The organism is Pseudoxanthomonas sp., assembly GCF_002863005.1.
In the GTDB taxonomy this organism is placed as follows: domain Bacteria; phylum Pseudomonadota; class Gammaproteobacteria; order Xanthomonadales; family Xanthomonadaceae; genus Pseudoxanthomonas_A.
Genome location: NZ_PKDG01000052.1, coordinates 1 through 56,337, shown reverse-complemented (window position 1 = coordinate 56,337; position 56,337 = coordinate 1). Strand labels below are relative to the sequence as shown.

General features: G+C 66.0%; 52 protein-coding genes (1 of these 52 only partly in view). 24 read left to right on the top strand and 28 right to left on the bottom strand.

Annotated elements, in window-relative coordinates:
* Positions 1-262 carry the 5' portion of a hypothetical protein gene (locus CYU89_RS17580; RefSeq protein ID WP_296282832.1) on the bottom strand. Its footprint begins 521 nt before the window's first position, so only the first 262 of its 783 coding nucleotides appear in the window; it begins with the start codon at positions 260-262; its stop codon lies beyond the left edge, outside the window.
* A 226-nt stretch (positions 263-488) separates the two neighbouring features.
* Positions 489-2,792, bottom strand: a complete 2,304-nt coding sequence (locus CYU89_RS17575) for a DUF11 domain-containing protein (RefSeq protein WP_296282831.1) — start codon at positions 2,790-2,792, stop codon at positions 489-491.
* A gap of 294 nt (positions 2,793-3,086) precedes the next feature.
* Here CYU89_RS17575 and CYU89_RS17570 point away from each other — a divergent pair, with 294 nt between their 5' ends.
* The gene (locus CYU89_RS17570) at positions 3,087-3,311 is read left to right on the top strand and encodes a hypothetical protein (protein ID WP_296282830.1); all 225 of its coding nucleotides are present in this window, start codon (positions 3,087-3,089) and stop codon (positions 3,309-3,311) included.
* A 46-nt stretch (positions 3,312-3,357) separates the two neighbouring features.
* Complete coding sequence (locus CYU89_RS17565; protein ID WP_296282829.1) at positions 3,358-3,588, top strand: hypothetical protein; 231 nt, start codon at positions 3,358-3,360, stop codon at positions 3,586-3,588.
* A 28-nt stretch (positions 3,589-3,616) separates the two neighbouring features.
* On the opposite strand, the gene CYU89_RS17560 is transcribed toward CYU89_RS17565, so the two are convergent.
* A complete protein-coding gene (locus tag CYU89_RS17560) occupies positions 3,617-3,871 on the bottom strand; it encodes a DUF2789 domain-containing protein (protein WP_296282828.1) in 255 nt (84 codons plus the stop codon).
* Between the two features lie 225 nt (positions 3,872-4,096).
* On the opposite strand from CYU89_RS17560, the gene CYU89_RS17555 reads away from it, so the two are divergent.
* Together CYU89_RS17555 and CYU89_RS17550 are read left to right on the top strand one after the other, a co-directional pair.
* Positions 4,097-5,548 (top strand): M20/M25/M40 family metallo-hydrolase, encoded by a 1,452-nt coding sequence (locus tag CYU89_RS17555; RefSeq protein WP_296282827.1) that lies wholly within the window; start codon positions 4,097-4,099, stop codon positions 5,546-5,548.
* 123 nt (positions 5,549-5,671) lie between these two features.
* Positions 5,672-6,259, top strand: coding sequence for a pyridoxamine 5'-phosphate oxidase family protein (locus CYU89_RS17550; protein WP_296282826.1), 588 nt, complete (start codon positions 5,672-5,674; stop codon positions 6,257-6,259).
* A gap of 36 nt (positions 6,260-6,295) precedes the next feature.
* Here the strand turns inward: CYU89_RS17550 and CYU89_RS17545 are convergent, their stop codons facing one another.
* Positions 6,296-6,796: a transposase gene (locus tag CYU89_RS17545; protein ID WP_296282825.1), complete on the bottom strand. Its 501-nt coding sequence runs from the start codon at positions 6,794-6,796 to the stop codon at positions 6,296-6,298.
* Between the two features lie 152 nt (positions 6,797-6,948).
* On the bottom strand, positions 6,949-7,302 hold the full coding sequence (locus CYU89_RS17540) for an FKBP-type peptidyl-prolyl cis-trans isomerase (protein ID WP_296282824.1): 354 nt from the start codon (positions 7,300-7,302) through the stop codon (positions 6,949-6,951).
* A 353-nt stretch (positions 7,303-7,655) separates the two neighbouring features.
* Here CYU89_RS17540 and CYU89_RS17535 point away from each other — a divergent pair, with 353 nt between their 5' ends.
* From CYU89_RS17535 to CYU89_RS17525, 3 genes are all read left to right on the top strand, one after another.
* Positions 7,656-8,048, top strand: a complete 393-nt coding sequence (locus CYU89_RS17535) for a BlaI/MecI/CopY family transcriptional regulator (protein WP_296282823.1) — start codon at positions 7,656-7,658, stop codon at positions 8,046-8,048.
* Entirely contained in the window at positions 8,045-9,382 is a 1,338-nt protein-coding gene (locus tag CYU89_RS17530; protein WP_296282822.1) for a M56 family metallopeptidase, read from the top strand. Before CYU89_RS17535 ends, CYU89_RS17530 begins: the two co-directional genes overlap by 4 nt.
* 281 nt (positions 9,383-9,663) lie before the next feature.
* A complete protein-coding gene (locus CYU89_RS17525; RefSeq protein ID WP_296282821.1) occupies positions 9,664-11,472 on the top strand; it encodes a serine hydrolase domain-containing protein in 1,809 nt (602 codons plus the stop codon).
* A 421-nt stretch (positions 11,473-11,893) separates the two neighbouring features.
* Here the strand turns inward: CYU89_RS17525 and CYU89_RS17520 are convergent, their stop codons facing one another.
* The 6 genes from CYU89_RS17520 to CYU89_RS17495 all read right to left on the bottom strand — a co-directional run bounded on the left by CYU89_RS17520 (position 11,894) and on the right by CYU89_RS17495 (position 17,184).
* Positions 11,894-12,436, bottom strand: a complete 543-nt coding sequence (locus CYU89_RS17520; RefSeq protein ID WP_296282820.1) for a hypothetical protein — start codon at positions 12,434-12,436, stop codon at positions 11,894-11,896.
* Positions 12,437-12,466: 30 nt separating this feature from the next.
* Complete coding sequence (locus tag CYU89_RS17515) at positions 12,467-14,314, bottom strand: hemolysin (RefSeq protein ID WP_296282819.1); 1,848 nt, start codon at positions 14,312-14,314, stop codon at positions 12,467-12,469.
* Positions 14,315-14,357: 43 nt separating this feature from the next.
* Positions 14,358-14,876 carry a hypothetical protein gene (locus CYU89_RS17510; RefSeq protein WP_296282818.1) on the bottom strand — a complete coding sequence of 173 codons (519 nt, stop codon included), beginning with the start codon at positions 14,874-14,876 and terminating at the stop codon, positions 14,358-14,360.
* Between the two features lie 125 nt (positions 14,877-15,001).
* Complete coding sequence (locus CYU89_RS17505) at positions 15,002-15,514, bottom strand: hypothetical protein (protein WP_296282817.1); 513 nt, start codon at positions 15,512-15,514, stop codon at positions 15,002-15,004.
* Positions 15,515-15,761: 247 nt separating this feature from the next.
* Positions 15,762-16,229 carry a hypothetical protein gene (locus CYU89_RS17500; RefSeq protein ID WP_296282816.1) on the bottom strand — a complete coding sequence of 156 codons (468 nt, stop codon included), beginning with the start codon at positions 16,227-16,229 and terminating at the stop codon, positions 15,762-15,764.
* Positions 16,230-16,803: 574 nt separating this feature from the next.
* Positions 16,804-17,184, bottom strand: a complete 381-nt coding sequence (locus CYU89_RS17495; RefSeq protein WP_296282815.1) for a hypothetical protein — start codon at positions 17,182-17,184, stop codon at positions 16,804-16,806.
* A 355-nt stretch (positions 17,185-17,539) separates the two neighbouring features.
* Here CYU89_RS17495 and CYU89_RS17490 point away from each other — a divergent pair, with 355 nt between their 5' ends.
* The gene (locus tag CYU89_RS17490) at positions 17,540-18,010 is read left to right on the top strand and encodes a nuclear transport factor 2 family protein (RefSeq protein ID WP_296282814.1); all 471 of its coding nucleotides are present in this window, start codon (positions 17,540-17,542) and stop codon (positions 18,008-18,010) included.
* Between the two features lie 58 nt (positions 18,011-18,068).
* Here the strand turns inward: CYU89_RS17490 and CYU89_RS17485 are convergent, their stop codons facing one another.
* The 3 genes from CYU89_RS17485 to CYU89_RS17475 all read right to left on the bottom strand — a co-directional run bounded on the left by CYU89_RS17485 (position 18,069) and on the right by CYU89_RS17475 (position 19,373).
* Positions 18,069-18,488, bottom strand: a complete 420-nt coding sequence (locus CYU89_RS17485) for a hypothetical protein (protein WP_296282813.1) — start codon at positions 18,486-18,488, stop codon at positions 18,069-18,071.
* Positions 18,485-19,162, bottom strand: a complete 678-nt coding sequence (locus tag CYU89_RS17480) for a hypothetical protein (protein ID WP_296282812.1) — start codon at positions 19,160-19,162, stop codon at positions 18,485-18,487. Before CYU89_RS17480 ends, CYU89_RS17485 begins: the two co-directional genes overlap by 4 nt.
* A gap of 70 nt (positions 19,163-19,232) precedes the next feature.
* Complete coding sequence (locus CYU89_RS17475) at positions 19,233-19,373, bottom strand: hypothetical protein (protein ID WP_296282811.1); 141 nt, start codon at positions 19,371-19,373, stop codon at positions 19,233-19,235.
* A gap of 196 nt (positions 19,374-19,569) precedes the next feature.
* On the opposite strand from CYU89_RS17475, the gene CYU89_RS17470 reads away from it, so the two are divergent.
* Positions 19,570-21,399 carry an AAA family ATPase gene (locus tag CYU89_RS17470; RefSeq protein WP_296282810.1) on the top strand — a complete coding sequence of 610 codons (1,830 nt, stop codon included), beginning with the start codon at positions 19,570-19,572 and terminating at the stop codon, positions 21,397-21,399.
* A gap of 186 nt (positions 21,400-21,585) precedes the next feature.
* On the opposite strand, the gene CYU89_RS17465 is transcribed toward CYU89_RS17470, so the two are convergent.
* Positions 21,586-21,804, bottom strand: a complete 219-nt coding sequence (locus CYU89_RS17465; protein ID WP_296282809.1) for a hypothetical protein — start codon at positions 21,802-21,804, stop codon at positions 21,586-21,588.
* A 286-nt stretch (positions 21,805-22,090) separates the two neighbouring features.
* Between CYU89_RS17465 and CYU89_RS17460 the strand changes: the two genes are divergently transcribed.
* The gene (locus tag CYU89_RS17460) at positions 22,091-25,651 is read left to right on the top strand and encodes an SIR2 family protein (RefSeq protein WP_296282808.1); all 3,561 of its coding nucleotides are present in this window, start codon (positions 22,091-22,093) and stop codon (positions 25,649-25,651) included.
* Positions 25,652-25,659: 8 nt separating this feature from the next.
* On the opposite strand, the gene CYU89_RS17455 is transcribed toward CYU89_RS17460, so the two are convergent.
* From CYU89_RS17455 to CYU89_RS17445, 3 genes are all read right to left on the bottom strand, one after another.
* Positions 25,660-26,460, bottom strand: coding sequence for an NrdJb (locus CYU89_RS17455; protein ID WP_296282807.1), 801 nt, complete (start codon positions 26,458-26,460; stop codon positions 25,660-25,662).
* 121 nt (positions 26,461-26,581) lie between these two features.
* The gene (locus CYU89_RS17450; protein ID WP_296282806.1) at positions 26,582-27,187 is read right to left on the bottom strand and encodes a hypothetical protein; all 606 of its coding nucleotides are present in this window, start codon (positions 27,185-27,187) and stop codon (positions 26,582-26,584) included.
* A 397-nt stretch (positions 27,188-27,584) separates the two neighbouring features.
* The gene (locus tag CYU89_RS17445) at positions 27,585-29,735 is read right to left on the bottom strand and encodes an adenosylcobalamin-dependent ribonucleoside-diphosphate reductase (protein ID WP_296282805.1); all 2,151 of its coding nucleotides are present in this window, start codon (positions 29,733-29,735) and stop codon (positions 27,585-27,587) included.
* A 552-nt stretch (positions 29,736-30,287) separates the two neighbouring features.
* Between CYU89_RS17445 and CYU89_RS17440 the strand changes: the two genes are divergently transcribed.
* The 7 genes from CYU89_RS17440 (at position 30,288) to CYU89_RS17410 (ending at position 37,457) form a co-directional block, all read left to right on the top strand.
* Positions 30,288-31,757 carry a Do family serine endopeptidase gene (locus tag CYU89_RS17440; RefSeq protein ID WP_296282901.1) on the top strand — a complete coding sequence of 490 codons (1,470 nt, stop codon included), beginning with the start codon at positions 30,288-30,290 and terminating at the stop codon, positions 31,755-31,757.
* 165 nt (positions 31,758-31,922) lie between these two features.
* Positions 31,923-32,288 carry a hypothetical protein gene (locus CYU89_RS17435; RefSeq protein WP_296282900.1) on the top strand — a complete coding sequence of 122 codons (366 nt, stop codon included), beginning with the start codon at positions 31,923-31,925 and terminating at the stop codon, positions 32,286-32,288.
* A 9-nt stretch (positions 32,289-32,297) separates the two neighbouring features.
* Entirely contained in the window at positions 32,298-32,774 is a 477-nt protein-coding gene (locus tag CYU89_RS17430; RefSeq protein WP_296282804.1) for a phage holin family protein, read from the top strand.
* Complete coding sequence (locus CYU89_RS17425; protein ID WP_296282803.1) at positions 32,774-33,217, top strand: hypothetical protein; 444 nt, start codon at positions 32,774-32,776, stop codon at positions 33,215-33,217. The genes CYU89_RS17430 and CYU89_RS17425 overlap by 1 nt, the downstream gene beginning before the upstream one ends.
* Positions 33,218-33,403: 186 nt before the next feature.
* A complete protein-coding gene (locus tag CYU89_RS17420) occupies positions 33,404-34,498 on the top strand; it encodes an AI-2E family transporter (protein ID WP_296282802.1) in 1,095 nt (364 codons plus the stop codon).
* An 851-nt stretch (positions 34,499-35,349) separates the two neighbouring features.
* Positions 35,350-36,090 (top strand): HAD-IA family hydrolase, encoded by a 741-nt coding sequence (locus CYU89_RS17415; RefSeq protein ID WP_296282801.1) that lies wholly within the window; start codon positions 35,350-35,352, stop codon positions 36,088-36,090.
* The gene (locus tag CYU89_RS17410; RefSeq protein WP_296282800.1) at positions 36,087-37,457 is read left to right on the top strand and encodes a leucyl aminopeptidase family protein; all 1,371 of its coding nucleotides are present in this window, start codon (positions 36,087-36,089) and stop codon (positions 37,455-37,457) included. Before CYU89_RS17415 ends, CYU89_RS17410 begins: the two co-directional genes overlap by 4 nt.
* A gap of 152 nt (positions 37,458-37,609) precedes the next feature.
* Here the strand turns inward: CYU89_RS17410 and CYU89_RS17405 are convergent, their stop codons facing one another.
* The 4 genes from CYU89_RS17405 to CYU89_RS17390 all read right to left on the bottom strand — a co-directional run bounded on the left by CYU89_RS17405 (position 37,610) and on the right by CYU89_RS17390 (position 41,301).
* Positions 37,610-38,212, bottom strand: a complete 603-nt coding sequence (locus CYU89_RS17405) for a response regulator transcription factor (RefSeq protein ID WP_296282799.1) — start codon at positions 38,210-38,212, stop codon at positions 37,610-37,612.
* 197 nt (positions 38,213-38,409) lie between these two features.
* Complete coding sequence (locus CYU89_RS17400; RefSeq protein WP_296282798.1) at positions 38,410-39,615, bottom strand: sensor histidine kinase; 1,206 nt, start codon at positions 39,613-39,615, stop codon at positions 38,410-38,412.
* Between the two features lie 28 nt (positions 39,616-39,643).
* Positions 39,644-40,402: an ABC transporter permease gene (locus tag CYU89_RS17395; protein ID WP_296282797.1), complete on the bottom strand. Its 759-nt coding sequence runs from the start codon at positions 40,400-40,402 to the stop codon at positions 39,644-39,646.
* A complete protein-coding gene (locus CYU89_RS17390) occupies positions 40,402-41,301 on the bottom strand; it encodes an ABC transporter ATP-binding protein (protein ID WP_296282796.1) in 900 nt (299 codons plus the stop codon). The genes CYU89_RS17395 and CYU89_RS17390 overlap by 1 nt, the downstream gene beginning before the upstream one ends.
* A 251-nt stretch (positions 41,302-41,552) precedes the next feature.
* On the opposite strand from CYU89_RS17390, the gene CYU89_RS17385 reads away from it, so the two are divergent.
* From CYU89_RS17385 to CYU89_RS17370, 4 genes are all read left to right on the top strand, one after another.
* Positions 41,553-42,797 (top strand): efflux RND transporter periplasmic adaptor subunit, encoded by a 1,245-nt coding sequence (locus tag CYU89_RS17385; protein ID WP_296282795.1) that lies wholly within the window; start codon positions 41,553-41,555, stop codon positions 42,795-42,797.
* A 195-nt stretch (positions 42,798-42,992) separates the two neighbouring features.
* Positions 42,993-43,685, top strand: coding sequence for an ABC transporter ATP-binding protein (locus CYU89_RS17380; protein WP_296282794.1), 693 nt, complete (start codon positions 42,993-42,995; stop codon positions 43,683-43,685).
* A 12-nt stretch (positions 43,686-43,697) separates the two neighbouring features.
* Positions 43,698-44,858 (top strand): FtsX-like permease family protein, encoded by a 1,161-nt coding sequence (locus tag CYU89_RS17375; protein WP_296282793.1) that lies wholly within the window; start codon positions 43,698-43,700, stop codon positions 44,856-44,858.
* A gap of 13 nt (positions 44,859-44,871) precedes the next feature.
* Complete coding sequence (locus CYU89_RS17370; RefSeq protein WP_296282792.1) at positions 44,872-46,182, top strand: ABC transporter permease; 1,311 nt, start codon at positions 44,872-44,874, stop codon at positions 46,180-46,182.
* A 42-nt stretch (positions 46,183-46,224) separates the two neighbouring features.
* Here the strand turns inward: CYU89_RS17370 and CYU89_RS17365 are convergent, their stop codons facing one another.
* Together CYU89_RS17365 and CYU89_RS17360 are read right to left on the bottom strand one after the other, a co-directional pair.
* The gene (locus tag CYU89_RS17365; protein ID WP_296282791.1) at positions 46,225-46,824 is read right to left on the bottom strand and encodes a nucleotidyltransferase family protein; all 600 of its coding nucleotides are present in this window, start codon (positions 46,822-46,824) and stop codon (positions 46,225-46,227) included.
* Complete coding sequence (locus CYU89_RS17360; protein WP_296282790.1) at positions 46,821-47,780, bottom strand: XdhC/CoxI family protein; 960 nt, start codon at positions 47,778-47,780, stop codon at positions 46,821-46,823. The genes CYU89_RS17365 and CYU89_RS17360 overlap by 4 nt, the downstream gene beginning before the upstream one ends.
* 171 nt (positions 47,781-47,951) lie before the next feature.
* Here CYU89_RS17360 and CYU89_RS17355 point away from each other — a divergent pair, with 171 nt between their 5' ends.
* The 3 genes from CYU89_RS17355 to CYU89_RS17345 all read left to right on the top strand — a co-directional run bounded on the left by CYU89_RS17355 (position 47,952) and on the right by CYU89_RS17345 (position 51,262).
* Entirely contained in the window at positions 47,952-48,410 is a 459-nt protein-coding gene (locus tag CYU89_RS17355; protein ID WP_296282789.1) for a (2Fe-2S)-binding protein, read from the top strand.
* 63 nt (positions 48,411-48,473) lie between these two features.
* Complete coding sequence (locus tag CYU89_RS17350; RefSeq protein WP_296282788.1) at positions 48,474-50,666, top strand: xanthine dehydrogenase family protein molybdopterin-binding subunit; 2,193 nt, start codon at positions 48,474-48,476, stop codon at positions 50,664-50,666.
* 8 nt (positions 50,667-50,674) lie between these two features.
* Positions 50,675-51,262: a hypothetical protein gene (locus CYU89_RS17345; RefSeq protein WP_296282787.1), complete on the top strand. Its 588-nt coding sequence runs from the start codon at positions 50,675-50,677 to the stop codon at positions 51,260-51,262.
* A 1-nt stretch (position 51,263) separates the two neighbouring features.
* Here the strand turns inward: CYU89_RS17345 and rarD are convergent, their stop codons facing one another.
* The 4 genes from rarD to CYU89_RS17325 form a co-directional block, all read right to left on the bottom strand.
* Positions 51,264-52,184, bottom strand: a complete 921-nt coding sequence (gene rarD, locus CYU89_RS17340; RefSeq protein ID WP_296282786.1) for an EamA family transporter RarD — start codon at positions 52,182-52,184, stop codon at positions 51,264-51,266.
* Positions 52,181-53,089, bottom strand: coding sequence for a drug/metabolite exporter YedA (gene yedA, locus CYU89_RS17335; protein ID WP_296282785.1), 909 nt, complete (start codon positions 53,087-53,089; stop codon positions 52,181-52,183). The genes rarD and yedA overlap by 4 nt, the downstream gene beginning before the upstream one ends.
* A gap of 264 nt (positions 53,090-53,353) precedes the next feature.
* The gene (locus CYU89_RS17330) at positions 53,354-54,211 is read right to left on the bottom strand and encodes a methylated-DNA--[protein]-cysteine S-methyltransferase (RefSeq protein ID WP_296282784.1); all 858 of its coding nucleotides are present in this window, start codon (positions 54,209-54,211) and stop codon (positions 53,354-53,356) included.
* Positions 54,212-54,348: 137 nt separating this feature from the next.
* The coding region (locus CYU89_RS17325; RefSeq protein WP_296282783.1) for a carboxy terminal-processing peptidase at positions 54,349-56,337 on the bottom strand (1,989 nt) is incomplete at its 5' end.

Here is a 56,337-nt window from a genome sequence, read left to right as displayed (position 1 = left end):
GGCCGTGCCGGCCCTTGCGCGCTTCGAACGCGCCCATCGCGCCTGCGTCGAGTTCCTCCAGCGAATCGCGGAAGCTCTTCGAGGTACGCACGTCCACCGGCAGCCGCGCATGCGCGAACGTGCCGTCGGTCGATGAGCCCCACACGTACGGCGTCAGCCGGAACGTCCAGGCATCCGCATCGTGCGCCTGCTGCGCCAGCGCCGTCACCGGCGCCATGCACGCGCATCCCGCCAGCACCCAGCCGCGTCCACTGATCGTCATGCCGTTCCCTCGTGGTGGCCGCCGCGCCAGCCCCCGCGACACGGGGACCGTCGACACGCGACGGGCGGCGGCACCGCGACCGCGTCGCGGGCCCCGCCGCCTGTGTAGCACCAACCGGCGACCCGTGCCACCCGCGGGACACATGCGCGGATGGGCGGACGCCAGGTGCCGCGAGCGCGCAGGCAGGGAGCGCCCGACGACGCGCGCCGGCGCGCCGTACGCGTGCTCAGTCCGCCGTGCAGCGCACCGCGAACGCCACCCGTCCGCCCGGCGGCAACAACGGAATCGCCGCGCCTGCCGCGCCCAGCAAGTCCCCCGGCGTCGCCGGGCAGGTTCCGCCGCCACTCGGCGTGCATCCGGTGACCAGGCAGGCGCTCAGTCCCGCGCCCGGCGTGTCGTGCACCACGGCGCCATCGGCCGCGATGCTGCCGCTCAGGTGCGCCACGGTCACCGTGTAGTCGATGACGCTGCCCTGCACCACCTCGGTGACCGCGCTGGTCTTGGTGACCGCAATGTCGACGGCGCGCGGCGTGTTGACGAAGGTGCAGGTCAGTTCGTCGCCCGCTACCGGCGTCACCTGGAAGCTGCGTCCCTGACCGGGCGGAACATCGGTGGTGCCGGCGATGCTGTTCACGCAGCTGTAGCGGGTGTCGTACAGCGCCAGATCGGCGACGGGCGAACCGGCGGCGCTTTCCGACAGCGTGTAGGTGGTGCCCGCCGTCGCCACGAACGTCGTCGTCGACACCGTCGCGGCCGTGCCGCTGGTGGTCGCGCTGGGCCCGCCGTTGTCGATCGCGACGGTGAACTGGTCGGTCGCCACCGCACGCCCTGCGATCGTCTTCACCAGCGTCAGCCGCGGCGGCGCCTGCACACGCAGTTCGGTGGTGTTGGTGGTGTCGTTGAAGACCTCACCGCTTGACGCACCGGTGTAGCGCACCTGCGCCACGTTGCGCACCACGGTGCCGTCGGGCGCATCGGCGCGCACGCGCACGACGAAGGTCACCGTGGTCGAGGTCGGCTGGGTGCCTACGCAGGTGAGGCAGCGCAGCACGCCGCCCTGGCTCGCGCTGGCGCCCGTGCCGACGCGGAACACGCCCGTGCCCGACGCGACTTCCGCCGCATCGTCGCCGCTGCTGTCCGTGCGCGTACCGGCGTCGGCACCCGCCGTCACCTGCAGGCTGCCGGCCTCGTACTCGGTGTTCGCCGGGATGGCATCGCGGATCGACACGTCCACGGCGTTGTCCTGCCCGGTGTTCTGTAGGGTGATCGTGTAGCGGATGCGGTCGCCCGCGCGCGCCTGCCCGGCCGGCAATCCCGGGTTGGTCAGGTTCGCCTGGCTTTTCGCCGTGGCCGCATCGACCGCCGGCTGGAACACGTCGATCGCCGTGGTCAGCAGCGAGATCGCATAGCCCTCGCTGCTGGTGCGCGCCGTCAGTGTGGCCGTGGTGGCGCCGTTGGCCAACGCCGTGTTGCCGGTGTTCGCCAGTTGCACGATGTCGGCGTCGAAACCCAGCGTGTTGGCCAGGTTGTTGTTGGCGACACTGCGCTGCGTCACCGTGGTGCCCAGCCGGCAGATGCTGGAATTGAACACGTCGCCCGCCGGGTTGCATGCGTCGGACACGTTGACGGTGGACGATCCCTGCCCCTGGAAGGTGAAGCCATCCGCCGCACCGCGGTCGCCGTCCATCGCCATCCAGCCCAGCTGCGCGGACACGGTGCCGCTCAACGGCGTGCGGAACCCCGATACGGTCAGCGACACCTGGTTGACCGGATTCGAGCCGGTGGTCGCGATGGCCGCCAGGCCATCGTTGATGGTGAAGTTGCGCAGCGGGCGCGACGGGTTCTGCACCACCAGCACCAGCGTCCACCCGCCGAAGCGGTTCACCAGGCCGGTCTGCAACGGCAGGTTGGCCACGCGGTAGGTGCCGGTGCCGCTGGCCTGCACGGCCGCGGTGACATCCGCGCGGCATCCGTAGACATGGTGGGGCTGCGCGGTACCCCAGATGGTGGAGCGCGGCGATACGTCGCAGCTGGCCGGGACGAGGGTCTGGTAGCCCAGCCCCGGGCGGCCGAAGCGGATCGGGGTCGCGGCCGGCGAGGGGGTGGGCTGGCTGCCCGCATTGCTGGCGACCAGGCCACCCCAGTACAGCATGGCGCGGACCACCTGCGCGCCGGCCGGCAGGTCGGTGGCCGCCAGGTTCGCGCTGCTGGAATTGGAGATGGTGCCGTCGGCCGCATCGGCCGCCAGCTTGGTCGCCACCATCGTCTGCGCATCGTTGGTGGCGCCGGTGCAGCTGCCGCTCGTGCTGTTGCACGTCATGCTGCTATTGGCCAAGAACACCAGGTCACCGTTGAGCGTGGTGGTGTAGCGCTGCTCGAACGCACGGAAGACCTGCGCCTGCGCCATCGGCACGACCGCCATCGCCAGCACCAGCAGTGCGGCGACCCGGCGGCCCGCAAGGCTCCGCCCGCGTGCCCTGTCTGCGTCCAGCCGCGATGACGCCGTGCTGCCTGCCACCGTCGCTGCCAACGGAACGCATCCCTCGTTCCCTCCCCCTGAGCCGCACCCCATGCCTACTCCGATCTGTGACGTAATACGCGTTTCAGACCATGGTGTCACATCGATGGGGCGCTGCCCCACCCCTTCCCTGCACGCGGAGCGACGGACGGTACGGCGGGCACACCGAACGGTAACGGCGATATCGCTCGTCCCGTAACACCACCCTCGGTTCACATTTGTCCATCCTGCCGCTGCGCGGCGGCGCCTGGGCAGACCCGGTGCGACGACGTGCGGCCAGCGACCCGGCGGGGGTAAAGTCCCGTCATGAGCGTGAAGACCATCACCGAGGACGGGCGCCAGCTGACCGTACAGACCCTGCAACGCACCGACGCGCTGGGCGCGTCCTACTGGCAGGGCCGCGCCATGTTCCGCATCGCCGAGGGGCGCGCCCGCGCCGACGTGGTCACGCGCAGCCGCCATGCCACGCGCGAGGCCGCCGAGAACGCCGCCATCGCGCTGGCCAGGGCGAACGGATGGAGCGCGGGATGACGGCGAGCCGGACGGCCCCTCGCCCGGCGCGGCGCAACCGGCGCGCATGTACCGGGCGACGCGCGGCGAGGAACACCACGTAGTCGAACGCGCTGCCACCCGCCTGCGTTTCTCCCGTGACACCGGGACGCGCGCGCCCTACGGCGGCAACGCCATGCCGTACGCGCGCTTCCTGCGCAGCGCGACATGCCAGGCGCACATGCGCGAGATAGTCGGCGAACCGCTGCTGCATGCCCTGCTCGCCGCCGCACGCAAGCGGGCCGGTCAGCCGGACTGAGCGGTCACCGCCGTCCTGCCCGCCGGCATCATGCGGCGGGCGACGTGCCGTCGTCGTGCAGCGCCACGTTCAGGCGATCCACCACCATCGCCCAGTCGGCATCGTCCAGCCGCTCCTCGCGCAGCAGTTGCGACTGCGCCGGCGACCAGAACGGCGCCTCCTCCAGGCGCATGCCGTTGGGCAGCGGCGAATGCGTGGCGATGAACTGCTGGATGCTGGCGGTGTCGTTGGGCAGGCCGAGCTGAGCGAACAGGTCGGAGAACGGGTGGACGGTCGGTTCCATGGCGTTGCTTCGTGGGGGGAGAAGATTCAGCCTAGCCGGCGCCGTGTGAAGCCCGTGACGGAGGTGCGGCGCGGACGCAGGATCACGACGTGCATGCCTCCCGGATGCCCTTCCAATACCCGGGCCAGGCAGCGTCACGCCTGCCTTCCTGCACGCGAGGACCCAGATCGGAAGTGGTAGCGTGGCAGCCGCCACTTGCAGGCTGTCATCCGGGGGGATGCCACGATGAAACCGTTCTTGCCGGGCCCGTCGATATTGCTGGTCTTCGTGATGCTCGGCGTCGTGCTGTTGCGATCGGACGTGCCGCGGGTGGAGAAGGCACTCACCGTCCGCGCGCCTGTCGCCGTCGTCATGCGAGGGAACGCGCTGCGTGCTGGAGACGCCGCAGAAACGCCCCGCCTGCATCGCGCGCACCCCGCCGGAATGGCGACCCCGCACGCGACGACGACCTCAAAGCTGCAGACCGATCCGTTCGCGCCGGTGTACATCGTGACCTCGCGCGAGACGCATCAGGGTATCCGTGGCCTGGTGCGCGCAGCGGTCGCGCGCGGCGACAGCACCGGCAAGACGCTGGTGGTCGCCGAAACGCGGGCCGATCGCCTGGGCGAGATCAGCCACTACGTGCACACGCGTGAGCGCCGCTGTGGCGGGTACTTCGCCTTTCCCACGCGCGCCGAGGCCGAGGCGTTCGTCGGCGCGGATCGCGCGAAGCAGGCGATGACGAAGACGGTGCTCGCCCGCTACACGCTCGACAACCAGGCCACCGTCGACCGCTGGCTGCCGCAGGTGCAGGAGCGCCGCCTGTACGACACCATCAACCACCTCTCCAGCTACCGCAACCGCTACTACGCCAGCACGCATGGCAAGACGTCGGCCGAATGGATCCGCAGCCACTGGCAGTCGATCGCCGCTGGCCGCGACGACGTGACCACCGAGCTGTTCACCGCCTGCGCGAACTGCAGCACCCAGCCCTCGGTCATCCTCACGATCCGCGGTGCTGAACTGCCCAATGAAGTGGTGGTGCTCGGTGCGCACCTGGACTCGATCAACGCCAACACCTACACCGACCCCAACCAACTGGCGCCGGGGGCCGACGACGATGCGTCCGGCATCGCCACGCTCACCGAGACCTTGCGCATCGCGCTGGCGGACGGCTGGAAGCCGCGGCGCACGGTGAAGTTCATGGGTTATGCGGCGGAAGAAGTCGGCCTGCGCGGCTCCAATGCCATCGCACAGTCGTTCCGTGCCGGCGGCGTCAACGTCGTCAGCGTGCTGCAGGTGGACATGACCAACTACAAGTCCGGCACCGTCACCGACATGAAGCTGATCAGCGACTACTCCAATGCGGACCTGAAGAATTTCTTCCTCACGCTGTTCGACGCCTACCTTGCGCCGAGGGGCCTGACCCGCAGCAGCACCGCGTGCGGTTATGCCTGTTCAGACCACGCGTCGTGGACCAACGCGGGCTATCCGGCGGCGATGATGTTCGAAGCGGGCGGACCGGGCGGCAGCTTCCCCTACATCCACACCCCGCAGGACACGCTGGCGACGATGGGCGAGTCGGCGCAGCACAGCGTCAAGTTCGCGCAGTTCGCCCTGGCGTACCTCGGCGAGACGGCGAAGACGGCAGGCGCGCGCGTCACCGGTGGGCCGGCGCAGGTGCTGCCGGTGCAGTGAGCCTGCGTGGCCAGGGCAAGGTCGAGGGCCGCACCCGGATATCAGAACCGTCACGTGTAAAGCGCCCCAGACGCGCTGCGCTTACCCGGGCTACGCCAACGCAATCCGTCTTTGGAGAACGAGATGAGACACGCCTTCGCGAACATCGCCTTCACCCCCGCGGTCCGCGACGCGCAGGCGCGCGACGGCAGCCACGCGCAGTACGCACGCGCTTTCGAGTCCGGCGACGAGGTGCGAAATGCCGAACTCGGCGCTGACGAAGCCGCCTTCATCCATGCGCAGCGCAGTTTCTACATGGCGACCGTGTCGGAAACCGGCTGGCCGTACGTGCAGCACCGGGGAGGCGCGCCGGGTTTCCTGCGCGTGGTCGATGCGAAGACACTGATGTTCACCGACCTGCCCGGCAACCGCCAGTTCATCAGCGTGGGCAACGTCGCCAACGACGACCGCGTGGCGTTGATCCTGATGGACTACACGCACCGGCAGCGATTGAAGTTGCTGGGAAGACTGAGCGTGGAAGAGTCGCCAGGCGAAGCACGCACCGAACGCACCATGACGATCCACGTCGAAGCCTTCGACTGGAACTGCCCGAAGTACATCCCCATGCGCTTCGAGGCGGAGGACGTGCAGCGCGCCCTCGCCGAACGCGACGCGCGCATCGCCGAGCTGGAGGCGCAGGTGGCGGCGATGCGAGGGACGTCCCATCCGTAGCCCGGGTAAGCGCAGCGCACCCGGGGTCCGCGAGCGCTACGGCTCGCCCGTTCCCGTCTTCACGTCACCTATCCCCGCCCGGTCGTTTGGCAGCACGCCTCGCGCCATAAAACGGTGAACGCTGGAATGCGGCCATGCGGCGACGGTCTCTACCAGGCCATGCTTGACGGGATTGATGTGCACGTAGTCGACAAGTGCCTGCAACTCGGCTTCGTCGCGCACGGTGCGTTCCCAGTAGCGCGGCTGCCACGGCGATCGCCCACCGGCCGGCACGACACGACGAGTGAAGCCCTTCTTGATGTCCTGCCACAGGCGCGGATAGTCCGCGGTCGCATCGGCCATGCGGATCACGGCGTGCAAGTGATCGGGAAGCACGACGGCGGCGATCACCACGTGAGGTACGCGCTTGGCGGCCGCACGCCAGGCAGCGCGCAACGCATCGACCTCGCGGACGAGAAGATCACTCCTGCGGTCCCGCAACGTGACGGTGAAGAAGTACGTTGCGCCAGCAATCCGATTGCGGCGATACCTGACCATGCCGCGACCATAACGGAAACCCGTGCCCTGCAGACCCCCGACAAGACTCCGTAGCCCGGGTAAGGCCAAAGGCCGCACCCGGGGATGGGAAGGGTTACGTGTGAAGCACCCCGGGTGCGCTGCGCTTACCCGGGCTACGCAGATCGATTGGCTCAGGTCCCCAGCAGTTCCACGTCGAACTTCAGCGTGGCATTGGGCGGGATGACGCCGCCAGCGCCGCGGGCGCCGTAGCCGAGGGTGGCGGGGATGATGAGGGTGCGCTGGCCGCCGACCTTCATGCCCTGCACGCCTTCGTCCCAGCCCTTGATGACCATGCCGTGGCCGAGGGGAAAGATGAAGGGCTCGTCGCGGTCCTTGCTGGAATCGAACTTCGCGCCCTGCTCGCCGTTCTCGTACAGCCAGCCGGTGTAGTGCACGGTGACGTTGCTGCCGGGCTTGGCCTCGACGCCGCTGCCGACGACGGTGTCTTCGTACTGCAGGCCGGAGGCGGTGGTGGTGAATGCCATGTGGAGCTCCTCGTGGGGATGGGTATGTTCGTGGCGGTAGTTTATCGCCCGAGGCATGTGGGCCGGCGCCCGGCTCACCGTGCAAAGGGTGCGGATCCCGTTGGAAAAAGGGATCGGACTACATGTCGCCAGGCGCGAGAGGAGAAACACGCTGGCCCCTGCTTCCGGCAATCGCGGTTGGACTTCGGGGTGCTTTGAGGGCGATGCCCTCAGGGTCCGAAAGATGACCTCAGTCCTTTCCTGCCTGAAAAACAGAGTGGATCTCCCCTCTCTTCCCGACGACTAATTCGATAGTTGACAGGCCGATCTCGCTGCCCATAAGCTGGCGACAACTACAGAATTAGTGGTTCTCCATGGCCCGTCCCCTTTCCGCATCCGTGACCGAGGCCGAGCAGGCCATCCTCGAGGTCCTGTGGGAGCTTGGCGAAGGCTCCGTCCGTGATGTCGCCAATGGATTGGCCCGGCACAAGCCGGTCGCCTACACCACGGTATTGACCATGCTCGGCGTCCTGCACAGGAAGGAACTGGTCGAGTTCCGGCAGGAGGGCCGGGCCTTCATCTATCGTCCTACCCTGACCAAGACCGACGTCCGGGACCGCGCACTGCACAACCTCATGGCGCAGCTGTTCGACGGCTCGCCGGATGCGTTGGCGGTGCACCTGCTGGAGCACCATGACCTCGATCCGGCGAAGATCGACGCCTTGCGCGACAAGGTGCGGCGCGCCCGCGCCAAGGCCGGCAAATGATCAGCGCAACGGCGGACTGGCTCCTGCAGGTGGGAAGCGCGCACTTGCTTGCGAGCCTGCTCATCGTGCCGGTCGCCTGCATGACGTCGCGGTTGCGCGCGATCGCGCCGGAACGACGCGCAGGGCTGCTGTTGCTCGCATTCGCGCTGGTGGTCCTGGGTCCGGCGGTTGCGCTGCAGGCGGGGGGGCTGTTCGCGCCCACCTTGCAGATGGTCGGTGGCGTCGAAACCGCTGCGCCCCGCCTCGCGGACCTGCCGGCGACGTCCGCGCAGTCAGCTGCGCTGACGGGCATCGGTATCACCCCCGCATTCGCCGTGCTCCTTCTTGCGGTATGGCTGTCCGGCGCCGCGTGGCACGTCGTACGTTTGCTCGTTGCGCACTTCGGCCTGCGCCGGATCGTGGCATCGTCATACCGCGCGCGCGGATTGGAAGATGCCTGCAGGCCGCTGATACCGACAGATGTGGACATCCTCGTGACTCCCGCTTTCGGTCCCGCCGCCATCGGCATCCTGCAGCGCAAGATCCTCCTGCCCCGGGCGATGGCGCTGGACCTGCCCCCGGACGCGGTGCGGGCCGTGGTGCTGCATGAGGCCACCCATCACCAGCGCAGGGATGTCCACGCGCTGCTCGTCCAGCGCCTGGGCGAGGCCGTGTTCTGGTGGAATCCGCTGGTTCGCAAGCTCGGCAGGGCCGCCGATGCCGCCCGCGAGGTGGCCTGCGACATTCGCGCGGCCCGCGCGTTCGGTGCGCCGACGGACTATGCCGACGCCCTGCTCGACTCGATCACGCACCTGGTCCCTGCCCCGCAGCACGCCAGCGCCCAGGCGCTGTGCGCCGCCGCGTCGCTCTCGACGCTCGAGCGCCGCATCGACGCGATCATCGAGTCGCCAGATTCCCCCTCCCGCATGGGCAGGATGCTGCTGCCGAGCATGACGGGAGCGCTGATGCTGCTGTGCATCGGGGCTTCACTCGCGGCACCGGATGTCGGGGTGCGGCAGGCCGTCGATGCGTCGGCGACGGTCGCCGCGCGCCATGGTCAGGCCGTGCCCCAGCATGAAGCGGCCCTGCTGGACCTGCATGACCGGCACTCCCGTGCCGTGTACGAACGGCATGACCGCTATACGCAGACCTTGCTCAGTCTCACCGAGCCCTACACCCGTGAGTCGAATGCCCTCGCGGAAGCACCGCCGGACGACGGTAAGGACGCGCGCCTCGAGCGCTTGAACGCGCGTTACAACCGCCTGTTCGCAGACAACGAATCCCGCTTCCGCGAGGCATCGGCGCAAGCAGAAGCCCGTTTCCTGACCGCAAGAGCCGCACTCGGCAATCCATAGCCACATCGCGCACGCCCATGATGGCGCCGAGCCAACAACCGTAACCCAAGCCTCACAACCAAGGGGTTCTTTCCATGAAACGACACGTCGGGTGGCTTCTGGCCGCCACGGGATTCCTTTTGCTCCAGACAAGCGCGGCCGTCGCTTCAGGTCGCGTCGATCCGGTGTTGCCTGATGACGCTCGGGTGCTGCAGGAAGACACATGGGGCCGCACCGTTTCCGGTATCCCTTTCATCACACCGGCAGGCTGGAGCGTCGAGGCCTCGGGCAGGCGGGTCCTGATGCGGGTCCCGGCCGATGACGCGAGGATCGCGCTCGTGGATGTCGATTCCGGCCCCGCGGAGCAGGCCATCGCGCGGGCATGGAAGGCATACCGGCCCACCGAGGTGGCCACCTTGCGCAGCCGCCGCGACCGACCCCTGCGCGACGGCTGGTCGTCCATCCAAAGCTACACCTATGAAAGCGAAGAAGGTCCTGACCGGTTTCTGCGTGCGCAGCTGCTGCAGGGAGGCGACACCTGGATCGCGGTGATCATCGACATGCCGGCGACGGTGATGGATCGCCGCGAACCGCAGGTCACCCGAGTGCTGTCGAGCCTGCGTGCGAAGGGTTATGTGCCCGAGACGCTCGTCGGCAGGAAGGTGCAGACGTTCGATGCCGCACGGATCGCCCGCCTCGTGCAGTTCGTGGAGGACGCACGGGTTCGCCTCGGGATTCCCGGCATCGGCCTGGGCGTCGTGCAGGACGGCGAAGTGAAGTATGCGGGCGGGCTTGGCGTCCGCGACGTCGGCGGCGACCTAGAGGTCGATGCGTCCACGCGCTTCCTGACCGCCTCGATCACCAAGCCGCTGACCTCGCTGATGCTGGCCAAGCTGGTCGATGCGGGCAAGCTGGAGTGGGACGCGCCAGCGGCGAAGATGCTGCCATCCTTCAGGGTCGGCGATGCCGCGTTGACGCAGCGCCTGCAGGTCAGGCACATGATCTGTGCCTGCAGCGGGATTCCCGCACACGACATGGAGACGGCGTTTTCCGGCGACGAGATGAGTCCCGATGACGTGCTCGGCGTGCTGGCCGGAATCCAGCCAACCGCACGCATCGGTGAGCTCTACCAGTACTCGAACCTGATGGCGGTCGCCGGCGGCTACCTTGGCGGCCACGTGGCGCATGCCGGGCTGCCGCTGGACCAGGCTTACGATCGTGCGATGCAGGAACTGGTGTTCGATCCGCTTGGCATGGCCGCAACGACGTTCGATTTCGATGCGGCGATGCAGGGCAATGTCGCCTCGCCGCACGCCACCACCCTCGACGGCGAGACCGTCGTTGCGGACATGGGCCTCAACCGGATGTCCATCGTGATGCGCCCGGATGGCGGTGCATGGAGCAACGTCGACGACCTCAACCGCTACCTGCAGATGGAACTCGCCGGCGGGCGACTTGCCGATGGTCGCCGCTACATCGGCACCGCGGCGCTGCAGGAACGCCTGAAGGGGCAGGTGGCGCGCGGCGGCGTGGAGCAGTGGTATGGCATGGGCCTGAAGACGGACCGAAGGCACGGCATCCTGCAGGTGACGCACGGCGGGAGCATGCCGGGCTACCAGACGGAGATGACCTGGTTCCCTGAAAGGAATGCCGGCTACGTGCTGCTGACGAATGCCGATGCGGGCGTGGCGTTGCGCGGCGTATTGGTCGATCGTTTCCGCGAGCTGCTGTTCGATCTCGACCCCCAGGCGGAGGCCGCGCTGGCGGCGGTGCCGCCGCGCATGGAGGCCGAACGCAAGCAGCATCGCGCCACATTGACCGTGCCGCTTGCCGCGGAAACCCTGCAGGCACTGGCGCCGGTCTATGCGCATCCCGTGCTGGGCACGATCCGCGTCGCCACCGAAGGGTCGAAGACCTGGTTCGACGCCGGCGGCTGGCGCACGCAGGTCGCATCGGTGGCTTCCGACAGCGGGGTCGTGCTGGAGTCGATCACGCCCGGCCTGGCGGGGTTCCGCTTCACGGCATCGGCAGTCGACGATGCGCGCACGCTGGTGCTGGATGACGGGCAGCGGTCGTATACGTTCCGGGAAGAACAACACGGTGTGCGCTAACTGCCGCATTGCGAAGCCGGAACGCGGAGTCGAATAGCCTGTGCACGCGGTTGCAAGAACAGGACGCGGGGAGAAGGGCAAGGAGCGGGGCCAGAGTACGTTTCACCATGTGCGAGGTTGTAGACGTACTCTGGCCTGTCCCTGTGGACTTACTGGGCGTGACCCGCATCGAGGTGGTGCGCGCCGAGGGTGTCAGTCTGAGCCCGGAGCACGCGCAGGTCGCGGTGGCCGGCGCACCGGAACAGGCGGCCGAGCTGAAAGTGGCGTGATGCAGATGCAGGGTGAACGATCGCTCGGCAGGCGGGACGCGTGGCGGCTCGAATTGTGTAGGCCGATGCGCTGTTCAATCGCTTGGAAGAAAAAAGGCGAGCCGAAGCTCGCCTTCTGCATGAGACTGCACTCGTTCTGGGCCTGCCGGACCCTATTGGCGTGTTCGTGGCCGCGCTTGCAGGTATTGACGCTTGTCGCCGGCTCTCTGTCCTTTGGGATCCACGTTGGCACACACACGGTCGCCGCAGATGACAACATCGGATGCGTAGTAGGCCTGGAGGACGGGAATGGCCTCTTCGTACCGCACGAGTTCCTCTTTGACACTGGTAAGTTCGCGGCGGTAGTAACCCAGTACGGCCCAGCCGACGAGCAGCACCAGCAGCAGGATCGAAGCGGCGGTGGCGAACCACATCCAGACCGTCTTGCTGGCCCCCTGCAGGCGCGCGGATGTGGCCGATACGGCGCGGTCATATTCTCTGGCGACGGGCGAAACCGCGTCCTTGGCTTCCGTGGCGATCTGGGCGCTGGCACCTCTGACAATCCCCGTCACTTCCTCTCGGAACTGGCCCACGTGTTCCCGCAGTGATTGCATCTGCTGACTGAAAGAAGCGCTCATGCGCGCTTCTCGCTGAGCCATCTCCGAGCGCAGCATCAAGATGGCCTTGATGGCGCTTTCCGCGTCGCCGTTGTTCATCCTTGTACTCCTACGCGCTCGTTGGGCGCATCACATGCGCATTGCCGTTCCCTGGTGTGCCTGGACTCGTTGCTGCTCCTCCAGTAGCTGCTGCTGGGCCAGCATCTGGTCGCCCGTCTGCGTCATGCGCAGCCCCTCTGGAGAGTGGGAGAACTCAATGGCAACGCGGTCAAGTTCCTTGCTGTCGCCGCTCAACAGGGACGCATAGGCTCTGTTGACGAAGGAATCGTTGAACGGTCCGTGCTCGGGATCACGTCGGCTTTGGCGACCTTCGATGTCAGGAGCGGGGGCTGGAACGGGCGGGACAGCGCCGCTGAGGCCTCGACCTCCCTCGATCATCCGTCCGTGCTGCTGGTCGTCCGGACGGTACGGACCTGCCTGCGGTCGTACGTCGCCTGGCCCGCCCAAGGTGATCCCCAACTGGCCGTTCTGGAAGTTCTCGATCACTGCAGGCTCGCGCAATGCCTGATCCGAAGCCAGGGTATCGATAACCGTGAGGTTGTTGTTCTCAAGAGAATATATGAAGCGTCCATCGTCGCTGCGGTAGGTATCGGCAGGATCGGATCCGATGCGTGCGCCTCCCGTCAGCGCCTGCCCGCCCCACCGCACCTCGCCCACACCGTCGCTGTCCATCACGGAGTCGCCGGCATCGACCACGTAGGTGTCGCGGCCTTCACCGCCTTCCATCCGGTCGCGGCCCTGCCCGCCGATCAGGATGTCATCGCCGCGGTGGGCACGCAGCGTGTCGTTGCCGCCTTCACCGATAAGCAGATCGTTGCTTGCGATCTCCTGTGGATTCTGCCCGTGCGACATACGCCGCGAATCGACAGTTGCAGCATAGTCCTGGTCAAGCTCTTCCGTCGTGGTGCTGTGCTGCTCACGCCTCAATGCGGCGTTACGACTATTGACGCGGTCACTGTTGGTATCTGTAGGGTATTCGAGGTTGACCTCACCACGATCGCGCAAGTCTCTGCCGGGATCGAGGTAAATGCGCCCCGCATTGAAACTGGCGTCGGTCAGCCTATCGGCCAGATCCGGATACTCCTGTCGAAGCTCTCGTAGAAGCGCAGTGCGAGCCGGTCCGAGTGCATCCGCTATGTTAGGAACACTTCCGTACTCATCGACAAGCGCGGGATAATCGCGATTCGCCTGTGCGATGCGATTCCGCCGGGCGGCTTCACCGTCAACCGTTACCCCGAAACCACGCTCCACGCGGTCGATCTCGTCGCGATGAAGTTGATACATGCGGTAGACGTTACGAGCTTCGCCAGATGTGACGTTGCCAGGGTCGTCATACAAGCCGAACACCTGCGCCTCGGCAAACCGGCGCTTTCGAAGACCAGCTTCCGCCTCGTTGTTGCTACCCCAGCAGTTATAGCGCATCTGGAACCACGCCTCTGCGCGATCACCGTCGCGAACCGCACCCATGATCGCGTGCTCCGGAACACCACTACCGGGAATGCCACTGAGCATTCCCACGCCGCGATTGTAGGCAAGTGAAACGAGGGCAATCCGTTCATCAGAGAGTGGCATCTGCAGGCGGTTGGCCGGCCCCTCGTACTCCGACATGGATGCCCGGAGCAACTGGTCGGACTCGGCTGCATTCAGCTGTCGCGTGAACGTCAGACCAACTCTGGTCCTGTCGTCGACTGAAGCGGCATCGATTGCAGCCAATGTTCGCCACTGCTGCTGGGTCAGCTCGATGCCACTCTCTCGCCAGATCGCAACATTGTTGTTCCGATTGAAGGTATATCCCCAGCCTATTGTCGCGCGGTTATCACCGATGTCTTGTGCGTGCGGATGAAGGCCCTCGGACCCAACTATTACCATGCGGAGTTTGCGATCGTACTCCGCCTGGCCAACTTCCCTGTAATCCATGTGGTCACCTCAGCGATGTGGCTGTATGGTCGTCATCCATGTTTCAATCCTGTCTTCTTATCGGGATACCACGGCAGTCGGATTCCTGCTCATTGCCCGACGGAGCACTGCTCGACTTTGTCAGTACATCGTCTCCCGCGATGATGTCGATGTCCCGTTCGCTTCTACGAATGGTATCCCGCATCTTCCAATGCATGCAGCGACCATCGATGGTTGCCGCTACGAGATAGATACCGCCGCTACGCATGCTTTCTATGGCCAGGATGGCCGTATTGCCGATGGCGACGCCGCGGACAACCCCACCTTCGTCGATCTGGGAAAGCCGCGCCCTCGCGCCGAAGGATTCGCCGCTGATCTTGTCGCCTACTTGGGAAAGATCGACATTGAACCCGCCACAGTCCGCGCCCGGGTCGGTCTTGTCGCACCATTGCACTGACCAATTGCCATTGAAATCTGCTTTAACAGCCTGCGCAGGTGAGGTGGACGCACAACCACCCAATCCAGCGCACGACGTGATCAAGGCAAGCGCAGACGCTTGGATTGTGAATCTTGGGATTGCCATGGGGTCCTCCTGACCTTGTCCTGACAGTCGGCAGTCTGCCAGAGACGGGTAAGTGCCACAGTAATGTGCCCTGCCGGCGATGGTATTGATGCTGGGCACACACCTTGGGTGCGCTATGCCCTGAATCATGGTTCGTCAGACGGGATCTCATCCGGCCATCGACAGGGAAGCGCCTGTAGATCATGCAACGTCGATAGTGCGTGCTCTGATTTGTCTTCGCTCAGCACCCACTTTCCGCCGATGATGCTGTCCCCGGGCCACTCGCCTCGCGCCGCTGTGCCGATCACGCGCCAGTGCAGGCGCTTGGGTGTAAGGGTTACGACAGCGACATTCTTCTCCCCGGTTCGCGCGTTGTCGATCACCAAGACGGCTGCATTGCCAACGACCGTGCCGAGCACCGAGCCCGGCTCGCCTTCCTCCAGCTTGGACAGCCTCGGCGCTGCGGCGAAGTGTTGGCCACAGATCCGCTCCCCACGTTGAACCAGATGCAGGTCGAACGTTCCACATGGGTCTTCCGGGTAGTTCCGGTCGCACCACTTTGCTGACCAAGCGCCGTTGAAATCCGCTTGATGAGCCCGGATGGGTAGACGGGAGGCGCACGCGACCACGCCGGCACATAACCCGACAACCAGACTCACGCGAAGACCGCGGCCTGCAAGTCGATTTCCATTCACCATGCATCTGCTCCCTGTCTGGTTTCGATGCGCTTCGATGGCGGATAGCTCTGTCGGCGCTGTACGGCCTGACCAGGCAGACGGCTTGGGCCGGCATCGGAAGCCTCCGTGTAACGCGCTACCGGGTGCGCTGCGCTTACCCGGGCTACGTCCGACGGCGACCTGACACGAAAGGCGAGCCGAGGCTCGCCTTTCGTGCATCGTGCTGCGCTCACGCCGCCGACTCAGGCTCCTGCCGCCGCTTGCGGTTGAACCGGGCGCCCAGGGCCTCCTTCAGCGTGTCCAGACCATCGCCGCGGCCGGCGACCTTGAGGTGGGCGTAGCCTTCGAGGGAGGCGACCATCAGGTCGCTGCCGAGGGCCATTTCGCTGTCGACCATGCGGTCGTAGACGCGCTGCAGGCGGGCGAGCAGCGGGCGCAGGGCGTCGAGGGCGGCCAGGTCGGCGCGGTATTCGTCCACGTCGAAGTTGCGCGGCAGCACGTCGGGGTGCTTGCCCAGGGTGATGACGGCCTGGCGGCAGAAGGCTTCGGACTTGTCGCCCATCTTGGTCAGCTCGCGGCGCTCGTCGGGGGTCAGGCCGATCAGGCCGGTGAAGCGCTGCTCGAGCGTGGCGATGGCGTCTTCGATGGTGACGAGGTCGGCGTCATCGAAGCGCAGGGAGATACGGTTCTGGGGCATGTTCACTCCATTGATCACATTGAAAGGACGCGTCGGCGTTCATCGCCGACGACCGCAGCCTAGCGTGCACGCGCGCGCATTGCCTTTCACATTTGCAGGATGCGCGCGCAGTGAGATGGGGCTCGGAATGCCGATGATCGGGCTCGGAATCCCATCGATCGCTTTCGGATTGTGATGTCCGGAGCTTTTTGCCTGGCGGATGGCTTTCGGAAAGCGAGGGTATGGCTCCCGGAAAGCGATCGATGGGTCTTTGAAAGCGATCGATGGCTTTCAATGTGAGAGCGATGGCTTTCTGAGAGCGATCGATGGGTTCTGGAAAGCGATCGATCGCTTTCGGAAAGCCATCGACGGCATGGGAGAGCCCGGCGCTTGGGATTCCGAGCCTGATCGATGGAGCTCAGGGCTCCATCGATGGTGCTGAATGGGAGACGGATGGCGCCTGGAACCCCATCTCACGTGCGGAACATGAGTCGCGCCACGTTTGCGGAAGGCGGGCGCGAGCAGAAACCGGCGTAGCCCGGGTAAGGCCAACGGCCGCACCCGGGGCAAGGAAGGGTGACGTGTGGCGCGCCCCTCAGGGCGTTGGCGCGGGTTCGGCCGTTGGCGCGCGCACGGCGTTCCAGTTGAACAGGAAGTTGCGGTGTTCGGCCCAGGTCTGGCCGGTGGCGGTGTCGCCGGTCAGGCAGATGGCGGTGTGGTACGGGCCGACGCCGTCGGTGGTGCGGAAGCTGGCGCAGAGGCGGCCGCGGCTGTCTTTCCAGCGGCCGGCTTCGATGGTGCTGTTGTAGAAGCTGCCGGTCACCGTGCCGTCGGCGTTGAGGGTCAGCTGCATGGGCTGGGTGTAAGGCTTGGCGGGATCGGTGGTCAGGTCCACGCGCCAGGTGCCGTCCAGCGGTGTGGCGCAGGCCAGGACGGGAGCCGTGGACAGCAGGGCGAGAGCGAGGACGCGGCGCATGGGAGATCCTGAGGGGGAGTGCCGTGGGTGGCAGGCTGGTTCGCTACGGTGAGCGATGGCGTATTGGATGCGGATCGTGGTGACGCAGGAGGCGTTGATTCAATCGGGCCCTCGTCGGCTAGTCGAGAAACTACTCTGACCCCTGTTTCGCGCACGCGTCGGGCGGGCCCTGGCCGACGGTACGTGCTGCCCCTACCCCGGGCTACCTGTCGGGATGTGTCCGGGTGAGGGGCGCACGCACGTGTTGCTCAAGGCGGGCTTACGATGCGACGCAGGGGGAAGCCTGGCGCGTCACGAGGCTGCATGCGGTGCAACAGAGAACCGCACCCTTCCCTCACGCTGCGGAGACCCCCCCATGAAGACCTTGCTGCACCTACTGCTGCTCGTGGCCGCATTGCTCGCGCCGGGCTACGCCCACGCCGACGACGCCCCGCCTTCGGTCCAGGCGCAAGTGATGCCGCTGCTCGACGAGATGCTGGCGGCGGCCAATGCGCACGACACGGACCGGTTCATGGCGCTCTATGCGCGCGGCGATGCGCTCGTGGTGCAGTTCGACGACCAGACACTGCGCGGGTGGCAGACGGTGCGGGACCAGCAGGACGAGTGGTGGGCCGGCGGCACGTCCGATGCGGTGTACCGCTACCGCGCGGCGCCGGAGATCACCGTGATCGCGCCGGATGTGGTCAGCACGCTGCAATCGATGGAGGTGGCCAGCACGATGCCCGATGGCAAGAAAGGGAGCGTGCTGGTAGTGGCCACGTCCGTCTGGCGGAAGCTGCCGGAGGGGTGGCGCATCGTGGTGGCGCACGAGTCGCTGATTCAGTAGTGCGCTCGGCGGCTAGAAGAGAAACGTACTCTGACCCGTGTTTCAGCGTGCGGCCACGTCAGCCGGGGCGGCGTGCGAACCAGCGGCGAACGGGCGGCAGGAAAAGCATGCCGGCGACGGCGATGCGCAGGAGGGAGGCCAGCGTAGACATCCATTCCGTGAGCCACAGGCCGCGCCGGACCAGCATCAGCAGGACGAAGGCCGCGATCACCGTCGTCATCACCAGCCACACCCTCGCCCACTGCCATCGCCGCCACAGGGCGACGCACATGGCGAGGCAGTAAGCGCCGTTGACCGAGGCCACGGCGAGGAACATGCCCATCTCTACGGATGCGCTGCTCCACAGTGAAAGCACTTCAAGCACGTAATGCGCCAGGTAGCACGCCAGTGTCGCCAGCAACACGGAAGGCATCGGGGGAATGTCAGGCGCCGGAAGCACGGCGGTCGGCGCTTCGTAGGGGTTGGGCGATTCGCTCATGGTGCCGTGCCGGAGGCCGCCTTCATCGCCAATGCTTCAGCCAGCAGCGACTCGTAGAGCTGCAGGCGGATGCGCTTGAGGTTACCCACCGTCATGACGATATAGAACAGCATCAGCCCGAAGCCGAGGAGCAGCTGCCAGAGCGGCATGTCCAACAGGTCTTTCCAGTTGCGCAGGAACAGCCAAGCCGAGACCAGGACCGGCAGCACGCCGAGACGCTCCAGGCCGCCGGTGAACATGCCGATCCTCACGCTGATCTGCGCCAGCGTCAGCCGCGCCACCCTTTGGTGCTCGGCCAGGGCGTGCTGCGGTTGTGCGCTCAGCCACGCGAGCAGGGTCCGGAACTGCGGGAGGTCGTGGTCGAGCTGGCTGACCTGGTCCGCGCGCCACGTCCACAGCGTCCAGCCCAACACGCCGTAGGACCGGGCGAGGCCGGGCAGCAGCGCCAGCAGGAACACGGAGAAGCCCACTTGCGCCCAGACCACCATCCAGCGTTCGGGCGGCATGAACTGGATAAGGATGAACGGGACGAAGGTCAGGAAGGCGGCCACGCCACCGATGAGGTTGGCGATCCGGTAGGGCGGCGGCGTGTCGAGGATCGCAGCGGGACCGTCCGGCATGTCGCGAAGGCGGCGGTCGAGTTCGGTGAAGCTCAACGGGTTCTCGGTGGTCATGCATGGTGTCCTTTCCGGCGGGGCTGGTCAGCGATTCATGTGCACGAAAATGTACTCTGACCCCATTTTTTTACAGCGCGTTGAGCTGGGTTGCCGCATCCAGTGTGTCGTCGGACCAGATGCCGCGCCCGGCGATGGTCAGTTCGAGCCAGAGGCGGAGGCAGAATTCCCTGGCTTGCGGTTCGTCGAGTTCGATGACGTGTTTTCTCATGGCCACTCCTGTTGATGTCCGGCGTCGCGCGGGTGATTCGGACGATAAGATGAGCCCATCAAAGGGCACGCATGCGCCGCATGCGTAGGGCCGAAAGCCACGCTCAGGGATGGGAGCGTATCGGTGTAGAGCCCCCGGGCGCCACGCTTATCCGAGCGGCGCGACTCGTAAGCCCATCGCTACGTACCGCCTTACAATGAGTAAACAACGGACTCTTGAGCTCATGACCATCACTGCACTACGCCCGACACAGGCCTCGCTCGAAAGTGCCTATTTAAAGTCCCTGAAGATGGAGCGCCTTGGACGTGTGGTCCTGCTTGCAGGCCCGAATGGCGGCGGCAAGAGCCGAACACTAGCGCTGATCGAAGGGCTAGCGCAGAGCCACAACGCGCGGATGCAGTCGATCGCCAGTACGATCGCCATACAGCAACCCGTGTTTCCTCATGTGACTCTGGGGGAATCTAGTCCCGAGATAAGCCGGCAGGTGGAAGGTCTCGGCCCAAGGCAAGTATGGGTCGCAGATCCTGGGGAGGATCTGATAGTGGTACGCGTCCAGCCGACCGCCACTACTTTCAGGGGCTCCGATCAAATGAGCCTGGGCGAAATTAGTGCCCTGGCTGATTCCGCGAAGGACAGCTCTATTGTCGATTATGCTGATCGCGCTGTCGCCTACTTTGTAGACACTCTCCGCGTCGCGAGGAACTCCAGGGTTAGTTCACCGCCTAAACCGGATGCATCGCATCGGCAAGCTCTTGGACAGTCGCTCGCTAACTTCATCCGTCAACTCGTAGGAGTTGAGATCTCCATTACAGATAGAGACCAGCTCTTTATCGATGGCCGTCCACTCACCAGTCAAAGTCTATCGCCAGGTCAGAACATCTTGCTGCAGATGAGCGCAGTTATACATTCGAGGGCTGGCCTTGATAGGAGCTATGTTCTTGCGTGGGACGAGCCGGAGAATCACCTTCATCCTCACGTACTCGTTCAGGTTGTGGAGAGTCTGCTCAATTCGCCTGGCACGTCTCAGATTTTGATGGCTACGCACTCCGTTCCCCTGATCGCTCACGCTACGAACATTGATCCTGGCTGCTTGTATGTCGCGCGTGACGGTCACGTTGGACCTGCCGGGAGTGATCCCACAGGAGTTCTGACGGATCTGCTCGGCAATGACGAGGGAGTGCGAAAGCTTCACCAGCTGACAGGCGTTCCAGAGGAACTTGCAAGTTTCCGATTTGCAGCTCAGAGCCTGCTGGACGCAGGCGTAGCCGGACACGTGCATATGGATCCACAAACGGGCCAAGCGATTAGTGGCTTGGATCTTAAACAAGGCCGTACGGCATTGCTGGACTTCGGAGCGGGCAAGGCAAGGTTGCTCGAGGCGCTTGATGAAAAGTTGGGAGCTCAGCTGGCGGCCACCGTGGACTATGTCGCATATGACCCAAGTAAGACTTATGCCAACGTACGTGAGTGCCTTCTGGATAGGGTATACGGATCCTCACAGGGAAGAAGTTTTCAGAGCATTGATGCCATAAAATCTGCGCACGGAGAATCGCACTTCGACTGCGTAGCAATGTGCAATGTACTCCATGAAATCCCTATCGAATCGTGGCTGGAGTGCCTCTTGCAGGCTGCCAGCCTGTTAAATCCTAAGGGGCGGCTGGTGATCCTTGAGGACCAAGAGATGTCGGTCGGCGAACTTCCACACCCGGGAGGATTTCTGGTTCTGGATGAGCCCGATCTCAAATTGATGTTCCGGCTCACTGGTTATGAACTGGCCGGCATGGAGCGTAAAGAAGAGCGGGATGGGCGCCTTACTGCTCACTGGATACCCGCAGAGCTTGTCAGCCGCGTGACGCAGGCATCAGTTCGCAATGCAGTTAGCTCAGCGCATGATCGGGCGGCAGCTTCCATTCGCGAAGTGAGAAATCAGGCAGGTCCGAGGACCTATAAAGCCGCAGTCGCCCATGCGCGTTGGACGCAACAATTCGTCAACTCGCGACTCTATTTGGATCAGCAGGCTCCTTAGCGCACAGCCACGGTACGTTCGTAGGTCGCACTCAGGGATAGAGACATATGCGCGGACCGGACCCGGGTGCGCTGAGCTTACCGGGCTAAGCAGCTAGGCATACGGGCGTTCGTAGGGCGGGCCTTGGCCCTCCGCTCGTCGACGGATGGGGGGCGATGACGGGCTTGAGCCCGCCCTACGATGGGGTCAGGCGGTGACGGCGGCGACGATGTGGTAGGCGGTGTCGGCGAGGTGGGTGAAGCAGTGGGCCAGGCCGGCGCGGGGGAGGATGAGGTCGTCGGCGTTCTGGTGTTCGGGGGTGCTGAGCTGGGCCAGCAGGTGCAGGTGGTCGCGCAAGGCCTGCAGTTCGACGTGGGCGTCGGTGGGCAGGTGGTAGCCGGGGTCGGTGTGCGTCCTGTGCTTCATGGCGAAAACGTACTCTGACCCCTATTTCCAGACCCGCATTTCCATTTCCGTTTCGATTGTCAGCAAACCCTGTTGAATGCATCATTCCGCCGAGCGGACGTCATAGCGAATGCCGCAGCACTTGCGGCGAGGCTTGGTGCTCGCCCCTAGGATGGACCACATCGCAGGGAGCACGACACATCGCAATGCGACCTCTCAAAGCTCTTCCGTGCCGACTAGTTCCTGGGGCTCAATAAACCAATGAGTTGCAAGAGCAAGCACACAGTACGACAGTCAGGAAAGACGAATGAGCGCAAATAGAGATCAAGTCCTAGGCCGGATCAAGAGAATACTTAAACAACCTGACGCTGTCATTTTCGTCGGGTCTGGCATTTCCGTTTGGAGCGGACTTCCCAGCTGGAAGCGACTACTTGAGGACTTGGCCGACTATCTTCACAGCTCCGGCCTGGACGCAACACTTGTTTTGCAGGAAGTAGAGGCGGGGGACTATCTGCAGGCAGCGAGTTACGGATTCGACGTTCTAACAAAAACTCAGATCGCTGAGTTCATCCGAAAAGCCTGCAGATTTGGAGAGGCGAAGCCCCATGAAGTTCACCGCCTGATATCAACGCTAGGGCCAAAATGCTTCATAACTACGAATTACGACGATCTAATCGAACAGAGCGTAAGAACTTGGCTTCCAAGCGAGATTTTTCCCGCGCCCATAACGAACAACACGATACTTGAGGCGGCAGAGGCCTCACAGGCTAGTTCGACGAACTACATCTTCAAACCGCATGGTGACTTGGGGGACACAGACAGCCTCATCCTGTCACGAGAACAGTACCGCAGCCTCCTCCCCCAGGGCGATAAGCATGCCGCCCTGGACGCCCTTAAAACGATCCTTGTTAGCAGGCCAATCGTTTATTTCGGCTTTGGACTTAAAGACCCAGACTTTCTGTACCTAAGAGACATCCTTTCAAACATCTACAGAGGATCTGTTAGAGATCACTACGCGGTACTTCCTGACGTCACCCATGGCCAGATTGAGTACTGGAAGAAGAACTACGGGATCCACCTCGTTGGGTATGAAACCTCGAAGCTTCCAGACAATTCTGTCTCCCATAAGAGCCTGATTGATCTTCTCAATAGACTTCATGAAGAAAGGGAACATAAATCAGACACCAGTGCGGAAACCTCCCTGAAGCTAATCCGACATGCGGAGTCACTAACCGAGTTCAAGTCAGCGGCCAATGAGTTTCTCATCCGTGTCCGCGAGAAAGGCTGTGAAGAACGTTACTTCCGTCAGCGCCACAGCAACTTCGACTACATGACGTCTGAAGATTTCCTTCTGTCCGGCCCCAAGCGCGCAATTCTTCTTGGCCCACCTGGAGCCGGGAAATCCTATGCCCTCCGCAAGGCAGCAATGTTGCTTGCCAAGTCTCTGCGCGAAGCATGCCTGAGTACTAGTGAGGGCAAGAATAGGTATGTCGTCCCAGTTCTAGTAGACATGAAAGTTTATGGCGGATCCATCGTGGAACTGATCAAGACCAAATTCCCGCCTAGCATCTGCTTGCAGCATGCGAAGAAGAACTTTGAACTAGTACTGATTGTCGATTCCTTCAATGAGATGCCGAGAGCTTATCTGGAAGACGCTTCCTACGAGCGAGACTTCTCCGACTTCCTTGATGATTTTTCAACTAGCCGAATCATCCTCGCATCCAGAACTTCTGACGGGCTAGAGAAGTTCGACCTCCCAGTTTTCTCGCTGTCCGAGATCGATTACAGCGTCGTCGAAGAATCACTAGAGGAAAGGGGAATCGAAACAAGTGGGCCCTTCGGAATAGAGTTCATAGACCTCTTTAGAAAGCCATTCTACTACCGGCTGTTAGATGAACTGAACATTCTAGATCTTTGCATAACAAAGCCAAAGCAAATTTACGAGAGCATTGTTCTTAAACTAGATTCTGATTTCTCATCCCGCTTCAGAGAAGTAGATCTGCTGAGCGCACTAAAGGAAACGGCGTTCCGCTCAATGGATGCTGGACAAGAAGCGTTTGACGTTGGAATTCTCTACGGCGAACTGTCGAATACTCATCTCCCGCAGGGAACCACCACCACAGATATCATCAACTGGCTTATCTCTAAGAGCATCCTCGTTCCGCAAAGCAGATCCAGAGTCTCGTTCTTTCATCAATCTATTACTGAGTATCTCGCAGCTCTTAAGCTTTCTGAAGCCCTATCGTCCTCAGAGAAATTTGACCCCGCTAAGATCCTGAATCTCCCACGATGGAATCAATCCATCATGCTTGCAATTAGCTTGTTGGAGGAAAGTGAAGCCAACAAGCTCTTCTCCTTCATTCTTGATAGAGACATCCGGCTATCTCTAAACGCCATTAAGTATGTTGAGTTCGGCTCGCCATCTTTGGTAGACAGGCTCCTAGATACCCTGCCATCGCGCCTTGAGTTTTTCCCAGTTCACTGCGGACCGGAATGGCTTCTGTGTAACGTCCCCTACACCACTGAGAGCCATGAAAAGAAGCTGAGAGCGCTCATGGAGATGGGCGGCGAACTCGAAGTCGCGGCCACCGATGCGCTCGTGAGATTCATTGGCCCCTCCATAAAGGGAGAGATGCTTACCAAGATGTCGTCTTCGCCGGACGACTACAACCTGTGCTGCAACGGCATAGCCAGAGCCTTGGAAGAACTGATCGAAGAGCAAGACCTACCCCTCATTATGGCGAGCATAGACCAGGTCTCGGCTCTTCTGTTCAGCGATCCCGACATAGAGGTCGATGGATTTGTAGCCGGGATCGCCACCCTGCTGCGCTCGCTGCCATGGAGCATTGTTCGACCCCATTTCTGGTCGGACGAGAGAAAGATTCCAGAGTCTTTATGGTCGCGAATACTTTGCGAGCTATCTCAAGACATGAAGACTGATGACGGCCTAGCTCTCTCATGCGAGCTACTCAGTGAAGGCTATCTTCAGGCAGCAACTTCTATTTTCTTCAATTTGAAATTTGCAAGATCGCCCCTGAATGTGCAGCCGGCAACCCGAAAGCATGGAGAGATCCTGATTGCAGCTATCGATTCAGGCGTGGACTCCGACGCATGGGTAGTTCCCGCTCTCAGGTGCCTATGTAAAGAGGTTCCAGAAATCTTAGACCTCACCACTAGCGAGGCGGCGAATAGCAGCGGCCTCCGAGAGGCGATCCTTCTCTATTGCACGAGTCCAGACGCAAGCGCCATTCTGAAGTTTATGCGGCACTTCATTTCAAGAAAGGTTGAAGATCGCGACAGAAGCGGCCTTCACCTTTTGGGCAGCCTTGATATTGACTGGCCTAGCGAGAAGGATCTCGTTCTAGAGCTCATCTTAGACAACGACGAAGAGCTGCTAAGAATATTGATAGGTGGCTCAAACGAGTTCGATGAGGTGCACCTAGCCACTGAAGACTTGAACGAGATAGAGCCCCTGCTTTCGATCATGAATTCATCTGATCAGTACATGCTGCGATCAAGCATCGGCGCTTTACTGGCAAATTCCGACGAAGTCATCGTGCGGCAGTGCATCGATGAGTTTAACAAAGCAGATACGCCGTACCGATGCATTCTTTCTCAATTCGTTCTGGCGAGGCTTTCGAGACTATCTACCGACGAGTTAAGCGATGTCGCGATCGAGTATCTGCTTGATCAGCTCCTGAACGGAGAAAGAGCTAGTTTTGAAGGAAATGTTTTGGGAAAAGCATGCACCGAAGCATTCGCGAAAGAGCGACTTCTTCCGCTTTGGGAGGCAAGAAAGGATGCAAACGTTGCAATAGCGCTTAGAGACGCCGGCAGCCGTCACGGTTGCCGATACATTTCAGTCTAGTCGAAACATTACCCGCACTTCGAATACCCACAATTCAGACACGTCGCACACCCGTCCATGATGACGAGGGCCTTGGTGCTGCACTTGTGGCAAAGAGTCGCAGAGGGCGGGAAGCTGGCGCCATCGCCGGTGACGGCGATGTCCTCGGCGGCGCCCTGGGCGGGCGCGGCCGGTGCAACGGTCACAGTTTCCGTTACGTCAGAGTTTTTTTTTGCGCGGTCTTCGTACTGCTTGCGCTTCTCGGCCAGGATGGCGCGCTGGTGCGCGCTCATTTCCGGGTCGTGGATCAGGCCGATCGACTTCATGTGCTCTTCCACGATGGCGCCCAACTCCGCCACCAGCGACGGCATGTACACGCCACCGGCCTTGAAGTAGCCACCGCGCGGATCAAACACGGCCTTCATCTCGTCCACCAGGAAGGTCACGTCGCCGCCCTTGCGGAACACCGCCGACATGATGCGCGTCAGCGCGACGATCCACTGGAAGTGCTCCATGGACTTGCTGTTGACGAAGATCTCGAACGGACGGCGCAGCTCGTGCTCCGTGCCCGCATTCAACACGATGTCGTTGATGGTCACGTACATGGCGTGCTCCACCAGCGGCGACTTGATCTTGTAGGTGCTGCCGATCAGGACTTCCGGGCGCTCGATGCGCTCGTGCATCTGGATGATGTTGTCCTGCGGGGTTTCCTTTTCCACCGTCTCGCGCGGCACCGACGCCGTCGGAATGGCGGCCGCGGCTTCGCGCGCCTTGTCTTCCGGGGTGAGCACGCTGTAGCCCTTGATTTTCTTGTCGATCTTGACGGCCATGACGGTGGAATCCTGTTCGTGTTCTGAAAGTTGTCGTCGATGGGCGGGGCCTGGCCTTCCGGGCCGGCGACCGCCCCAACCCTCCCCCGGACCCGGGGGAGGAGGGGTGAAGCATCAGGTCTTACTTACGGGCCGCTTTTTTGGTGGCTTTCTTTGCGGCTTTCTTCGGGGCTGCCTTGCGCACGGCCTTCTTGGCCGCTTTCTTCGGAGCGGCTTTCTTCGCCGCCTTCTTCACGGGCGCCTTGCGGGCGACCTTCTTCACTGCTTTCTTGGCGGCCTTCTTGACCGGCGCCTTCTTGGCGGCGGCCTTGCGTGCGACCTTCTTCACGGCCTTCTTGGCGGCCGTCTTCTTGGTGGCGGCTTTCTTCGTCGCCTTCTTGGCGGTCTTCTTGGTGGCCTTCTTGGCCGTCTTCTTGCCGGTCACCTTCTTCTGCAGGCTGGCCGCTTCGGCCTTGGCGGCGCTGCTGGCGGCGGCCAGCTTCTTCTTGGCCTTGGCGACGGTCTTCTTCACCGCCTTGGTGGCCTTGTCGGTGCGCTTGGCCACGGCCTTCTTCGCCTTGGCGATGTCGGCGGTGACCGTCTTGCGCGCCTTCTTGGCGGCCTTCTTGGCCTTGGCGACCGTCTCGCTGGCGGTGGAAGCGACTGCTTCGCCGATCCCAGCCACTGTTTCCTTCACGCTTTCGGCTGCGCCGGAAAGCGTCGCGGTGACACCATTACCGTTGCTCATGTTGCCCTCCTTGTGGGCGAGGTTGGTTGACGCTGCCGATGCTATACCCGATGGCGCGGGGTGGAACGTGTGAAGCCGGTGAATCGCTTGTTGCTTTTTCCTTCTCCCCTTGTGGGAGAAGGTGGCCGAAGGCGGAAAGAGGGGGCGCTTTTCGCTGGGAGCAAGAGCAACTCGCTGCGCTCGCTCCCCCTCTCCCGCCCCTTCGGGGCACCCTCTCCCGCGAGGGGAGAGGGGTAGTGCTTTCTTTCCCTTCTCCCCGCGAGCGGGGAGAAGGTGCCGAAGGCGGATGAGGGGCCGCTGTTCGCGAGAAGCTAAAGGCAACTCGCTGCGCTCGCTCCCCTCTCCCGCCCCTTCGGGGCACCCTCTCCCGCGAGGGGAGAGGGATAAAGCCAGTACCTCAGAACTTGCCGTAATACCCTTCCTTCAACGCGTCGAACAGGTTGGCGGCGGTGTGCATCTCGCCGTCGTACTCGATCTGCTCGTTGCCCTTCACTTCGATGACGTTGCCGTCTTCCAGCTCGAAGCGGTAGGTGGTGTTCTCCAGGTCGGCTTCCTTCACCAGCACGCCCTGGAAGGCGGCGGGGTTGAAGCGGAACGTGGTGCAGCCCTTCAGGCCCTGCTGGTGGGCGTAGCGGTAGATGTCCTTGAACTGCTCGTACGGATAGTCCGTGGGGACGTTGGCGGTCTTGGAGATGGAGCTGTCGACCCACTTCTGCGCGGCGGCCTGCACGTCGACGTGTTCCTTCGGGCTGATGTCGTCGGCGGCGATGAAGTAGTCGGGCAGCTTCGCGTCCGGATCGTCCGAGAACGGCATGGCCTTGCCGTTGACCAGTTCGCGGTAGGCGAGCAGCTCGTAGGAGTAGACGTCGACCTTTTCCTTCGACTTCTTGCCTTCGCGGATCACGTTGCGGCTGTAGTGGTGCGCGAACGAGGGCTCGATGCCGTTGGAGGCATTGTTGGCCAGCGACAGGCTGATGGTGCCGGTGGGCGCGATGGAGCTGTGGTGGGTGAAGCGGCTGCCGACTTCGGCCAGTTCGTCCACCAGGTCGGGGGCGACGGTGGCCACGCGCTGCATGTAGCGGCTGTACTTGGCGTGCAGCACCTTGCCGGGGATCTCCTGGCCGACCTTCCAGCCGTCCTTCGCCATTTCCGGGCGCTGGCGCAGCATGGCGGCGGTGACGGGGAAGCGCTCTTCCATGATCGGGGCGGGGCCCTTTTCCTTCGCCAGGGCCAGGCCCATTTCCCAGCCGGCCACGGCCATTTCGCGGGCGATGGCTTCGGTGAATTCGCACGACTCGGCGCTGCCGTACTTGTGCTTGAGCATGGTCAGCGTGCTGCCCAGGCCCAGGAAGCCCATGCCGTGGCGGCGCTTGCGCAGGATCTCCTGGCGCTGCTGTTCCAGCGGCAGGCCGTTCACTTCGACCACGTTGTCGAGCATGCGGGTGAACACGCGCACGACTTCCTTGTATTCCTCCCAGTCGAAACGCGCCTGGTCGGTGAAGGGGTCGCGCACGAAGGTGGTCAGGTTGACCGAGCCGAGCAGGCAGGCGCCGTAGGGCGGCAGCGGCTGCTCGCCGCAGGGGTTGGTGGCGCGGATGGTCTCGCACCACCAGTTGTTGTTCATCTCGTTGACGCGGTCGATCAGGATGAAGCCCGGCTCGGCGTAGTCGTACGTCGAGACCATGATCATGTCCCACAGGTGGCGGGCGCGGATGTGGCCGTAGATCTTGCAGGCCACCAGGCCGTCGTCGCGGACGATGTAGTTCTTGTGCGTGGGCCACTCGCGCCAGACGACCTGGCTGGGGTCTTCCACGTTGATGTCGCCCTTCTCCTTGATGTTCACCGGGAACACCAGCGGCCAGTCGGCGTCGGTGTCCACGGCTTCCATGAAGCCGTCGGTGATCAGCAGCGACAGGTTGAACTGGCGCAGGCGGCCGTCTTCGCGCTTGGCGCGGATGAAGTCCTTCACGTCCGGGTGGGAGATTTCGAACGTGCCCATCTGCGCGCCGCGGCGGCCGCCGGCGCTGGAGACGGTGAAGCACATCTTGTCGTAGATATCCATGAAGGACATCGGGCCGGAGGTGTACGCACCGGCGCCGGCGACGAAGGCGCCCTTCGGGCGCAGCGTGCTGAACTCGTAGCCGATGCCGCAGCCGGCCTTAAGGGTGAGGCCGGCTTCGTGGACCTTGTCCAGGATGCCGTCCATCGAGTCCTCGATGGTGCCGGAGACGGTGCAGTTGATCGTGCTGGTGGCCGGCTTGTGCTGCTGGGCGCCGGCGTTGGAGGTGATGCGGCCCGCCGGGATGGCGCCGCGGCGCAGCGCCCACACGAAGCGCTCGTACCAGTAGGCGCGCTTCTCGGGGCTGGCTTCCGCGTCGGCCAGGGCGCGGGCGACGCGCTGGTAGGTACCGTCGATGTCGGCGTCGAGGGCCTCGCCCTGCTTGGTCTTCAGCCGGTACTTCTTGTCCCAGATGTCCTGGGACGCCGGTTGCATGGGGACCAGGGTGGGCTGTTCCGTCTTGATCGCCTCGAGGCGCACCGTACTCATGGTTGTGTTGTTCTCCTGAACGACTGGAACTTCAGTGACTGTGGTGGCGGGCGGGCCAGGGCCCACCCCGATGATTCATTGCGGTGCCGACGGACAGGGACGGCACCGCGGGCGGCCGCACAGGATGCGCCGCGCCGGTTGCCGGATTGTGGAAGTGGGACCTGCCGTCGCCGTGGTGCCCACCGCTTCCCTCGCCCTCATGCGCCAATCCCCAAAGGCGCCCGATTTCCCAAGCGCTGAGCCCGCAGGCTTTGTCTACAGAAACACCAGTGCTTGGGTCCGACTCGTGCTGGACCGCAACATCTTGTGTCAGCACGAAGACGCCAAACTACGCCCGGGGTTCCCCCCTGTCAACCGGATTGACATGACAATTGCATGGCCAGGGACCCACCGTCCGTCATCACGGGCGAGGGTCGGATTGCGGCAGGCACGCGGCGAACTTCATTGCAGGTTTAGGGGTCCGTCAGCAGACTCATTCAGGTTCGCGGGAGGCCCTGGGCCCCCGTTCCCTCCGACGCAACGACGAGCTGCCGACCGACCATGAAGAAAGCGCTGCGCCCGTTTCCCACCCTGATCGCCCTGTCCGCCGCCGCCGCCTTCGGCGGCTTCGCCGCGACCGGCTTCCATGAGGTCTTCCAGACACCGGCCCAGGCCGCGCCCGGCGTCGCCGCGGCGGTGCCGGCCGCGGCCGCCCTGCCGGCGACCGTCGATGGCCAGGCGCTGCCCTCGCTGGCGCCGATGCTCAAGCGCGTCACCCCGGCGGTGGTCAGCGTGTACAGCCGCCAGACCGTGCGCGTGGCCAGCCCGCTGGGGCCGTTCGGCGACGACCCGGTGTTCCGCCGCATCCTGGGCATCCCCGACATGCCGCGCGAACGGGTGGAGCGCGCGCTGGGGTCGGGCGTGATCGTGGATGCGGCGCGCGGTTACGTGCTGACCAACCACCACGTGGTGGAGAACGCCGACGGCGTGTCGGTCACGCTCAACGACGGTCGCCAGGTGGAGGCCGAGTTCATCGGGTCGGACCCGGATACCGACGTCGCCCTGATCCGCATCCCCACCCAGGGCCTGACCGCGGTGCCGATGGCCAACAGCGACCAGCTGCAGGTCGGCGACTTCGTCGTCGCGATGGGCAACCCGTACGGGCTGGGCCAGACGGTGACCTCGGGCATCGTGTCAGCCGTGGGCCGCAGCGGCATTCCGGTGGCGGGCTACCAGAACTTCATCCAGACCGACGCCTCGATCAATCCGGGCAACTCCGGCGGCGCGCTGGTCGACCTGCAGGGCCGGCTGGTGGGCATCAACACCGCCAGCTTCAACCCGCGCGGCAGCATGGCCGGCAACATCGGCCTGGGCTTCGCCATTCCGATCAACATGGCGCGCGGCATCATGGACCAGCTGATCGCCAACAACGGCGTGGTGCGCCGGGGCACGTTCGGCGTGGAATCGCAGGACGTCGACGAGCGCACGGCGCGCGGGCTGGGGCTGGACGTGCCGCGTGGCGCGCTGGTGACGCGCGTGTATCCGGGTTCGGCCGCGGCCGCGGCCGGCCTGCAGCCCGGCGACGTGGTGATGGCGGCCAATGGCCAGCGCATCGACAACCGCGCCGCCCTGCACAACTTCGAAGGCCTGCAGCCGGTGGGCACGCGCGTGGCGCTGGACGTGCGCCGCGATGGCAAGCCGCTGCAGCTGGACGTGGCGCTGAAGGAAGGCGTGCGCAACGCCGAGGGCGCGACGCTCGACCCGCGCCTGGCCGGCGCAACGCTGAAGGAACTGGACGAATCCGCGCGGCAGGCGCTGCGCGGCATGTTGCGCGGCGCGCAGGGCGGCGTGCAGGTGAGCAACGTGGCGCGCGACAGCCGCGCTTGGAACAGCGGGCTGCGTCCGGGCGACATCATCGTGCGCAGCAGCAGCGGCGAGTTCGGCGACCTGCCGGGGTTCCGCGCCAGCTTCGAGCGCAAGCCGGCGCAGCTGGTGCTGGACATCCTGCGCGGCCGCGGCACGGGGCGGCTGCTGATGCAGTGACGGTGCGGGAGTGAGGGGCAGAAGTGAGATGTAAGGAGGGAGGTCCTTGCTTCCGCTCACGCCTCACTTCTCCTTATTCACTCCTTCCTCCACCCATCTAACAGCGCGTTCACCCGCGTGCATTACAGTGCCCCCATCCCCCGCCTGCAGGAGACACCCATGAGCATGCCCACCCATACCGATGCCCTGAAGTCCAACCTGGGCGAAGCCGGTTCGCACCTGGCCTCCGCCGCGGCGGCCGCCGGCGAAGCGATCAAGGGCGCCGCCAGCGCCGCGGGCGACGAGCTGCGCCTGGGCAAGGCGAACGTCAAATCCGAACTGGCTGACGGCGCGCTGTCGGGCCTGGCGGCGGCCGAAGCCGGCGGCGGCGCGGCGCGCGAGCAGGTGGATGCGCTGATGGACAAGGGTCGCGACCTGATCGACAGCGCCGCCGACCTGATCCGCGAGCGGCCGATCGCCTCCTTCGGCGTGGCCTTCGCGGCCGGCTGGATCATCGCCAAGCTGGCGCGCAGCGGCGGCGGCGACAAGTAAGCCCGCCGCGTGAGCGACGCGCCCCGCGACACCGACGCCCCGCCGCCCGACTTCATCGACAGCCTCAAGGAGGTCGGTGAAGCCGGGCGCGCTGCGTACGGGTCCGCGAAGGACACCGGTCGTGCGATGCGTGCGCTGGTGTCGGCGGATTTCGCGCTGGCCCGCAGCGCCTTCGGCCGTGCGCTGGCGTGGGCATGCGTGGCGGTGGTGTTCGGTGCGTCCGCCTGGCTGCTGATCACCGGCGCGCTGATCGCGCTGATGCAGCGGTTCGGTTTCTCCTGGCTGCAGTCGCTGTCGCTGGCGGCGTTCCTCAGCCTGGCCATGACCGCATTCGCCGCTTGGCGGGTGAGCCGTTACTTCGATTACACCGGCATGCATGCGACCCGGCGCCAGCTGTCGCGGATGGGCCTGTTCGACGAGAACGGCAGCCCCGACGACGACGAACTTCCGCCGGGCACGCCGCCCCCCGGCACCGGAGGCCCCTGATGCGCTTCGAACAGCTGCAGCAGCACGTGGCACGGGCCGAGAGGCGGGTGGAACTGCGCAGCGCGCAGTCCTCGCTGTACTGGACGATCCTCAAGGACTCATGGCGCGAAGGCTGGACGCCGGGACGCATCGTCATCGCCGGAGTGGTCAGCGGCTTCCTGGTGGGCCGCGCCGAACCGCTGCGCGCACTGACCGGGGCGCGCTGGATGCAGATGTTCACCGCGGTCTCCAGTTTCCTGGCCACCGCGCAGGCCGCCACCGCCGCGGAAACCGCCGAGCAGGCCGCCGACACCGCGCAGGATGTGCAGCAGCAGGCCCAGGCCGACGGCGCGGTGGTCGAGGAGGAGGACGAGCCGATGGTGGACGAGGCTTTCGACGAGGACCGCATCGTGGCGACCGCCCCGCGGCCGGCCGAAGCGGCGACGGAGCTGTCCGAGCGCTGACGCCGGTGTCTGTTGCAGGGGCGACGTGAGTCGCGACCGCACGAGCGACGTCCCGCTGCACCCTTGTGTCCTGGAAGACCGTGAGCGGTGGGAACTTCCTGACCGCCACCGCGCCCGGTCGCGACTCACGTCGCTCCCACAGGGACCGCTGCACAATCGCGCATCCTTCCAGGCGGCCCCCTGTCCATGAGCACACCCGCGTCCTCCGACATCCCGGCGCCCACTCCGCCGCCTTCGCGTCCCCGCGGTTCGACGCCGATGCTGGTGCTGGCGACGCTGGCCGTCGGCTATACGCTGTGGGCGGCGCAGGACCTGCTGCTGCCGGTGCTGCTGGCGATGTTCTTCGCGCTGGTCGGCAACCCGATCATCCGCGTACTGCGCAAGTTGTACGTCCCGCGTTTCCTCGGCGCCCTTATCGTGCTGCTCGGCGGCATGGCGGCGACCGGCCTGCTGGCGCAGAAGATGCTGCCCTCGGCGATGGAGTGGGCCCAGCAGGCGCCGCGCGAGATGCGCCAGCTGGCGCCGAAGCTGCGCGAGCTCACCAAGCCGGTTCAGGACGCCAACAAGGCCGCGGAGAGTTTCGCCCGCGCCGCCGCCGGTGCGCAGGCGTCCGGGCGCCAGCCGCAGGTGGTACAAGCCACGCCGGACGACCCGTACGGCAAGCTGCTGGCCACCCCGCGCGTGCTCGCGTCGCTGCTGGCGGTGGTGCTGCTGACGTTCTTCTTCATGGTGTACGGCGAGAACCTGCAGCGGAACGCGATCGCGCTGCTGCCCGGGCGGCAGCAGAAGAAATTCACCGTGGAGATCCTGCACTCCATCGAGCGCGAGGTGTCGCGCTACGTACTGACCATCAGCATCATCAACACGGTGGTGGGCCTGGTGTTCGCCGGGGTGCTGTACCTGCTGGGCCTGCCGCTGGCCGAAGCGCTGCTGTGGGGCACCATGGCGACGCTGCTGAACTTCGCGCCCTATGTGGGGCCGTTGATCGGGATGGTGTCGATGCTGCTGGTGGGCTTCATCAGCTTCGACCAGCCGCTGCAGTCGATGCTGCCGGCGATCGCCTACCTGGTGCTGCACACGATCGAGGGACAGATCATCACGCCGATCATCCTGGGCAAGCGGATGGCGTTGTCGCCACTGGTGCTGATCCTGGCGCTGATGCTGTTCGGATGGCTTTGGGGGATCATCGGACTGCTGCTGGCGGTGCCGTTGCTGGTGTGCGTGAAGCTGGTGCTGGCGCGGGTGGAAGGGATGGAAGGATGGGCGCGGCTGCTGGAGTGACGACTGCCCCAAGAGCCCCTCTCCCTGCGGGAGAGGGGTTGAGGTGAGGGGCAACGAAGTCGGTCCTCATCGGCTATCAGCGACTTCTCCACATCCGCCGCTCATTCGAAACGCACACTCATGATGAACGTGTTGAGTGCGTCTTTCGTAGGCGGGGCTTTGGGTCAGGCATGGCGCCGCTCGCCGCGGGGGGCCTTCTTTCTTTGCTTGTGCAAAGAAAGAAGCAAAGAAACACACCCCAGGCGGCACGCCCTGCGCTTCGCTCCGGGTCCGCGAGCGGGCCGGGAATTTTCGTAAGGCACATCCATGTGCCATACGAAAACGCCGCCCATCCGGGGCGGCGCCCTTCGGGTTTTACCCGACCCACTCGCCGTGCCTCATGGGGACCCGAAGGCAACACCAACGGCAAAAAGCGCGTCGATCTTTCAGCTGCGGCTCTAGGGGCCCCTGAGGTCCGGCAGTCACGGCGGGTAAAACCCCGCAGGGGCGGCGCACAAGGATGTGCGACGTTTTCGGCCGGGGCAGGAGGCCCCGTCCGAAAATTCCCGTCGTGACTGCGAACCCGCCGCCCAGCGGCGGGCGGACCGCCGGGGTGTGTTTCTTTTGCCTACTTTTCTTTGCACAAGCAAAGAAAAGTAGGGCCCCCGCGGCCAGCGGCGCCACCCTTGCGCGTCAAGGAACCATCCCGCCAAGCCCGGAAAGCAAGAATGGCAGCGTGCCTCTGGATAGTTCCAGTGCGCATGGGCGACGGACTTCGTTGCCCCTCGCCCCAACCCCTCTCCCGCAGGGAGGCAGGCTTCATCCTGGCGCCGGTGAAAGGCCCCCTCCCCGCCGGGTGTAAAATCGCGCCGATGAGCTTCCCCGTCCGCGCCATCACCCTCGACCTCGACGACACCCTCTGGCCGTTCGCCCCCATCGGCGCACGCATCGAGCGCGTCCTCGACGACTGGCTGCGCCAGCACAGCCCCGCCACCGCCGCCATGTTCCCCGTCGAGCGGATGCGCGTGGTGCGCGAGCAGGTCTTCGCCGCCCACCCACAGTACAAGCACGACCTCAGCATCCTGCGCCGGCTGACGCTGGAACACGCCCTGCGCGAGAGCGGCGCCGACATGGCCTTGCTGGAGCCGGCGTACGAAACCTTCTACGCCGCGCGCAACCAGGTGGAGTACTACCCGGACGCGCTGGAGGCCCTGCAGCGCATCGCCGCGCGCCTGCCGATCGCCGCGGTGACCAACGGCAACGCCGACCTGCAGCGGATCGGGCTGGGCCATCTGTTCGTGCACCAGGTGCATTCGCGCGAACATGGCGTGGCGAAGCCTGAAGCCAGCATCTTCCATGCGGCGTGCGAGCGGTTGGGCGTGCCGCCGGGCGAGGTGCTGCATGTCGGCGACCATGTCGAGATGGACGTGGTCGGTGCGTTGCGCGCCGGCCTGCGCAGTTGCTGGATAAACCGTCCGGAAGACCATGCGGGCATACCGCAGGCATGGCCGCACGAAGCGCTGCGCCCGGACCTGGAATTCGCCACCCTCACCGCGCTGGCCGACTGGCTGGACGCCCACCCCGATTTCGCCACGGAACCCGCCGCCGCATGAGCGCTGCCCTCGCCTACACCGACTCGTCCGCCGATGCCCGTCCCCTGCATGTGCTGGAGCGCACGCAGCTGGCCGCATGGCGCGCGACGCAATCGCCGGCGGTGAGTGCCTGGCTGGATGCACAGAACTTCACCGCCTCGCCCGGCTCGCTGCTGGCGCTGCCGGGCGAACACGGGCTGGCCGGGGCCGTCATCGGCATCGGCGACCCGCTGGACCCGTACGCGTACGCGCACGCACCGTTCGGCCTGCCCGCGGGCGACTGGCGCGTGGCCACGGATCTTTCCGCCGACGCACGGGTGGCGCTGCAGCTGGGGTGGGGCCTGGGCAGCTACAGGTTCGACCGCTACAAGCAGCCGCCGCGCACGCCGGCGCGCCTGGTCCTGCCGGATGCCGACGCCGAAGCGCTCGACCTGCTGGCGGCCAGCCTGCAGGTGCGCGACCTGGTCAACACGCCGACCGAGCACATGGGCCCGGACGAGCTGGAGGACGCGGTGCGCGAGCTGGCGACCACGCATGGCGCCGAGCTCGAGGTGATCGCAGGCGAAGGACTGCTGGCCCACAACTTCCCCGCGATCCACGCCGTGGGCCGTGCCTCGCACCGCGCGCCGCGCCTGATCGGGCTGCGCTGGGGCGACGCGGCGCATCCGCACGTGGCGGTGGTCGGCAAGGGCGTGTGTTTCGATACCGGCGGGCTGGACATCAAGCCGGCCGACGGCATGCGCCACATGAAGAAGGACATGGGGGGCGCGGCGCACGCGATCGCCCTGGCGCGCCTGGTGATGGCCCGCAACCTGCCGGTGCGGTTGACCCTGCTGGTGCCGGCCGTGGAGAACAGCATCGGCCCGAACGCCTTCCGCCCCGGCGAAGTGATCGCCACCCGCAAGGGCGTCAGCGTGGAGATCGACAACACCGATGCCGAAGGCCGCGTGATCCTGTGCGATGCGCTGGCCTATGCCGGCGAACAGGCGCCCGACCTGCTGCTCGATTTCGCCACGTTGACCGGCGCGGCCCGCATCGCGCTGGGGCCCGACCTGCCGGCGCTGTTCGCCAACGACGACACCGTGGCGAACGACTGGATCGCGGCCGGTGAACGCATGCGCGACCCGGTATGGCGCATGCCGCTGTGGCGCCCGTACCTGCGCTATCTGACCAGCGGCATTGCCGACCTGGCCAACGCCGGCTCGCGCATGGCCGGCGCGGTCACGGCGGCGCTGTACCTGGAGCGCTTCGTGCCCGACGGCATGAAGTGGGCGCATCTGGACGTGTACGCCTGGAACGACAGCGACCGCGCAGGTCGTCCCGCCGGCGGCGAAGCCCTCGCGCTGCGCAGTGCGTACGCCATGCTGAAGGCGCGTTACGGCGGTTGACGAACGGGTCGTTTCGTATGCCGTGGGAGCGACGTAAGTCGCGAACTGGCTCCGACGCGGACTGCGAGGGTCGAACCCTGATGCTGCGCGACTTCCTTGATCGGATGACGTGCGATCGCGACTTACGTCGCTCCCACGGGGTCTCCTGATTCTTACAACCAGCCGCGCTGCCGCGCCAGCCGATAGGCTTCGATGCGGTTGGCGACGCCGAGCTTGCCGATCGCTTCGGACAGGTAGTTGCGCACGGTGCCCTGCGACAGGTTCAGCTGCCTGGCGATGTCGCCGGCCGACTGGCCCTCGCCGGCGAGACGCAACACCTGGCGCTCTCGGTCGTTGAGCGGATCGGCGTCGGACCAGGCTTCCAGCGCGAGTTGCGGATCGATCGCGCGGCCGCCGCGATGCACCTTGCGGAGCGCCTCGGCGAGGTCCTCGGCCGGTGCATCCTTCAGCAGGTAGCCCGACACGCCGGCATCCAGTGCGCGCCGCAGGAATCCGCCGCGCGCGAACGTGGTGACGATGACCACCTTGCACGCAATCCCATGCCGCTGGATGCGTTGTGCCAGCTCCAGTCCGCTCAGTCCGGGCATCTCGATATCGGTGACCAGCAGGTCGGGCGTCAGGCGCTGCAGCTCACGCCACGCCGCTTCGCCATCGGCGGCGCTGCCGACCACCTCGATGTCGCTTTCCATGCCCAGCAACGCGGTGAGCGCGCCACGCACCATGGCCTGGTCTTCGGCAAGGAGTACGCGGATCATCGGAACATCACGGTGGAAGGGGTGAACGTCACGCTACCAAATCATGCAGCGTCTTGGGAGTCGTCGCGTCCGTCGCCACGTGACGAAGCGGGAAGTTCCGATGTGGGAGCGACGTAAGCCGCGATCGCATGAAATCCGCGTCCAGGCGCCTCGCCATGTTTCCACACCTCTGAACCTCCGGGATGTTGCATCGCGACTTACGTCGCTCCCACACCTGTCTCTGCGCTCGCGGGCTGCCGCTCGACGGACGCCGCCGTCTCCCCCGACGGCAGCGGCATCGTGATCTCCACGCAGGTGCCTTGCCGCAGCGTGGAATCCACGCGCAGGCGGCCACCGCGCGACTCGACGCGCTCGCGCATGCCGCTCAAGCCATTGCCGGGCACCGCCGCACTGCCGACGCCGTTGTCGCGGATGCGCAGGGTGACGTGCTCCGGCGTGGCGGCCAGCACCACTTCCGCGATGCTCGCGCGCGCATGCCGCTGGATGTTGGTCACCGCCTCGCGCAGGCTCAGCGCAAACACGGTCTCCAGGTCGGCGGGGATCGCCACCTCTTGCGCGTCGTACCGCAGGGTGACGCCATCGGATTCCAGCAGCAGGCGCGCGGAGGCGAGCTCGGCCGCCAGTCCCGCCGCGCGGATGCCGGTCACTGCGCGGCGCACCTGCGCCAGCGCGTCGCGGGCGACGCGACTGACGTCGTCGATCTCGTTGCGGGCGGCCTGCGGGTCGCGCTCGATCAGGCGTCCCGCCAGGTCGGACTTCAGCGCCACCAGCGACAGCGTGTGGCCGAGCAGGTCGTGCAGGTCGCGGCCGATGCGTTCGCGTTCGGCGAGCGCGGCGAGGCGGCGCACTTCCTCGTGCGAGAGTTTCAGTTCGGCGCGCTTGCGCACCGTTTCGGACTGGAAGTAGTTGCCGGTGAACACCGCCACCGACACGATCGCGGTCACCACCGGCACGAACACCGGGAACCCCAGCCACGCCGCCATGCCGCAGTACGCGATGATCAGGAGGGCGAACACTTCCACCCTGACCCACATCGATCCCGGCAGCAGCGCGATGAAGGCCGCCGCGTAGATCACATAGGTGTTGGAAAAGGCGTTGAACGGCATCAACCCGTAGCCGAGTGCGGCGATGCCCAGCGCACACAGCACGCGCGTCATCGCGCTGCCGCGATACGCCAGGAAGTACATCGGCAGGAACACCGTGATGGACACCAGCGTCGGCCACAGGAACCAGCGCACGCCCTCGCCCCAGTCGGCATTGGACGGCACCAGCACCGGGATGAACAGGAACACCAGGTAACCCAGCAGGAAGATGGGCATCCAGCCCAGGCCGAGCGCTTCGGGGACCAGCCGATCGCGCAGGCGCGTCAGCGGTGCGATCAGGGATGAGGGCGGATGCTGCATGGACGACTCCTGGTGCCGGCGCGCCGGCTCACCGCACCAGGCGGCGGCGGGCCAGCACGAAGAACAGTGCGGTGATGGCAGCCAGCACGGCCACGTGCAGCGCCAGCGTACGCCCCGCCCCCACGCCGACGGCCTGCTGTGCGATCTGCGCCAGATGATACGCCGGCCATGCGGGCGCCAGCGTCTGCAGGATCGTCGGCAGCATCGCCAGCGGCACCCACAGGCCCGACAGGAACGCCATCGGCAGGTAGATCAGGTTGATCAGCGCCGGCGCGCCGCGGCCACCGACCAGCGTGCCCAGCCACAGGCCCAGCGCGCTGAAGGGCAACACGCCGACCAGGCACGTCGCCGCCCACGCGGCCCATTGCGCGGCCGACAGCTGCACGTGCGCCACGCCGGCCGCGAGCGCGGCGAGCAGCAGCAGGATGATCGCGGCGAACAGCAGCGCCATGGCCATCTTCGCGACGAGGTACGCGCCCGGCGGCATCGGCTGCGCGCGCTTGAGCGTCAGCAGGCCCTGCTCGCGGTCCATCGCGACGGTCACGCCGAAACCGAACAGCGCCACGCCGATCACGCCGAACACGCCATAGCCGGCCAGCATGTAGTGCGCAGCGACCGGTCCGCCCTTGCCGCCGAGCAGCACGCCGAACAGCAGGTAGAACACGGGCGGGAACAGCAGGCAGGGCAGCGAGAACGACGGTGTGCGCAGCAGGCGGAGGAATTCGTAGCGCGCTTCCAGCAGGTAGGCGCGCGTGGACGAGAACGGAACGGTGGCGACGGTGTCCATCAGGCGGCTTCCTTCTGCGTATCGCGGGTGAGGGCAAGGAAGGCTTCGGCCAGGCCGGCACGCTGCACCTCCAGGTCGGACAGCGCGGCATCTTCATGCAGCAGGCGCCGCACGACGGATTCGGCGGCGTCGGCGACGATGTCCAGGCGCGCGCCGTCGCGTTGCGCCAGCTGCACGCCCGGCCATGCCTGCACGCGCTCGGCCGGCAGCGCGCTGGTGCAGCGGATGCGGCGCTGGGACACATGGGCCCGGACCTGCGCGACGGTACCTTCCGCCACGATGCGCCCGTGGTTCACCACCACGACCCGATCGGCGAGGGCTTCGGCTTCTTCCAGGTAGTGGGTGGTCAACAAAACCGCGCACCCCTGCGAGCGCAGTTCGCGGATCGCCTTCCACAAGGTCTGGCGCGCATCGATGTCCAGCCCGGTCGTGGGCTCGTCGAGGAACAGCAGCGCCGGCCGCCCGCAGACCGCGAGGGCGAACTGCACGCGCCGCTGCTGGCCGCCGGAGAGCTGGCCGTAGCGACGCGCCATCAGGCCGTCCAGTCCGGCCAGCGCGACCAGGTCGGCGACGCTGCGGGGCTGCGGGTAGTACGCCCGCGTGAGGTCGAGCAATTCGCGGACCTTCAGCGTGTCGGGTACCGCCGCGGCCTGCAGCATCACGCCGGTACGCCGGCGTGCCGCCAGGTCCTGCGGCGGCAGGCCGAACAGGTCCGCCGTGCCGGCATCGGGCCGCTGCAGACCCAGCAGCAGGCTGATGGCGGTGCTTTTGCCTGCCCCGTTCGGACCGAGCAGCGCCAACACCTGGCCGGCGGGCAGCGCCAGGTCCAGGCCGTCCAGCGCCAGCGTCCTGCCGTAGTGGTGGCGCACGCCGCGCAGGCGGGCCAGGGGAAGGGACATCGTGCTTGCCACGTTCATGCGACGGTCTCGTCGGAGGGTGCGGCCATCGTGCCGCGGCATCGTCGCCGTGATGAGTGCAGGCCCTCAGGCGAATCAGGTGACAGGTGTCACTGGGATGCCACCGTCCATTGCCCCACGATGCATCCCGTGGAAGGCCCGGACCGGCCATCCCGGCACGAAGTGACTTCCGGCAACTAGGCTTCCGTTACCCTTGCTGGTCACACTTCCCCGCATTCACCGTCTGGATACGCATGAATACCTCTGCCGACCTGCTGAAGGAACTCCGCATCGATCGCAAGGCGCCGCCGCCGGAGCCCCGGGCGCGCCGCGGCCTGTGGATCACGCTGGGCGTGGTCGTCGCGCTGCTGGTGCTCGCCGCCGCGGGCTGGGGCCTGTTCGGCCGCGAGAAGCCGCTGGAAGTGCGCACCGCGTCCACCGTGGCACTGGGCAACAACGCCGCGTCCGCCTCGGTGCTGGATGCATCGGGTTACGTCGTCGCGCGCCGCATGGCGACCGTCTCCGCCAAGGTCACCGGCAAGGTGCAGGAAGTCCTCATCGAGGAAGGCATGCGCGTGGAAGCGGGCCAGGTGCTGGCGCGACTGGAACCGATCGACGCCGATGCCGACCGCGCCCTGTCGCAGAGCCAGTTGCAGGCCGCGCGCAGCCAGACCGGCGGCGTGCAGGCGCAGCTGGTCGAAGCGGAAGCGAACGCGCGCCGCCTCTCGTCGCTCGTCGCCCAGCAACTCGTGTCGAAGGCGCAGTACGACCAGGCCGTCGCGCAGCGCGACCTGCTGCGCGCGCAGCTGCTGACCGCCCAGCGCAACGAACGCACGGCCGCCGACCGGCTGAAGATCGCCGACATCGGCCTGGACAACACCATCGTGCGCGCGCCGTTCGCCGGCGTGGTGATCGCCAAGGCCGCGCAGCCGGGCGAAATCGTCTCGCCGCTGTCGGCGGGCGGCGGCTTCACGCGCACTGGCATCGGCACCATCGTCGACATGGAGTCGCTGGAAGTGGAAGTGGAGGTCAACGAGTCCTTCATCGGCCGCGTGCAGCCCAGGATGCCGATCCAGGCCACGCTGAACGCCTATCCCGACTGGCAGATCCCGGGCGAGGTCATCGCCATCATTCCCACCGCCGACCGCAGCAAGGCGACGGTCAAGGTGCGCGTGGCGCTGAGCGTGAAGGACCCGCGCATCGTGCCGGACATGGGCGTGCGCGTGAGTTTCCTGGAAGCCGCCAAACCCCAGCAGGCCGAACAGCCCAAGGGCGTGCGCGTTCCCGGCGCCGCCGTGGTCGAGCGCGAGGGCGCACAGGTGACCTTCGTGGTCGGCGACGACGACACCGTGCAGCAGCGCAGCCTGAAGGTCGCCGGCAAGCTGGGCGACGACGTCCACGTCACCGACGGACTGCAGGCTGGCGAGACCGTCGTGCTGGACCCGCCTGCCGAACTGAAGGACGGCGCCAAGGTCGTGCTGGCCGAAGACGCCGAGTAGACGATTCGCTGCGTGAGGATCTTCCTCGCGCGGCGAATCACCGGAGTATCCGCGCCGACCCACCGGCGCGTGTCGATCCCGGACGACCCCATCCGTCGTCCTGACAGACGGACCGTGTCCATCGAGGACCGGATCCGCCCTGTTCGAACCGCAGCATCGCCGTTCGCCTTTCCGCCTCCAACAAGGACCTTGCCGATGTCTTCCCTGGTTTCCATCCGCAACCTCACCAAGACCTACCAGCGCGGCCCCGAGAAGGTGCAGGTGCTGCACGGCATCGACCTGGACATTCCGCACGGCGACTTCGTCGCGCTGATGGGTCCGTCCGGTTCGGGCAAGACCACGCTGCTCAACCTGATCGGCGGTCTGGACACGCCCAGCGGCGGCGAGATCGAGATCGAAGGCCAGCGCATCGACCGCATGAACGATGGACAGCTCGCGCACTGGCGCAGCTCGCATGTCGGCTTCGTCTTCCAGTTCTACAACCTGATGCCGACGCTCACCGCGCAGCGCAACGTGGAGCTGCCGCTGCTGCTGACCAAGCTGGGCGGGGCGCAACGCAAGCGCAATGCGGAGATCGCACTGCAACTGGTCGGCCTGGCCGACCGCAAGTCGCACCGCCCGAACGAGCTCTCCGGTGGCCAGCAGCAGCGCGTGGCCATCGCGCGCGCCATCGTGTCCGATCCGACCTTCCTGATCTGCGACGAACCCACGGGCGACCTCGACCGCCAGTCGGCCGAAGACATCCTCAACCTGCTGCAGATGCTCAACCGCGAACACGGCAAGACCATCATCATGGTCACGCACGATCCGAAGGCGGCCGAGTACGCCACCCACACCATCCACCTGGACAAGGGCGAGCTGGCCGACGCTCCGGCCGGCGCGCACTGACCGGAGGCGGCCATGAAATATTTCTCGCTGATATGGTCGGCGCTGTTCCGCAGCAAGACGCGGACACTGCTTACCCTGCTCTCGGTGGTCGCGGCGTTCCTGCTGTTCGGCCTGCTGGATTCGGTGCGCGTGGCGTTCAACTCCGGCGGCAGCGTGGCCGGCGCGGATCGCCTGGTCGTCGCCTCGCGGCTGTCGATCACGCAGATGCTGCCGTACAGCCTGTCGGCCCGCATCGACGCAACGCCGGGCGTGAAGAAGAGCGCCTACGCGGCGTGGTTCGGCGGCATCTACAAGGACCCGAAGAACTTCTTCCCGAACTTCTCGGTCGGCCCCGGCTACCTGGACATGTATCCGGAATACATCATCGACCCGGCGCAGGTGAAAGCCTGGGAAGCCGACCGCACCGGTGCCATCGTGGGCGAGAACCTCGCCAAGCGCTTCGGATGGAAGGTCGGCGACACCATCCCGCTGCAGGCGACGATCTTCCCGCAGAAGGACGGCAGCAACGCGTGGCCGCTGACGTTGCGCGGCACGTTCAAGCTCGCCGACAGCAAGCGCAAGGGCGAAGAGAACCAGTTGCTGTTCCACTGGAAGTACTTCGATGAGGCCAACCAGTACGTCAAGGGCCAGATCGGCTGGTACATGGTGAAGCTGGACAACGTGAACCACGCGACGCGCGTGGCCAATGCGATCGATGCCATCTCGGCCAATTCGGCGCACGAGACCAAGACGCAGACCGAGCAGGCCTTCAACCAGTCCTTCGCCAAGCAGTTCGCCGACATCGGGCTGATCGTCACCGCGATCATGGCGGCAGTGTTCTTCACCCTGCTGCTGCTGACCGGCAACACGATGGCACAGGCGGTGCGCGAGCGCGTCCCGGAGCTGGCCGTGCTGAAGACACTGGGCTTCACCAACGGCACCGTGCTGGTACTGGTGCTGGTGGAGTCGGTCCTGCTGATCGTGCTGGGCGGCGTGCTGGGCATGGCGATCGCCTCGGCGCTGATCCCGGTGGTCAGCGGTGCCAGCAACGGCATGATCGCGCTGCCCACCATCCCGGCGCAGACCTGGGCCGTCGGCCTGGGGCTGATGGTCGCGATCGGGCTCATCGTCGGCGCCTTGCCCGCGACGCGTGCGATGCGGTTGAAGATCGTCGATGCACTGGCCGGCCGCTGACAGGAGACATGACATGAAGAAGCAATGGTTGGGCAACCTCATCTCCATCGTGGCGCTGGTCGTCGGCCTGGGCGTGTGGATCGTGCTGCCGTGGTTCGCGGTGCTCGGCATCGCCGTGGCGCTGGTACTGTGGCTGTTCCTCACCCGCAGCGGACGGCTGTCGCTGGAGGCCGCGAAGATCGGCATCGCCAGCCTGCCGCAGCGCTGGGGCGCGTCCTCGGTGATCGTGGTCGGCATTGCCGGCGTGGTGGGCGTGCTGGTGGCGATGTTGGCGATGGGCGAAGGCTTTTCGGCCACGCTGAAGCAGACCGGCGGCGAGGACACCGCCATCGTGCTGCGGGGCGGGTCGCAGGCGGAGACCAACTCGGTCATCAGTCGCGACCAGGTGCCGCTGATCTCCACGCTGGCCGGTGTCGCCAAGGGCAAGGACGGTCGCGCGCTGCTGTCGCCGGAACTGTCGCAGATCGTCAACCTGCCCACGGCGAGCACCGGCGAAGACGCCAACGCGCAGTTCCGTGGCGTCAGCGAGGCGGCGTGGTCGATACGTCCGCAGGTGAAGCTGGTCGAGGGCCGCAAGTTCAACGTCGGCGTGCGCGAGATCGTGGTCGGCCAGGGTGCGAAGGGCCAGTACCGCGGCCTCGACGTCGGCAAGACGCTGAAGCTGGGCAACCAGGAGTGGACGGTGGTCGGCGTGTTCGCCTCCGGCGACGCGCATGATTCGGAACTGTGGACCGATATCGACACACTGTCGTCGGCCTACGATCGCCGCGCCTACCAGTCGGTGACGGTGCGCACCGAAGGCAAGGCCGGCTTCGACCAGTTCAAGCAGGCCATGGAGAACGACCCGCGCCTGAAACTGGATGTACTGACCACGCGCGACTACTACACCAAGCAATCCACCGGCCTGAACACGCTGATCAAGGTGCTCGGCACCGTCATCGGCACCATCATGGCCATCGGTGCCGTGTTCGGTGCGCTCAATACCATGTACGCCGCCGTCGCCGGTCGAGCGCGCGAAATCGCCACGATGCGTGCGATCGGCTTCCGTGGGCTGCCGGTGGTGATGGCGGTGATGCTGGAAACCATGCTGCTGGCGCTGCTCGGCGGCGTGCTGGGCGGACTGATCGCATGGGGAGTGTTCAACGGCTACAGCGTGGCCACGCTGGGCAGCAACTTCAGCCAGGTGGTGTTCCAGTTCAAGGTCACGCCGGAACTGCTGTGGAGTGGCCTGAAGTGGGCGCTCGGCATCGGTCTGGTCGGCGGGCTGTTTCCTGCACTGCGCGCGGCGCGACTGCCGATCACGCAGGCATTGCGCGCGATCTGAGGCGGGTGACGGGGCGCCGGCGCTGGCCGGCGCTCTCCGCCGTCAGGGATCAATCCATCCGCGCGACACGGCAGCAGCCAGGTCGGCCGGTGTATCCACATCGAGCAACAGATCCGGCGCATCGCACGCGATCACGCCCACGCCCGCCGCGTTCAGCACGTCGCGCAGTCCGCGATCGCCCTGCAGGGTCCTGGCGGCACGCAGCATCGGGGCGGCGATGATCGCGGGGATGCCGACGCGATCGCCGAAGCGCGTCGCGGCCGATCCCGACGGCGCGCGATGCGAGGCTTCCCGCAATGCATGGAGGTGCGCGAGTTCGAGTGCGGGCTGGTCGCAGGTGAGGAACAGCGTCGCATGGGGATGCGCGGCAAGTGCATCCGCCGCCACGCGGACGCTCCCTGCCAGACCCTCGTCCCAGTGCGCATTGGCCACGCACGCCACCGGCAGGTCGTTGACGCACGCCGCGATGTCGCTGGCATGCGCACCGACGACGACCAGCACGCGCGAGGCGCCGGAGGCGAGCGCCAGTCGTGCCGCACGATGCACCAGCGTTTCACCCTCGCGCGTCAACAATTGCTTCGGCAGGCCCAGGCGCGCACTGCCTCCCGCGGCCAGCACGACCGCCGCATGCAGCGCGCTCATGCAGGCTCGCCGTGATGCCAGGCCTGCAGCTGCGCGGCGATACTCAGGGCGATCGCTTCAGGCCCCTGCCCGCCCAGTTTCAATCCGATCGGCGACCGCAGGCGCGGCGCCAGCAGGGCGTGCAGATGTGCGGGAAGTACCCGCAGCAGATCCTCGCGCCGCCGGACCGGGCCCAGCAGGCCGATGAAGGGAATCCGAGTGCCGGCCAGCGCCGCCAGGGCCTCGCGGTCGTGTTCGAAATGATGGTGCATCACCAGCGCGGCATCGGGCGCGGGCTCCAGCGCGGCGAGTGCGTCGTCCGGCGACAGGATGTGCCACGTATCGGCGATGTTGTCGGCGGGAATCCAGCGCGCGCGGCGCTCCACCACGGTGACATGCCAGCCCAGCTGGCGCAGCACCGTCACCAGCATGCGCGTTTCGGGGCCGGCGCCGAAGATCGCCACGCGTGGCGGGGGCGGCACGGTCACGTCGCCGGCGATGTCCGCATGCGCGGCAGGTGCCACGGGTAGCGTCCACCGCCGGTGTGTGTCGCCGGCCTGGGCCAGCACGTCGCCCTCGGCAGCAAGACACAGCGTCAGCGGGCCTGCGCCCTGCCACCACGCCTGCACCACCTGCGACCATCCCGGCAGGCGATCCAGCGGCAGCAGGGCCAGATGCAGGCGACCGCGACAGCCGACGGCCGACCCGGCGAAGAGGTCCTCGTCGTCGCGCGTGTCGATGTCCATCGCATCGAGATGGCCCTCGGCAACCGCATGGCGCGCACGACGCGCGATCTCCGGCTCCAGGCAGCCGCCGCTCAACCAGCCGGTCTGTGCATCGTCCGCGGCGAACACGGCCATCGCACCCTGCCGCACGTAGGTCGAGCCTTCCGTGGCGATGACCACGACCAGCGCACTGCTGTCGCCGGCCTCGCTGGCGCGCGCGGATACTTCCAGAGGATGGCGATGGACCGACATGCGCACCACGATGGCGCAAGCACGGGGGCGAAGGCAACGGTCCGCGCGCCGGCAAGGGCATCGGGCAAGCATGCCGCAGGATCGTGCAAGCCGCCGCGCACGCTTTCACTGGCACGCTACGGAGGCACGGAGTATCGTCGCCCAGTCCCACGCCGCCGCCAGGGAGTGACCATGAAGTTGAACGTCAACGGGTCGGAGCGCGAAGTCGACGCCTCCGATGACATGCCGCTGCTCTGGGTCCTGCGCGACCTGATGGGCCTTACCGGCACCAAGTTCGGTTGCGGCATCGCGCAGTGCGGTGCCTGTACCGTGCACGTCGATGGCTCGCCCCTGCGCGCCTGCGTGACGCCCGCGTCGGCGGTCGCCGGCAAGAAGATCACCACCATCGAAGGGCTGTCGGCCGATGGATCCCACCCCGTGCAGAAGGCGTGGGCGGAACTCGACGTGGTGCAGTGCGGCTACTGCCAGTCCGGCCAGATCATGTCGGCGGCGGCGCTGCTCGCGGTGGTTCCCGCACCGACCGACAGCGACATCGACCACGCACTGTCCGGCAACCTCTGCCGCTGCGGCACCTACCAGCGCATCCGCGCCGCCGTGCACCGCGCCGCCGAGCTGGGCAAGGAAGCCTGACCCCATCCCGCCGCGGCAGGCGATGCCGTGGTCCCGATCCGATGTTCGACGGAGGTCGTGTCCGTGAACCTTGAACTGAAATCCTCGCGCCGCGGCTTTCTGCGTTCCACCGCGCTCGTCGGCGGTGGCCTGGTCGTCGCCATCGCCGTGCCCGGCGCCCGCCGCTTCGCGTGGGCACAGGAAGCGCAACCCGCCGCCGCGGCCGCCTTCGCGCCGAACGCGTTCCTGCGCATCGCCGCGGATGATTCGATCACCGTGCTGCTCGCGCATGCCGAAATGGGCCAGGGCATCTGGACCACGCTGCCGATGCTGATCGCCGAAGAACTGGATGCCGACTGGTCGAAGATCCGCGTCGAACACGGTCCCGCCGACAAGGCGTACACCAGCCCGGTGTTCGGCATGCAGGGCACCGGCGGTTCGACCACGACATGGTCCGAGTTCGACCGCTACCGCCAGGCCGGCGCCGTCGCGCGCACCCTGTTGCTGCAGGCCGCCGCGGCACGCCTCAACGTGCCGCTCACCGACCTGCGCACCGAGAACGGCGCGGTGGTGTCGGGCACGCAGCGGTTGCGCTACGGCGAACTCGCCGATGCCGCCGGCAAACTGCCGCCGCCCGATCCGAAGACGCTGACGCTGCGCGAACCCAAGGACTGGAAGCTGATCGGCAAGGCGACCAAGCGCCTGGATACGCCGGAGAAGATCACCGGCAAGGCCGTGTTCGGCATGGACGTCCAGTTCGAAGGCCTGCTGACGGCGGTCGTGCTGCGCTCACCGGTGTTCGGCGGCCAGGTGAAGTCGTTCGACGCCACCGCGGCGCGTGCCGTGCCCGGCGTGCGCGACGTGGTGCAGGTGCCCAGCGGCGTGGCCGTGGTCGCCGAGCACTTCTGGGCCGCCAAGCTGGGCCGCGATGCGCTGCAGGTGGTGTGGGAGGCCGGCGAAGGCGCCAAGCTCGACAGCGCCACGCTGCGCCAGCAGTTCTCGCAACTGGCGACCGAGGACGGCCCGACCGCCGTACGCGCGGGCGATGTCGTGGCCGGCCTCGGCAAGGCCGCCAAGACCGTCGAGGCCGAATATGCCGTTCCCTACCTCGCGCACGCGGCGATGGAACCGCTGAACTGCACCGTCAAGATCGGCGACGACGGGTGCGACATCTGGTGCGGCACGCAGTTCCCCACGCTGGACCAGAACAGCACCGCGAAGATCCTCGGCATGCCGCCGGAGAAGATCCGCATCCACACGCCGTTCCTCGGCGGCGGTTTCGGTCGACGCGCCACGCCGGACTCGGACGTCGTGTCGGAAGCCGTGCACGTGGCCAGGGCCGCGAAGGCGCCGGTCAAGACGGTATGGACGCGCGAGGACGATACGCGCGGCGGCTACTACCGCTCGGCGTTCGTCGAGAAGATCAAGGTCGGCCTGGGCGAAGACGGCCTGCCGACGGCGTGGCACCAGGTGATGGTGGGCCAGTCGATCATGGCCGGCACGTTCATGGAAGCCATGATGGTCAAGGACGGGATCGACGCCACCTCGACCGAAGGCGTGGCGAACTCGCCGTACGTGCTGGGCACGCCGGCGCACCGTGTCGACCTGCATTCGCCCAGGACCGGCATTCCCGTGTTGTGGTGGCGCTCGGTGGGGCACAGCGTCAACGGTTTCGTGATGGAGAGCTTCGTCGACGAACTGGCGCATGCCGCCGGCAAGGATCCCGTCGAGTACCGCCGCGCCCTGCTGAAGGACCACCCGCGGCATCTGGCGGCGTTGAACCTGGCCGCCGAGAAGGCCGGCTGGTCCTCGCCCGCCGCGCAGGGACGCGGACGCGGCGTCGCCGTGCACGAGTCCTTCGGCAGCTACGTCGCGCAGGTCGCCGAAGTCTCCGTCGAGGACGGCCAGGTCCGCGTGCACCGCGTGGTCTGCGCGATCGACTGCGGCGTGGCGGTGAATCCCGGCGCCGTCGCGGCGCAGATGGAATCCGGCATCGTCTTCGGCCTGGGTGCGGCGCTGCATGGCGCGCTGACATTGAAGGAGGGCCAGGTGCAGGAATCGAACTACCACGACTACCGGGTGTTGCGCCTGCACGAAATGCCGAAGGTCGAAGTCCACATCGTGCCGAGCACCGACAAGATGGGCGGCGTGGGCGAGCCCGGCACGCCGCCGATCGCGCCGGCCGTGGCCAATGCCGTGTTCGCGCTCACCGGTCAACGGTTGCGCGAGTTGCCGCTGCGCCTGCCGACGCCCGCCTCCTCCACGCCCACTGCCTGAGGCCTGCCATGCGCATCCTGATGATGTCGTTGACCGTCCTTTTGCTCGTCGCGTGCAAGCCGCGTGTCAGCGAGGAACAGAAGGCGCAGGCGCTGACCGCCTTCGCTACCGTGGAAAAGGTGTTCCAGCACCCCCGTTGCAGCAACTGCCATATCCCGGGCGATGCGCCCCTGCAGTTCGATACGCAGACGCCGCATGCGATGAACGTCGCACGCGGACCGGAGGGCAAGGGCGCGCCCGGCCTGCCGTGCTCGACCTGCCATGCGGAACAGAACGCACCGGCGAGCTACGGCCCGCACGCACCGCCGGGGGCGCCGCACTGGCAGCTGCCGCCGCCCGACCACAAGATGGCGTGGATCGGCCTGCCGGCCGACCAGCTGTGCGCGATGATCCAGGACAAGAAGCGCAACGGTGGCCGCGACTTCGATGCGCTGGTCAAGCACGTGGCGGAAGACAAGCTGGTGTTGTGGGGCTGGAATCCCGGGGGCGAGCGCGCGCCGGTGCCGGTGCCGCACGATCAGTTCGTCGCCGCGTTCAAGACGTGGACGGCCGCAGGGGGTCCTTGCCCGGCGCCTGCGGCGAAGACGCCCGGCTGAATCAACGCCCCGGTGCGGTCGCCACGACCGCATCGCGGCGACGTGCGCGCCACAGGCCATCGGTCGCGAAGATCAACAGTCCCGTCCAGATGGCCGCGAACCCGATCGCGCGTTCGATCCCGAAGGATTCTCGGAACACCAGCACGCCCAGCAGCAGCTGGATGCTCGGCGCGATGTACTGCAGCAGCCCCACCAGCGACAGCGGAATGCGCCGCACGCCGTAGGCGAAGCCGATCAGCGGTACCGCCGACACCACGCCGCCGAACACCAGCAACAGGTCGTCCTTCCAGCCGTAGCCGCTGACGAAACCGCCACCGTGCCCGGTCTCGCTCCAGACCACGTAGGCCAGCGCGGGCAGGAACAGGTACAGGCTTTCGACCCCCAGCCCGGCGACGGGATCGACCGCGACCAGCTTGCGCACCAGGCCATACACGCCGAACGAGAACGCCAGCCCCAGCGCGATCCAGGGCGGCGCGCCGGCCTGCAGCGTCAGCCACGCGACGCCCAGCAGCGCGAAACCCACCGCGACCCATTGCGCCGGCGAGAGGCGTTCGCGCAGCACCAGCACGCCCAGCACCACGTTGATCAGCGGGTTGATGAAGTAGCCCAGGCTGGTTTCGACCACGTGGCCGGCGTTGACCGCCCAGATGTACAAGCCCCAGTTGAATGCGATCAGCAGGCTGCTGATGCCGAGCAACGGCACGGCGCGCGGCTGCGCGCGCACCTGCTGCCACCAGCGGCGTCCGTTCTTCAGCAGCAGCCAGCCGAGCACCAGCACGGCGCTCCACACGATGCGGTGCGCGATGATCTGGAACGACGGCACTGCCTTCAACAGGTGCCAGTACAGCGGCACCACGCCCCAGATCAGGAACGTGCCGGCGGTGATCGCCAGGCCCTTGCGATCGATCGGCGCCGCGCTCATTTCGCCTGCCGCGCGCGCGCCAGCGTGATGACCACCACGCCGGCCAGGATCACCGCCATCGCGCCCAGGTCGTGCGCCGTGAACGTCTCGCCGGCGATGAACGCACCCAAGGCGACCGCGATCACCGGATTGACGTAGGCGTAGCTGCCCACCAGTACCGGGCGCGCATGGTGCAGCAGCCAGACGTAAGCGGTGAACGCGACGATCGAACCGAACACCGCCAGATACGCGACCGCCAGGCCACCGCCGAGCGTCCAGTCCCCGGTATCGAAGCGCTCGCCGTGCAGCAGGCCTGCGGCCACCAGCATCACGCCTGCGGCGAGCATCTGCGCTGCGGCCGTCATGAACGGCGACGGCAGGTCGCGGCCGCGCGACCAGATGGAGCCGTAGGCCCAGGCGATCGGCGCGACCAGCAACAGCACCAGCCCCACCGGCGAACCGGTCAGCGAGCTGCCGGCGTTGAGCCACACGACGCCGGCGAATCCCACGACGATGCCCAGCCACTCGCCCTTCGTCGGATGCTGGCCGCGCATCGCGCCGAACAGGCCCATCCACAGCGGCATCGACGCCACCGCCACGGCCGCCAGGCCGGACGACACGGTCTGCTCGGCCAGCACCACCATGCCGTTGCCCATCAACAGCAGCAGCGCACCCATCACCAGCAGGTTCTTCCATTGCGCGCGCGTCGGCGGCGCGACACCACGCCAGCGCAGGAACAGGAACATCACCAGCCCGGCCGCGACGAAACGGCTGCCCGACACCATCAGCAGCGGCGGAAAGCCACCTTCCAGCGCGAAGCGGATGCCGAGGTAGGTCGAACCCCACACCACGTAGACGATGGCCAGGGCGATAGCGACAGCAAGACCGCCACGCGCGGGCGCGGCGGCGGGAACGGACGAAGTCATGGGGGAACCATGGGAAATGCGGCGTGGTGCAATTCTAGGCCAGTCGCTGTCACGCGACAGGCCGAAAGCGCCCTCGGGTCCTTGAAACCTTTCCGGACTGCCTTGAATTCCGCTCAACCCTCGACCCGGAAACCTGTAGGAGCGCCCAATGGGCGCGATGCTCTTGTTTCGCCAACCATCACCGGTAGAAGCATCGCGCCCATGCGGCACTCCTGCAGGACTTCCTTTCTTGCGGGCATCTCGCTATGCGAGAAAATCGGTGGATCAGCCGCGCTCTCGCGCCAGCAACTGCTGCTTGCGTGGCAATCCCCAGCGATAGCCTCCCGGCGAACCGTCGCCGCGGATCACGCGATGGCACGGGACGACCACGGCGATGCGGTTGTGCGCGCATGCGCTGGCTACCGCGCGTGCAGCACGCGGCGCGCCGAGCGATTGCGCCAGGCCGGCGTAGCTGACAGTGTCACCGGCCGGGATCTTCATCAGCGCCTCCCAGACGCGCTGCTGGAAGCCGGTACCGAGCAGATCCACCGGCACGTCCGCGTCGCCACCCGCCAACCGCTCCGCCACCGCGCGCAGGCGGGGCGCAAGAAAGTCGTCGCGGCCTGCTTCGACACGTTCGAGTTGCGCCAGCGGAAACTCTTCGCGCAGCCGCCGCTCCAGCGTCGCATCGTCGTCACCCAGTTCCACCGCGCAGATGCCACGCTCGGTGGCAGCCACCAGTGTGCGGCCAAGCACGGTATCGACCACGGTCCAGCGGATCGCCACGCCACGGCCTCCCGCACGGTATGTCGCGGGTGTCATGCCCAGTTTCGTCGCGCCCTGCTCGTACAGCCGCGAAGGCGAGCCATAGCCGGCGTCGTACAGCGCAGAGGTTACGTCGCTGCCCGTGCGCAACGCGTTCTTCAGCGTGCCGAGCTTCTTGCGCGCGAGGTACTCCGCTGGGCTCAGCCCGAAACGCGCGCGAAAACGTCGCTGCAGATGGGACGCGCTGACGCCCGTGCGTGCAGCCAGTTCGGACAACGAGGGGTCGCCTTCGTCGAGCAGGCGGCGTGCCGCTTCGACAGGATCGGCGGCGGAGGTGGAGGAATCGGAGGAAGGCAGTCGGCGCGGCATCGTGTCCATGCGCCCAGACTAGGGCGCACGCGGCGGTCGCGCTATCCGGATCTTGCGCTGCGCGCGCCGTGCAGCCGGAGGAGCGGGAAGTGGCCAGATGCCTGATCGACCGGCATTCGACCTCACGTCCCCGCCTCGCTCCTGCCCTATTGCGCCCAGCGACCCGGACCCGGCGAATCGGGCAGCACCTGCGCCGACAGTTTGCGGTCCTGGCCCAGGACGCTGATCGCGTCCGAAAGGATGGCGGCGGATTCGCGCAGCAACGGATCCGGACGCTTGTCGGCCAGCTTCTCGCGCTGCGCGTCCTTCACGATGTCGCGCTCGGACGCACCGAGACCGTCGTCGGCCAGGTCCTCGGCCAGCGGGTCCAGCGCCAGGCCCAATGCCTTGCGTTCGGCCTGCCGCTGCTTGCGCTGCTCGTCCTGGCGCTCGCGCTCAGCGCGGCGCTCGGCTTCATTGAGCGAGACGTACTTCTTGGCGGCCTCGGCACGGTACTGGGCCACGTCCTCGGACCACCACTGGAACTCCTTGTCCTTCGCCGAACGCGCAGCGTGCAAGGCCTCGAGACGCGGCAGCAGCGGCGCGAAGTTGCCGTACTGCGTGTGCGGGACGGCAGCGATGCGCGTCCACGGCAGCGCGTTGTCGTACGTGCTTTCGCCGTACTCGCTGGCGTCCACGCTCACGGGGAACGCGATGTCCGGGACGACGCCCTTGTGCTGCGTGCTGCCGCCGGCCACGCGGAAGAACTGCGCGATGGTCAGCTTCACCGAGCCGAAGCGCGGCGCTTCATTGGCGGGCCAGCGGTCCAGGTCGACCATGTTCTGCACGGTGCCCTTGCCGAAGCTGGTCTCGCCGATCACGAGGCCGCGCCCGTAGTCCTGGATGGCACCGGCGAAGATTTCCGATGCGGACGCGGAATAGCGATTGATCAGCACGGCCAGCGGACCGTCCCACGCGACACCGGTCTTGCGGTCGCTGTTGACGGTGACGCGGCCGCCGGACTCGCGCACCTGCACGACCGGGCCCTTGTCGATGAACAGGCCAGTGAGTTCCACCGCCTCGTCGAGCGAACCGCCGCCGTTGTTGCGCAGGTCCATCACCACGCCGTCCACGCCCTGCGTCTTGAACTGCGCGAGCAGCTTCGAGATATCGCGGGTCGCGGAGTTGAAATCGTTCGGGTTGCGCCGACGGCCTTCGAAATCCTGGTAGAACGCCGGCAGCTTGATCACGCCGATGCGGCGCGCGGGCTCGGTACCGTTGGCCGGCAGTACGATGGTCTCGGCCTTGGCTGCCTGCTCTTCCAGCTTGACCTTCTGCCGGGTGATGGTGACCTGCGCATGCTTGCCGTCAATGCCCGCTTCGGCTGGGATGTACTCGATGCGTACCTGCGTATCCTTCTTGCCGCGGATCTGCGCCACCACGTCGTCGATGCGCCAGCCGATCACGTCGGTCAACGGCCCCGACTTGCCCTGCCCGACCGCCACGATGCGGTCGCCGATCTTCAACTTGCCGCTCAGGTCGGCCGGGCCACCCGGCACGATCTCGCGGATCGCCACCAGGTCATCCTGGCGCTGCAGCACCGCGCCGATGCCTTCCAGCGACAGCGACATGGACTGGTTGAAATTCTCGGCGGTGCGCGGCGTGAAGTAATCCGTATGCGGATCGATCGCGCTGGTGTACGCGTTGAGGAACGTCTGGAAGACATCCTCGGTCTTGAGTTCGTTGATGCTGCGCTGGAGGTTGGCGTAGCGCTTGTCCAGCGTCTTGCGGATGTCGTCGGGCTTCTTGCCGGCCAGCTTCAGCCGCAGCCAGTCGTTCATCACCGATTTCTTCCAGATCCCGTCCAGGGCCTTGCCATCGGCGGCCCACGGTGCGTCTTCGCGGTCGTATTCCCAGCGCTCGCTGCCGGTGAAGTCGAAGTCCTGCTTCAACAGGGCGCGGGCGAAGGCGACGCGCTGGCCCACGCGCTGCTGGACTGCCCGTGGTGCGCCGCCCTGCGGGATGCGGCGCTCCAGCTCTGGCCCGGTGCACCGCCTCGTGCCCTCTGTGAGCCAGTAGAGCCTTCCCGGCACCTCCCGGCACGCATGGCACCACCACCGTTTGCGCTCCGCGCTAGCATCGCGGAGCGCGCCAGC

Excerpts from the sequence above, each read along its gene's own strand:
- CYU89_RS17345 (WP_296282787.1), top strand. The coding sequence starts at position 50,675 with ATGCGCATCCTGATGATGTCGTTGACCGTCCTTTTGCTCGTCGCGTGC.
- CYU89_RS17355 (WP_296282789.1), top strand. The coding sequence starts at position 47,952 with ATGAAGTTGAACGTCAACGGGTCGGAGCGCGAAGTCGACGCCTCCGAT.
- CYU89_RS17540 (WP_296282824.1), bottom strand. The coding sequence starts at position 7,302 with ATGGCATTCACCACCACCGCCTCCGGCCTGCAGTACGAAGACACCGTC.
- CYU89_RS17465 (WP_296282809.1), bottom strand. The coding sequence starts at position 21,804 with ATGAAGCACAGGACGCACACCGACCCCGGCTACCACCTGCCCACCGAC.
- CYU89_RS17365 (WP_296282791.1), bottom strand. The coding sequence starts at position 46,824 with ATGAGCGCGCTGCATGCGGCGGTCGTGCTGGCCGCGGGAGGCAGTGCG.
- CYU89_RS17445 (WP_296282805.1), bottom strand. The coding sequence starts at position 29,735 with ATGAGTACGGTGCGCCTCGAGGCGATCAAGACGGAACAGCCCACCCTG.
- CYU89_RS17425 (WP_296282803.1), top strand. The coding sequence starts at position 32,774 with ATGCGCTTCGAACAGCTGCAGCAGCACGTGGCACGGGCCGAGAGGCGG.
- CYU89_RS17390 (WP_296282796.1), bottom strand. The coding sequence starts at position 41,301 with ATGTCCCTTCCCCTGGCCCGCCTGCGCGGCGTGCGCCACCACTACGGC.
- CYU89_RS17515 (WP_296282819.1), bottom strand. The coding sequence starts at position 14,314 with ATGGATTACAGGGAAGTTGGCCAGGCGGAGTACGATCGCAAACTCCGC.
- CYU89_RS17565 (WP_296282829.1), top strand. The coding sequence starts at position 3,358 with ATGTACCGGGCGACGCGCGGCGAGGAACACCACGTAGTCGAACGCGCT.
- CYU89_RS17520 (WP_296282820.1), bottom strand. The coding sequence starts at position 12,436 with ATGAACAACGGCGACGCGGAAAGCGCCATCAAGGCCATCTTGATGCTG.
- CYU89_RS17400 (WP_296282798.1), bottom strand. The coding sequence starts at position 39,615 with ATGCAGCATCCGCCCTCATCCCTGATCGCACCGCTGACGCGCCTGCGC.
- CYU89_RS17525 (WP_296282821.1), top strand. The coding sequence starts at position 9,664 with ATGCGGGTCCCGGCCGATGACGCGAGGATCGCGCTCGTGGATGTCGAT.
- CYU89_RS17550 (WP_296282826.1), top strand. The coding sequence starts at position 5,672 with ATGAGACACGCCTTCGCGAACATCGCCTTCACCCCCGCGGTCCGCGAC.
- CYU89_RS17370 (WP_296282792.1), top strand. The coding sequence starts at position 44,872 with ATGAAGAAGCAATGGTTGGGCAACCTCATCTCCATCGTGGCGCTGGTC.
- CYU89_RS17545 (WP_296282825.1), bottom strand. The coding sequence starts at position 6,796 with ATGGTCAGGTATCGCCGCAATCGGATTGCTGGCGCAACGTACTTCTTC.
- CYU89_RS17435 (WP_296282900.1), top strand. The coding sequence starts at position 31,923 with ATGCCCACCCATACCGATGCCCTGAAGTCCAACCTGGGCGAAGCCGGT.
- CYU89_RS17415 (WP_296282801.1), top strand. The coding sequence starts at position 35,350 with ATGAGCTTCCCCGTCCGCGCCATCACCCTCGACCTCGACGACACCCTC.
- CYU89_RS17385 (WP_296282795.1), top strand. The coding sequence starts at position 41,553 with ATGAATACCTCTGCCGACCTGCTGAAGGAACTCCGCATCGATCGCAAG.
- CYU89_RS17375 (WP_296282793.1), top strand. The coding sequence starts at position 43,698 with ATGAAATATTTCTCGCTGATATGGTCGGCGCTGTTCCGCAGCAAGACG.
- CYU89_RS17555 (WP_296282827.1), top strand. The coding sequence starts at position 4,097 with ATGAAACCGTTCTTGCCGGGCCCGTCGATATTGCTGGTCTTCGTGATG.
- CYU89_RS17510 (WP_296282818.1), bottom strand. The coding sequence starts at position 14,876 with ATGGCAATCCCAAGATTCACAATCCAAGCGTCTGCGCTTGCCTTGATC.
- CYU89_RS17495 (WP_296282815.1), bottom strand. The coding sequence starts at position 17,184 with ATGCGCCGCGTCCTCGCTCTCGCCCTGCTGTCCACGGCTCCCGTCCTG.
- CYU89_RS17405 (WP_296282799.1), bottom strand. The coding sequence starts at position 38,212 with ATGATCCGCGTACTCCTTGCCGAAGACCAGGCCATGGTGCGTGGCGCG.
- CYU89_RS17420 (WP_296282802.1), top strand. The coding sequence starts at position 33,404 with ATGAGCACACCCGCGTCCTCCGACATCCCGGCGCCCACTCCGCCGCCT.
- CYU89_RS17360 (WP_296282790.1), bottom strand. The coding sequence starts at position 47,780 with ATGTCGGTCCATCGCCATCCTCTGGAAGTATCCGCGCGCGCCAGCGAG.
- CYU89_RS17450 (WP_296282806.1), bottom strand. The coding sequence starts at position 27,187 with ATGAGCAACGGTAATGGTGTCACCGCGACGCTTTCCGGCGCAGCCGAA.
- CYU89_RS17410 (WP_296282800.1), top strand. The coding sequence starts at position 36,087 with ATGAGCGCTGCCCTCGCCTACACCGACTCGTCCGCCGATGCCCGTCCC.
- yedA (WP_296282785.1), bottom strand. The coding sequence starts at position 53,089 with ATGACTTCGTCCGTTCCCGCCGCCGCGCCCGCGCGTGGCGGTCTTGCT.
- CYU89_RS17570 (WP_296282830.1), top strand. The coding sequence starts at position 3,087 with ATGAGCGTGAAGACCATCACCGAGGACGGGCGCCAGCTGACCGTACAG.
- CYU89_RS17470 (WP_296282810.1), top strand. The coding sequence starts at position 19,570 with ATGAGTAAACAACGGACTCTTGAGCTCATGACCATCACTGCACTACGC.
- CYU89_RS17535 (WP_296282823.1), top strand. The coding sequence starts at position 7,656 with ATGGCCCGTCCCCTTTCCGCATCCGTGACCGAGGCCGAGCAGGCCATC.
- CYU89_RS17500 (WP_296282816.1), bottom strand. The coding sequence starts at position 16,229 with ATGCCCCAGAACCGTATCTCCCTGCGCTTCGATGACGCCGACCTCGTC.
- CYU89_RS17460 (WP_296282808.1), top strand. The coding sequence starts at position 22,091 with ATGAGCGCAAATAGAGATCAAGTCCTAGGCCGGATCAAGAGAATACTT.
- CYU89_RS17490 (WP_296282814.1), top strand. The coding sequence starts at position 17,540 with ATGAAGACCTTGCTGCACCTACTGCTGCTCGTGGCCGCATTGCTCGCG.
- CYU89_RS17380 (WP_296282794.1), top strand. The coding sequence starts at position 42,993 with ATGTCTTCCCTGGTTTCCATCCGCAACCTCACCAAGACCTACCAGCGC.
- CYU89_RS17530 (WP_296282822.1), top strand. The coding sequence starts at position 8,045 with ATGATCAGCGCAACGGCGGACTGGCTCCTGCAGGTGGGAAGCGCGCAC.
- CYU89_RS17395 (WP_296282797.1), bottom strand. The coding sequence starts at position 40,402 with ATGGACACCGTCGCCACCGTTCCGTTCTCGTCCACGCGCGCCTACCTG.
- rarD (WP_296282786.1), bottom strand. The coding sequence starts at position 52,184 with ATGAGCGCGGCGCCGATCGATCGCAAGGGCCTGGCGATCACCGCCGGC.
- CYU89_RS17560 (WP_296282828.1), bottom strand. The coding sequence starts at position 3,871 with ATGGAACCGACCGTCCACCCGTTCTCCGACCTGTTCGCTCAGCTCGGC.
- CYU89_RS17330 (WP_296282784.1), bottom strand. The coding sequence starts at position 54,211 with ATGGACACGATGCCGCGCCGACTGCCTTCCTCCGATTCCTCCACCTCC.
- CYU89_RS17480 (WP_296282812.1), bottom strand. The coding sequence starts at position 19,162 with ATGACCACCGAGAACCCGTTGAGCTTCACCGAACTCGACCGCCGCCTT.
- CYU89_RS17455 (WP_296282807.1), bottom strand. The coding sequence starts at position 26,460 with ATGGCCGTCAAGATCGACAAGAAAATCAAGGGCTACAGCGTGCTCACC.
- CYU89_RS17475 (WP_296282811.1), bottom strand. The coding sequence starts at position 19,373 with ATGAGAAAACACGTCATCGAACTCGACGAACCGCAAGCCAGGGAATTC.
- CYU89_RS17485 (WP_296282813.1), bottom strand. The coding sequence starts at position 18,488 with ATGAGCGAATCGCCCAACCCCTACGAAGCGCCGACCGCCGTGCTTCCG.